We start from the raw sequence: 57,671 nt of genomic DNA, 5'->3' as shown, positions 1-57,671 counted from the left end.
GCGGGTGGCCCCTGCGGCAGCCGAGCCAAGCCCTCAGAAACAGAAAAAGCGCCGTGATGATGACGATGACGGCCCGGATTTCAGTACGCTGCTGCACGCCTGGCTGGAAAGCCATCGCTCCAGCCTGCTCGACAGCCTGCGTCGCCTGGGCAAGCAGCCGATCGGCAGCTTCTTCACCTGCCTGGTGATGGCCGTGGCCCTGAGCCTGCCGATGGGGTTGTCGCTGCTGCTGAGCAATGTCGAGCGCCTGGGCGGCTCGTGGCAGCGTGCAGCGCAGATTTCGCTGTACCTCAAACTTGACGCCAGCGTGAGCGAAGGCGAAGCCCTGCGTACCCAGATCAAGGGCATGCCGGGGGTGGCCGATGCCGAGTATGTCAGCCGTGAACAGGCCCTCGACGAGTTCCAGCAGCAGTCCGGGCTGGGCGAGGCCTTGCGCGAGCTGCCGGAGAACCCCTTGCCTGGCGTGGTCGTGGTGACCCCGGCCGAAGTCGACAAGCCAGCGCTGGAGGCCCTGCGCCAACGCCTGGCCGAACTGCCCAAGGTGGAACTGGCCCAGCTCGACCTGGTGTGGGTGGAGCGGCTGGCGGCGATCCTCAAGCTGGGTGATCGCTTTGTCTTCGGCCTGACCGTGCTGCTGGTGTCGGCGCTGCTGCTGGTCATCGGCAACACCATTCGCCTGCATATCGAGAACCGCCGTACCGAAATCGAGGTCATCAAGCTGGTGGGCGGTACCGATGCCTACGTGCGCCGGCCGTTCCTGTACATGGGCGCGTTGTATGGCCTGGGGGCAGGCGTACTGTCCTGGGGGGTGCTGGCGTTCGGCCTCAACTGGCTGGATGACGCGGTCGTCGGGCTATCGGGTCTGTACGGCAGCGATTTCTCGCTGGCCGGGGTGCCGCCTGCCGATGGTCTGTCGCTCTTGCTTGGGGCGGTGCTGTTAGGGTATATCGGTGCTTGGATTGCGGTCGCTCGGCATCTGCGTGAGCTTGCACCGCGATAGTGTCTTCCAGCCGTCATTGACTATCGTGTATTTCGGGAACTTGTTTCGCGGTTCCCGGTCAATGGTGGCAGTGCCTGATGGCACAATTCAGTGAGTCGGAGGTTTTTTCGTATGACCACTTCGTTGCAACCTGCCTATGCCTTGGTCCCGGGTGCGAACCTGGAGGCCTATGTGCACACGGTCAACAGCATTCCATTGCTGACGCCCGAGCAGGAGCGTGAACTGGCCGAGAGTCTCTACTATGAGCAGGATCTGGGGGCGGCTCGGCAGATGGTGCTCGCCCACCTGCGTTTTGTCGTACATATCGCGCGTAGCTATTCGGGCTACGGGCTGGCCCAGGCCGACCTGATTCAGGAAGGCAACGTTGGCCTGATGAAAGCGGTCAAGCGTTTCAACCCCGAGATGGGTGTGCGCCTGGTGTCCTTTGCCGTGCACTGGATCAAGGCCGAAATTCACGAATTCATCCTGCGCAACTGGCGCATCGTCAAGGTCGCGACCACCAAGGCGCAGCGCAAGCTGTTCTTCAACCTGCGCAGCCAGAAGAAGCGTCTGGCCTGGCTGAACAACGATGAAGTGCATCGTGTGGCCGAAAGCCTGGGTGTGGAGCCGCGTGAAGTGCGCGAGATGGAAAGCCGCCTGACCGGTCAGGACATGGCCTTCGACCCGGCCAGCGAGGCGGACGACGACAGCGCGTTCCAGTCGCCGGCCAACTACCTCGAAGACCACCGTTACGACCCGGCACGTCAGCTGGAGGATGCGGACTGGAGCGACAGCTCCTCGAACAACCTGCACGAGGCGCTGCAAGGCCTGGACGACCGTAGCCGCGACATCCTGTACCAGCGCTGGCTGGCCGAAGAGAAGGCCACGCTGCATGACCTGGCGGCCAAGTACAGCGTGTCGGCCGAGCGTATCCGGCAGCTGGAGAAGAATGCGATGAACAAGGTGAAAGCCCTGATCGCTGCCTGATCTGCGGGACCCTTAGGGCCCCTTCACCGGCAAGGCCGGCTCCTACAACAATCCCTGTAGGAGCCGGCCTTGCCGGCGAAGGGGCCCTCTTTGTTTCAGTTGGCCCAGGGCGCCTTGCGCGGCTCATCCAGTTGCACCAGGTAGCCGCTGCCGCCCAGCTGGCTCATCTGCTGACGAATCCACGCCGCCCGTCGCGCCACATAGCTGCTGGGCCGGCTTGCGCTCCAGTTGCGCGGGCTGGGCAGTACCGCCGCCAACAGGCTGGCCTGCTGGCGCGTCAGCTTGCTCGCATCGGTACCGAAGTGATGGCGGGCCGCTGCCTGGGCGCCGAATACGCCGTCATCCCACTCGGCGCTGTTGAGGTACACCTCCAGGATGCGCTCCTTGGACCACAGCAGCTCGATCAGTGCGGTAAACCATGCCTCCAGCCCTTTGCGCAGCCAACTGCGGCCTGCCCACAGGAACTGGTTCTTGGCCACCTGCTGACTCAGCGTGCTGGCGCCGCGAAGCGTGCCACCACGCTCGTTGTGTGCCAGTGCGGCCTGGATGGCATTGAAGTCGAAACCCCAGTGCCCGGCGAACTTCTGGTCCTCGCCGGCAATCACCGCCACCTTCAGTTCATCGGAGATCTCGCCCCATGGGCGCCAGTCGCGTTGCAGGTCGATGGGCTGGCCGTCGACCCACGATTCCACCTTGCGCTCGACCATCAGCATGGTGCCCGGCGGCGGTACCCAGCGAAACAGCAGCACCAGCAACACGCTGGCAACGGCGAACCAGAGCAGGGCGCGGGTGAGGCGGCGGATCAGGGATGAAAGCATAGAGATGGCTTGGCCGAACCGAATGAGCGGGCCATTATACAGACCCTGTGCCCCCAAGGAGTCTTGCGCATGCTTCGCAGCTTTCTGTTGCTCGCCGCCTTTTTCGGCTTTACCGGTGTGGCCCTCGGTGCCTTCGCCGCCCATGGCCTCAAGGGCCGCCTGAGCCAGGAGTACCTGGCGATCTTCCATACCGGCGTCACCTACCAGCTGGTGCACGCCCTGGCCCTGCTGGGCGTGGCAGTGCTCTGGGCGCACCTGCCCGGGCGACTCACGGCCTGGGCCGGTGGTCTGTTCTGCCTGGGCATCGTGCTGTTTTCCGGTAGCCTGTACCTGTTGACCCTGAGTGGCATCGGCAAGCTCGGCATCATCACCCCTTTTGGCGGCCTGGCCTTCCTCGGCGGCTGGCTGTGCCTGGGCCTGGCGGCCTGGCGCCTGGGTTGACCCGCGGGTCCGGATCGAGACGAATGGCGCCGCTTGGCCTTGGGTTCAGCCCCGGATAGGGGCTAGAATGCGGGCCCCTAAAAACAATGGCGGCCGTGCGCATGCGCATTCAACTGAACGGTGAACCTTTCGAATTGCCCGACGGCGAAAGCGTCGCGGCCCTGCTGACCCGGCTCGACCTCGCAGGTCGCCGGGTGGCGGTGGAGCTGAACCTGGACATCGTGCCGCGCAGCCAGCACGACGCCACCGCCCTGCGCGAAGGCGACCAGGTCGAGGTGGTTCACGCCATCGGCGGCGGCTAGGCCCACGCGCTTCACCTGCAAGTCCCTCAACCTTCAAGAGGATTACCGATGAGCAATGTTCGTAGCGACAAGCCCTTCACGCTGGCCGGTCGTACCTTCCAGTCGCGCCTGCTGGTCGGTACCGGCAAGTACCGCGACATGGAAGAAACCCGCCTGGCCATCGAGGCCTCGGGTGCCGAGATCGTCACCGTCGCCGTGCGCCGCACCAACCTGGGCCAGAACCCGGGCGAGCCGAACCTGCTCGACGTGCTGCCACCGGACCGCTACACCATCCTGCCGAACACCGCCGGCTGCTACGACGCGGTCGAGGCCGTGCGCACCTGCCGCCTGGCCCGCGAACTGCTCGACGGGCACAACCTGGTCAAGCTCGAAGTGCTGGCCGACCAGAAGACGCTGTTCCCCAACGTGATCGAAACCATCAAGGCCGCCGAAGTGCTGGTCAAGGACGGTTTCGACGTGATGGTCTACACCAGCGACGACCCGATCATCGCGCGTCAGCTGGCCGAAATCGGCTGCATCGCGGTCATGCCGCTGGCAGGCCTGATCGGTACGGGCCTGGGCATCTGCAACCCGTACAACCTGCGCATCATTCTCGAGGAATCGAAAGTGCCGGTGCTGGTCGATGCCGGTGTGGGTACCGCGTCGGACGCCACCATTGCCATGGAAATGGGCTGCGAGGCAGTGCTGATGAATTCAGCCATCGCCCATGCCGAACAACCGGTGATGATGGCCGAAGCCATGAAGCACGCCATCGTGGCAGGCCGCCTGGCCTACCTGGCCGGCCGCATGCCGAAAAAACTCTATGCCAGCGCCTCGTCGCCGCTGGATGGTCTGATCAAGTAAGAGCCCCTGATGACTGAATCGCAAGAATCGCCGATCACCGCCGAAGGCGAAGAACGCCAACACCGCCGCATCAAGAGTTTCGTGATGCGTGCCGGGCGCATGACCGAAGGCCAGCAGCGCGGCCTGGACCAGGGCGCGCCGCTGTTCGTGCTGCCACTGGCCGACAGCCCGGTGGATTACGACCAGGTGTTCGGCCGTTCGGCGCCGCGCACCCTGGAGATCGGCTTCGGCATGGGCCATTCCCTGCTGGAGATGGCCGCCGCCGCGCCCGAGCAGGACTTCATCGGTGTCGAAGTGCACCGCCCGGGCGTGGGCGCGCTGCTCAATGGCGTGCTGACCCAGGGCCTGCAGAACCTGCGGGTGTATGACTGCGATGCCATCGAAGTGCTGAACAAGTGCGTGGCCGACAACAGCCTGGACCGCCTGATGCTGTTCTTCCCGGACCCGTGGCACAAGAGCCGTCACCACAAGCGTCGCATCGTGCAGCCGGAATTTGCCGAGCTGGTGCGCAGCAAGCTGAAGGTGGGCGGCGTGTTCCACATGGCGACCGACTGGGAACCGTACGCCGAGTACATGCTGGAAGTGATGAATGTCGCGCCGGGGTACAGGAACCTGGCCGAAGACGGCAAGTGCGTACCTCGCCCTGCCGAGCGTCCGATCACCAAGTTCGAACGCCGTGGCGAGCGCCTGGGGCATGGGGTGTGGGATCTGAAGTTCGAAAAACTGGCCTGATTGCCGGTGAGCGCTGCGCGCTCGAATCGCGGGTCAAGCCCGCTCCCACAGGTACAGCGCTGACCTCGAAATCAGCGTAGTACCTGTGGGAGCGGGCTTGACCCGCGATGATTCTAGCGGCGGTCTGCGACCACGCCAAGCAACACCAGCACCACCAGCAGCACCGGCGCCAGTGCGTAGTTGTTGAACTGGCTCAGCCCGCGTACCACCCACGGCGTGGCATAGATCAACGCCGCACCACTGCCGATCAGCACCAGCAGGGCCATGAACGGCACGCGCAACGCACCTGCCAGCCCGCCCAGGCGCTGTTCGACCCAGCCCTTGATGTCGGTGCCGAACAACACCAGCAAACAGCCTACAAGCGCCAGAGAGATCTCCGACAGGTTACTGCGGCTCCAGCGGGAGACGGTCGAGAGCAGGTCGAGTACCAGGTCCATTCGCTATCCTTAGGTCAAGAAATACTGCAGCAGGTCGTTGAGAAACAGCTGGCCCCGCGGTGTCGCCACCAGCCGCGTCGGTTCGACCTGCAAAAGGCCCTTTTGTTCGGCTTCACGGCGCGCCGCCGTCAGTTGTTCCAGCGGCAGGCCGGTACGCTGCGCGAACAGCGCAGCCTCCACGCCCTCGGTCAGGCGCAGGGCGTTCATCAGGAACTCGAACGGCAGTTCGTCCACCGCCAGCAGCTTGTCGCCCGCCTTGAACGCCTTGGCCGGGTTCAGGTAGTCCTTGGGCAGCCGGGTCTTCCAGGTGCGCACGATGCGCCCGTCCGGGTGGCTGAGCTTGCCGTGGGCACCGGCGCCGATGCCGATGAAGTCGCCAAAGCTCCAGTAGTTGAGGTTGTGCCGCGCCGGGCGCCCTGGCTGGGCGTAGGCCGACACTTCGTACTGGCGGTAGCCGTGCTCGGCCATCAGCGCCTGCCCGGCCTCCTGGATATCCCACAGGATGTCGTCCTCGGGCAGCAGCGGCGGCTGGTTCCAGAACACCGTGTTCGGCTCCAGGGTCAACTGGTACCACGACAGGTGGGTAGGGTTGAGCGCGATGGCCTGGCGCAGGTCGCCCAGCGCATCGTCCAGCGACTGGTCGGGCAGGCCGTGCATCAGGTCCAGGTTGAAGTTGTCGAACCCCGCCGCACGCGCCATGCCGGCCGCACGCACCGCCTCGTCACCGTTGTGGATGCGCCCCAGCGCCTGGAGCTTGGCCTGCTGGAAGCTCTGCACGCCGATCGACAGGCGATTGATGCCCAGTTGCCGGTAGGCCTTGAACTTCTCCTGCTCGAAGGTCCCGGGGTTGGCCTCCAGGGCGATCTCGATGTCGGCGGCGAACGGGATGCGTTGCTCCACGCCCGCCAGCAGGCGGCCCAGCGCACGGGCACTGAACAGGCTCGGGGTACCGCCGCCAAAGAAGATCGAGCTGATCGGTCGCCCGTACACCGCGCCCAGCTCCTGGTCGAGGTCGGCGAGCAGGGCGTCGACGTAGGCCTCTTCCGGCAGCTGCGGGGTGGCGGCATGGGAGTTGAAGTCGCAGTACGGGCATTTGCGCACGCACCACGGGATATGGATGTACAGCGACAGCGGCGGCAACTGCGCGAGTGCCGCCCGAGGTGCGTTGGAGCTGAAGCCAGCCTCGCCCAGATGCAGTGGCTGTGCCGGCGTGCGGTCGGTCATTGCAGGCCCAGGCGCTGACGCAGCAGGCTCATGGCGCGGGCGCGGTGGCTGATCTGGTTCTTGTCGGCGGGGCTCAGCTCGGCGCTGGAGCAGTCGCGCTCCGGTACCCAGAACAGCGGGTCGTAGCCAAAGCCGTGGGCACCGCTGGCCTGGTGCAGGATGCGTCCATGCCACAGGCCCTCGCACAGGATCGGCAGCGGGTCGTCGGCATGGCGTACCAGCGCCAGCACGCATACGAACTGCGCGCCGCGCTCGGCGTCCGGCACGTCCTTGAGTACCTCGAGCAACTTGGCGTTGTTTGCCGCGTCGCCTTGGCCATCGGCGTAGCGCGCCGAGTAGATGCCCGGCGCACCACCGAGAAAGTCCACCGCCAGGCCCGAGTCGTCGGCCAGGGCCGGCAGCCCGGAGATACGTGCGGCATTGCGCGCCTTGAGGATGGCGTTCTCGACGAACGACAGGCCGGTTTCCTCCGGCTCGACGCTGCTGAATTCGCCAATCGAACGCAGTTGCACGGTGTCACCGAGCATGGCCTGCAGTTCCTTGAGTTTGCCGGCGTTGTGGCTGGCCAATACGAGTTGCTGGATGTTCATCATTCGCCTGGGAAGAGCTCTTGGTTGAAACTGATGGTCTCGGTCTTGCCACCAATTGCAACATTGATCGTGAAGGTGCGGGTTTCCTGCTGCTCCACCGGGAACTGGGCGATGTAGTAGATTGCGCCCTGTTCGGTGATCTGCTTGAAGCTGAGTGGCACCGTGCGGCTGCTCAGGTCCTTGACGCTGCCGCTGACCTGGGTCACCTGCGGCTTGCCGGCCTTGATCACCGACACGTTGATCACGCCCTGGTTCTTGCTGCGCACCAGTTGCGCCGCCTTGGCGATGTCCGGCTGCAGGAAGGTGGAGATGAAGGTGCTGTAGTGCACCGTGGTGTCACCGAAGACTTCCTTGCGCTCGCCCTTGATCGCATCGGCAGCAAGTGCCGTCGTGCTCAGGCAGGCAACCAGTAAAAAGCTCAACAAGCGACCCATGATCTGTCTCCTCCAGTGTGGGTTGTTCAAACCGCGACCTTGTGTTCCTGCAGGCCCGGGCTGCTGACACGGTAAATGCCGATCTCCCCTAGAAGATTAGGCCATAGCTTGCTCGCCCACCCATGCCGGTGCATATGGTCGACCGCCAGACGGTCGAGCACCTGGGCGCGACGTTCGCTGCACAGCGCCTCGAAATCCTCGAAGGTGCAGAAGTGGATGTTCGGCGTGTTGTACCAGGTATACGGCATGAAGTCCGACACCGGCATGCGACCCTTGGTCGCCAGGTACCAGCGGCAGCGCCAGTGGCCGAAGTTGGGGAAGGTGATGATGCACTGGCGGCCCACGCGCAGCATTTCGTCGAGGATCCGGTCGGGGTACTCCACGGCCTGCAGGGCCTGGGTCATGACCACCACGTCGAAGCTGTTGCTGGCGAAGTTGCCCAGGCCCTTGTCCAGGTCCTGCTCGATGACGTTGACGCCCTTGGCCACGCACTGGGCGATGTTGTCGGGGTCGATTTCCAGGCCGTAGCCAGCCACCTGCTTGGTGTCACGCAGCGAGGCGAGCAGCTCGCCAGTACCGCAACCGAGGTCGAGTACCCGGCTGCCGGCGGGGATCCAGTCTTGGATGATTTCCAGGTCGGCTCTCATGGGGTCCTCAGCAGACGATGCGGTTCATGTAGTTCGTGAATCCCGTGATGTAGCGCGGGGTCGGGATCAGGAAGGCATCGTGGCCATACGGCGAGTCGATATCCAGGTAGCACACGTTCTTGCGCGCGGCGATCAGCGCATCGACGATCTCCCGCGAGCGCGCCGGCGAGAAACGCCAGTCGGTGGTGAACGACATCACGCAGTAGTCGGCGGTGACGTGGGCCAGGGTCGCGGCCAGGTCGCCGCCGTGGCTGGCGGCGGGGTCGAAGTAGTCCAGCGCCTTGGTCATCAGCAGGTAGGTGTTGGCATCGAAACGCCCGGAGAACTCCTCGCCCTGGTAGCGCAGGTAGCTTTCGACCTGGAACTCGACGCTGTGAAAGTCGTAGTTGAGCTTGTCGCTCTTGAGCTCGCGGCCGAATTTCTCGCCCATCGAGTCATCCGACAGGTAGGTGATGTGCCCGACCATGCGCGCCAGCATCAGCCCGCGCTTGGGGATCACGCCTTCGGCCTGGAACGAGCCGCCGTGGAACTCGGGGTCGGTGAGGATGGCCTGGCGCGCCACTTCGTTGAAGGCGATGTTCTGCGCCGACAGCTTGGGTGCCGAGGCGATGTCCAGGCAGTGGCGCACGCGGTCGGGGTAGGTGATGGTCCATTGCAGCGCCTGCATGCCGCCCAGGCTGCCGCCCACCACGGCGGCCCACTGGCCGATGCCCAGGCGATCGGCCAGGCGCGCCTGGCTGTGCACCCAGTCTTCCACGGTGAGTACCGGGAAGTCGGCGCCGTAGGGCTGGCCGGTGGCCGGGTTGACGCTGCTGGGGCCGGTGCTGCCGTTGCAGCCGCCGAGATTGTTCAGGCTGACCACGAAGAAGCGGTTGGTATCGATCGGCTTGCCCGGCCCGATGCAGCTGTCCCACCAGCCCGGCTTGCGGTCGTCGGGGCTGTGGTAGCCGGCGGCATGGTGATGCCCGGAGAGGGCATGGCAGATCAGCACGGCATTGCTGGCCGCGCTGTTGAGGGTACCGTAGGTTTCAAAGACCAGCTCGTAGCTGGCCAGCGAGCGACCGCAGGCCAGGGCCAGGGGCTCATCGAATCGCGCCAGTTGCGGTACTACCAGACCGACCGAATCTTCGGGAAAGACAGTGGACATCGACCCTGCTCACGCTTGAATGAGGCGTAAGTCTAAAGACCGCCACCCCCAGCGGCAAGCAACATGGCGCGGCTTGCGGCCGGGGGTGGTGCGGGTCAGATCATGCGGAACAGTTCCTGCGGCATTCCGGCGTAGGCGGCCAGCGGCGGCATCACGAACGACTGGATCACCTGGATCGCCAGGAAGGCGAAGATCGGCGAAATATCCAGGCCTCCGAGGTTGGGCACCAGCTTGCGAAACGGTGCCAGCACCGGCTCGCTGATCTGGTAGGCCAGCTCGGCGGCGGGGTTGTGGCTGCCGGGGGCGATCCACGACACGATCACCATCACGATCATCGCGACCCAGAAGATCTTCAGGAACAGCGAGGTGACGCCGATGACGGCCCACATCAGCAGGTGCGGGATGTCGCCGAAGGTGCCGTAGGTGACCATCAGCACGAACGCCATCAACAGCGCCTGGATCACGATCGACAGGATCAGCGACGAGGTGTCCAGCCCGAACACGCTGGGGATGATGCGCCGGATCGGCTTGAGCAGCGGCTGGGTGGCGCGCACCGCGAACTGGCTGAGCGGGTTGTAGAAGTTGGCCTTGACCAGCTGCAGCACGAAGCGCAGCAGCACGATGACCAGGTACAGGCTGACCAGTGTTTGCACCACGAAGATCGCGGCGCCCGAAAGTGCATTCATGCAGAGCTCCTTAGTTGCCCAGTTGTTCGGCCATTTCGGCCGAGCGGTGCGCCGCGGCGCCCAGTGCTTTTTCTACCAGCGCCTCGAACCCGTTGGCCTGGAACGACTTGATCGCCGCCTCGGTGGTGCCATTGGGGGAGGTGACGCGCCGGCGCAGTTCGCTGGCCTCGACATCGCTGGCCACGGCCATGTGCGCCGCGCCCAGGGCGGTTTGCAGGGTCAGCCGGGAGGCGACGTCGCGGGGCAGGCCGAGTTTTTCGCCGGCTGCGGTCATCGCCTCGATCAGCAGGAAGAAATACGCCGGGCCGCTACCGGATACCGCGGTCACTGCATCCAGTTGCTGTTCGCTGTCGACCCACAGGGCCACGCCCACTGCCGAGAGCAGTTGCTCGGCTTCGGCGCGTTGTTCGGCCGATACCTGCTCGGTGGCATACAGACCGCTGACGCCCTGGCGCAGCAGCGCCGGGGTGTTGGGCATGCAGCGTACCAGCGGTTGCTCGCCCAGCCAGTTGCGCAGGCTGGCGCAGGTGATGCCGGCGGCAATCGACACCACCAGCTGGTTGGGCTTGAGGCTTGGCTTGAGCGCCTGGCACACCGCCTTCATGGCTTGCGGCTTGACCGCGATCAGCACCACGTCGGCGCCATCGACGGCCTGGGCGTTGTCTTCGAACAGCTGGATGCCGTGTTCGGAGTGCACCCTGGCGCGCGTCTCGGCACCCGGGTCGCTGGCGCGGATCTGCGCGGCGTCCACACCCTGGGCGCGCAAGCCGCCGATCAGGCTGGCGGCCATGTTGCCGGCGCCGATGAAGGCAATTCGAGTCTTGCTCATGTCAGGTCCTTGGTTGAAGAAGGTGAACGATGCATGGGTCAGGCCTGGCCGTAGTCGCGGGCACCGAACAGGGCGGTGCCGATGCGCACCCAGGTCGCGCCCTGGGCAATCGCTGCTTCCAGGTCGTGGCTCATGCCCATCGACAGGGTGTCCAGGCCCAGGTTCAGGCTGTCCTGCAATTGGCGTACACGGGCGAATGCCGCCGCCTGGGCGGCCGGGTCGTCGGTGGGTTCGGGAATCGCCATCAGGCCGCGCAGCTTCAGGTGCGGCAGCGCCGCGATGGCCTGGGCCAGCGCCGGCAGCTCGTCGGGGTTGCAGCCCGATTTGCTGGCCTCGCCGCTGACGTTGACCTGCACGCACACATTCAGTGCGGGCAGCCCGGCAGGGCGTTGTTCGCTGAGGCGTTGTGCGATTTTCAGTCGGTCCACCGAATGTACCCAGTCGAAGTGCTCGGCGATTGCTCGCGTCTTGTTCGATTGAATGGGGCCGATGAAGTGCCAGGTCAAGGGCAGGTCGGTCAATTCGAGCTGCTTGGCCAGGGCTTCCTGCAAGTAGTTTTCGCCCACGTCGCGCACACCGGCCGCATACACTTCGCGTATCGCGGCAGCCGGCTTGGTCTTGCTCACGGCCAGCAGGCGGACCTGCCCGGGGTCACGCCCGGCGGCCTGTGCAGCGCTGCGGATGCGGTCGGCAAGCGTGGAAAGGTTGTCTGCTATGGTGGACATGGATCAACGCCAGCGGCTGTTCGGGTCTGCGGCATTCTACCTGCTTGGCGATGTTTGGGGAGTGTTATGGACATGACCGGGCTGATGGCCCTGGCGCTCAGGGAAGGCGCCTCCGATCTGCACCTGGCGGCCGGCAGTGCGCCGATGATCCGCCGTGACGGGCAGATGCAGCCGCTGGGGCCGGCGGCGTTGAGCAGCGACAACCTGCATGCCCTGCTGGCGCAGCTCATGAGCCCACAGCAGCAGGAGGACTTCGCCAGGCTGCAGGACCTGGACTTTGCCGTGGCCGTGCCCGGGCTGGGGCGCTTTCGGGTCAACGCCTTCGTGCAGGTGCGCGGGCCGGCGGCGGTACTGCGCCTGATACCCGACCAGGTGCCGACGCTGGCGAGCCTGCAGCTGCCGGAGGTGTTTCGTCGCATTGCCGAGTCGCCGGCCGGGCTGGTGCTGGTGACCGGCCCCACCGGCTCAGGCAAGTCGTCCACCCTGGCGGCGCTGGTCGATCACCTCAACCGCGAGCGCGCCGTGCATATCCTGACCCTGGAAGACCCGCTCGAATTTATCCACAGCCCGCTGCGCAGCCAGCTCAGCCAGCGTGAGATGGGGCGTCACAGCCAGGGGTTCGCCCAGGCGCTGCGGGCTGCGCTGCGCCAGGACCCGGACGTGATCATGCTTGGCGAGCTGCGCGACCTGGAGACGATCCGCCTGGCCCTGACCGCCGCCGAAACCGGCCACCTGGTGCTGGCGACCCTGCACACCGCCTCGGCGGCCAAGGCCATCGACCGGCTGGTGGACGTGTTTGCCGCGCAGGAGAAGGCCCTGGTGCGCACGATGCTCGCCGACGCCTTGCAGGCGGTGGTGGCCCAGGTGCTGGTGCCCAGGGTGCAAGGCGGGCGAGTGGCCGCGCACGAGGTCCTGCTGGCCACGCCGGCGGTGCGCAACCTGATTCGCGAGGGGAAGGTGGCGCAGCTGTATTCGGCCATGCAGACCGGCGCGGCGTTAGGCATGCAGACCCTGGACAGCAGCCTGCAGGGTCTGGTGAGGCGGGGAATCGTCAGCCTGGAAACGGCCAGGGCGAACGCGCGTTCGCCCGATCAGGTCTAGCGTTTGGCCAGGCGCAGCTGGGTTTGCGGCTGCTCCTTGGGCAGTACGCGCTTGGCGACCACGTAGTGGCTCTGCCAGTAGGGCTTGTTCAGGGTATCGATGCTGACCCGCTTGCCGCGCCGTGGCGCGTGGATGAAGCGGTCGTTGCCCAGGTAGATGGCCACGTGGTTGACGCGGCGACTCTTGATGTTGAAGAACAGCAGGTCGCCGGGCTTGAGATCCTTGCGGTCGACTTTCACGCCGTGGCCGCTGGCCATGGCGTTGGAGGTACGCGGCAGGTCGACCTCGTCGATGTCGTTGAAGGCGTACTTGACCAGCCCGCTGCAGTCGAAGCCCTTGCTCGGGCTGCTGCCGCCCCAGCGGTACGGAGTGCCCAGCACGTTCACCGCGCGGCTGAGCACATCGCTGCTCTGCTTGGCCGGCATCGAGGCGACCTGGCGGGTGGTCTTGGCGACCTTGGAAGAGGCGGCGGACGAGGTGACCTTGGCGTGGGCGCCCTTGGTCGAGCGTACGGCTGCAGTGCTGGTGGTGTGCACGTTGAAGCCGTTGGGAAGACGTTGCTCACGGTTGGTGGCGTGGGCGGCCAGTGGCAATAAAAGGCAAACAGTCAGCCATGTCTTGAAAAAAGGTCGCATGGGCAGGGCTCTTGTTGGTTAAGCGCGCAACTTTATAACAGCTTTTTGATCGAATTCTGGTCCGTTGGTCGATTGCAGAGGCGCCATACGTCGGCTGAGCACGTAAAAGTCACATTTTTTCTTAGAAAATTTCTCTCTAAACCGTGGAGGCTATGAATGAACAGTTATCAGCAACAGGCGCAGCCCCAGGACACCCACAGCAAGGTCCTCGGCTACCTGCTGTGGATCTTCGGTTTTACCGGGTCGCACCGTTTCTACTACGGCAGGCCGGTGACCGGCACCATCTGGTTCTGCACCCTGGGCCTGCTCGGTATCGGCTGGCTGATCGACCTGTTCCTGATCCCGAAGATGGACAGCGAGGCCGACCTGCGCTTTCACGCCGGCCCGCTGGACTACAGCCTGGCCTGGATCCTGCTGACCTTCCTGGGGATATTCGGCGTGCACCGCATGTACCAGGGCAAGTGGATCAGCGGCGTGATCTATGCCTTTACCGGCGGGCTGTTTCTGCTGGGGGTGCTGTACGACTTCTGGACGCTGAACACCCAGGTATCGCTCAAGAACGTGCAGGCGCGGGCCTGAAAGCAGGCGGCCCGCTGCTGCGGGCCGCCGAACATCGGGGTTACTGGCGTATCTGGCGCTGTTGCAGCAGCAGGTTGTTGAAGCCGCTGCCGGCCAGTTGCTTCTGCGCCACGGTCAGCTGTTCGCGATTGCTGAACGGGCCGACCAGCACGCGGTACCAGGTCTCTTCCTTCACCGTACCGGACTCCACCTTCACCGCCTGGCCGAGCAGGATGATCTGCGCACGCACCTTGTCGGCATCGGCCTCTTTGCGGAACGAGCCCGCCTGCAGGTAGAACTGCGTGGTAGCGGCCGGCTTGATCACCGGCGGTGCCGGTGGCGGGGTCTGCCCCAGCAGCGCGGCCTGGGCGCGGGCGGTGTCGATCTTGGCCGCCTCGGCCGGGGTCACCGGTGGCTGCGCCGGTACCGGCGGGGTTTTCTCCGGCACGGCTTCGGGCGGCACGATCACTTCCGACTCGGGCAGCAGTGTGTAGAAGTCGTACTTGGGCTTGACCGGCTGCTGCGGGCTCGGCGCGGTCTTGTTCGCCTCGGCGATCTTCTCGGCCTTCTGCTGGGCTTCAGGCTTGGTGCGCTTGACCTCGTCGCGGCTGGGCTCGAGTTTCATCAGGAACACGATGAACGCACCGACCGTGAGGCCGATGGCCAGCCACATCCAGCCCGGTATCGGTTGCTTGGCCGGGGCCTGGTAGCGGCTTGCGCCGCGCTTGGGAGCAGGTTTTTTCTTGGCAGCCAACTTACATGCGCTCCAGGGTTTCCAGGCCAAGCAGTTCCAGGCCCTGCTTGAGGGTGCGACCGGTCAGGGCGGCCAGGCGCAGGCGGCTCTGCTGCTGTTCGGGTGTTTCTGCGGCGAGGATCGGGCAGTTCTCGTAGAAGCTGGAGAACAGGCCGGCCACGTCGTAGAGGTAGCTGCACAGTACGTGCGGGGTACCTTTTTCGGCGACGTTGTTCAGGATTTCGCCGAACTGCGCCAGGCGCGCGGCCAGGTCCTGTTCCTGCGGTGCCTGCAAGCGGATCTCGCCTTCGACCTGGTCGAAGCCCTTGCCCAGCTTGCGGAACACGCCGGCCACGCGGGTGTAGGCGTACAGCAGGTACGGGGCGGTGTTGCCTTCGAAGTTGAGCATCAGCTCGAAGTTGAAGCTGTAGTCGCTGGTACGGTGCTTGGACAGGTCGGCGTACTTGACCGCGCCGATGCCCACCACCTTGGCGATGGCGCGCAGTTCTTCTTCAGGCAGCTGCGGGTTTTTCTCCTTGACCAGGGCGTAGGCACGCTCCTTGGCTTCGTTGAGCAGGTCGATCAGCTTCACGGTGCCGCCGTCGCGGGTCTTGAACGGGCGGCCGTCGGCGCCGTTCATGGTGCCGAAGCCCATGTGCTCCATGTCCATCGGGTGGGTCACGAAGCCGGCCTTGCGGGCCACCGCGAACACCTGCTGGAAGTGCAGGGCCTGGCGCTGGTCGACGAAGTACAGGGCGCGGTCGGCCTTGAGCACGCCGCTGCGGTAGCGCACGGCGGCCAGGTCGGTGGTGGCGTACAGGTAGCCGCCGTCGGCCTTGACGATGATCACCGGCAGCGGCTCGCCCTCGGCGTTCTTGAACTCGTCGAGGAACACGCACTGGGCGCCGTTGCTTTCCACCAGCATGCCCTTGGCCTTGAGGTCCTCGACCACATTGGCCAGGTCGTCGTTGTAGGCGCTTTCGCCCATCACGTCGGCCATGGTCAGCTTGACGTTGAGCAGCTCGTAGGTCTTCTGGCAGTGCGACAGCGAGATGTCCTTGAAGCGGGTCCACAGCTTCAGGCACTCGGGGTCGCCGGCCTGCAGCTTGACCACCAGGCCACGGGCGCGGTCGGCGAACTCGCTGGACTCGTCGAACCGCTTCTTGGCGGCGCGGTAGAAGTTCTCCAGGTCCGACAGCTCTTCGCTGGTGATCGGGTTCTCTTCCAGGTATGCCATCAGCATGCCGAACTGGGTGCCCCAGTCGCCCACGTGGTTCTGGCGTACCACATCGTCACCGAGAAACTCCAGCACACGGGCCACGGCGTCGCCGATGATGGTCGAGCGCAGGTGGCCGACGTGCATTTCCTTGGCCAGGTTGGGCGCCGACATGTCGATCACGACCTTCTGCGTGGCGCCGGCCTTGTGCACGCCGAGCCTGGCGTCGGCCAGTGCGGCATCCAGGCGCGAGGCCAGGGCCTGGGTGTTCTGGAAGAAGTTGAGGAAGCCCGGGCCTGCGATCTCCACCTTGCTGACCTGCGGGTCGGCGGGCAGGGCGGCGATGAGTTTCTCGGCCAGGTCGCGCGGCTTGAGGCCGGCGGGCTTGGCCAGCATCATCGCGATGTTGCTGGCGAAATCGCCGTGGGTCTTGTCCCGGGCGTTTTCCACCTGGATCGCCGGCGTCAGCCCGTCAGGCAGCACACCGTCGTTGACGAGTTGGGTGAGGGCTTGCTGGATCAGCTGGCGAATGGTGTCTTTCATGGGCTTCTCTTTCGACCGCAAGCGCGGCGGCGCCTGGATGCGCAGGTGGAAAAACTGGGTATTATCCGTTGCCGGGGCGAGGTTGCCAACCTTTAGGGCCCTTTGGCCGACAATGCAGGCTCTGCAGAGGGCCAGGGCTCATCAAACCTGTAGGAGCCGGCGTTGCCGGCGAAGCGGTCAGTACAGGTCGACCGGGTCCACATCCAGCGACCAGCGCACCTGTCGCCCGCTCGGCATCTGCTCCAACACTAACAGCCAGGCGCTCATCAGACGATGCAAGGATGCCCTTGCATTGGCCTGCAACAACAATTGCGCACGAAAACGTCCCGCCCGTCGCTCCATCGGCGCCGGCACCGGGCCCAGCAGCTCGACGCCGTGCAGGTCGTGCTCTGCCAGCAACTGCTCGGCGGCGCTGCAGGCCTCGTCGAGAAAGCTCTCGGCCTGCCCCGGCTTGTGCGCCTCGGCGCGCAGCAGCGCCAGGTGCGCGAAGGGCGGCAGGCCGGCGGCGCGGCGCTCGCTCAGGGCCTGTTCGGCAAACGCGAAATAGCCCTGCTCGGTAAGCTGTACCAATAGAGGATGGTCGGCCAGGTGCGTCTGGATGATCACCTTGCCTGGCTCCTCTGCACGCCCGGCACGCCCTGCCACCTGCACGATCAGTTGGGCCATGCGCTCGCTGGCGCGAAAATCCCCGGAGAACAGCCCGCCATCGGCATCCAGGATCGCCACCAGGGTGACCCGCGGAAAGTGGTGCCCCTTGGCCAGCATCTGGGTGCCGACCAGGATGCACGGCTCGCCGCGCTGCACTGTGGCGAACAGCTGGTTCATCGCGTCCTTGCGCGAGGTGCTGTCGCGGTCCACGCGCAGCACCGGGACATCCGGAAACAGAATGCTCAGGCGCTCTTCGGCGCGCTCGGTGCCTGCACCTACCGGGCGCAGGTCCACATGGTTGCACTGCGGGCACTGGCGCGGTACGCGCTCGTCATAGCCGCAGTGGTGGCAGCGCAGTTCGCCGGAGCGCTGATGCACGGTCATGCGCGCATCGCAGCGCGGGCATTCCGACAGCCAGCCGCAGTCGTGGCACAGCAGCGTGGGGGCAAAGCCGCGACGGTTGAGGAACACCAGCACCTGCTGGCCGGCGGCCAGGGTCTGGCCGATGGCCTGTTGCATCGGCCCGCTGATGCCGCTGTCCAGCGGCCGGCTCTTGACGTCCAGGCGCAGGAAGCGCGGCGCCTTGGCGCCGCCGGCGCGGTGGTTCATGCGCAGCAGGCCGTAACGGCCGGAGTAGGCGTTGTGCAGGCTTTCCAGCGATGGCGTGGCCGAGCCCAGCAGGATCGGGATGTGCTCCTGGTGCGCGCGCACCAGGGCCAGGTCGCGGGCGTGATAGCGCAGGCCTTCCTGCTGCTTGTAGGAGCCGTCGTGCTCCTCGTCGATGATGATCAGGCCCGGGTTCTTCATGGGCGTGAACAGCGCCGAGCGGGTGCCGATGATGATGTCGGCCTCGCCATCACGGGCCGACAGCCAGGCTTTGAGGCGTTCGCGGTCGTTGACTGCCGAATGCAGCAGGGCAATGCGCGCATTGAAGCGCTGCTCGAAGCGCGCCAGGGTCTGCGGCCCGAGGTTGATCTCCGGAATCAGGATCAGCGCCTGCTTGCCGGCCTCCAGGGTTTCGCGGATCAGTTGCAGGTAGACCTCGGTCTTGCCGCTGCCGGTGACCCCGGCCAACAGAAAGGCATGGAAGCTGCCGAACCCTGCCTGCACCGCATGAAACGCCGCCTTCTGCTCATCGTTGAGCGGCAGTTCGGGCTGTGCCAGCCAGTGTTCGTGGCGCGCCGGCGGGGCATGCCGGCGTACCTCCACCTGCACCAGCTCCTTGGCCAGCAGCAGGTCGAGGCTGTCCTTGCTCAGTTTGAGCTTGCTCAGCAGGCCGTGGGCCACGCCGTGCGGATGCTGCGCCAGGGTGGCCAGGGCATCGCGCTGGCGCGGTGCGCGGGCGATGCGCGGGTCGTCGTGGCGCGCCCCCGGGGCCACCTGCCAGAAGCGTTCCTGGTGCGCTTCGGCCGGCTCGCCCTGGCGCAGCAGCACCGGCAGCGCCCAGCTCAGGGTGTCGCCCAGGCTGTGCTGATAGTACTGCGCGGTCCAAACGCACAGCTTGAACAGGGCTGGCGGTATCGGCGATACCGGGTCAAGCAGGGCGATGGCAGGCTTGAGTTTGTCGGCGGGCACCTCGCTGTGCTCGCACACCTCCACCAGGATGCCGATCATCTCGCGGCGCCCGAACGGCACGCGCAGGCGCATGCCGGGGGTGAATGCGGTGTGCGCCATGCTTGCCGGGGCCCTGTAGTCGAACAACCGCCGCAGGGGCGAGGGCAAGGCAAGGCGAAGGATGACGTCGGACACGCGCAGGGTCTCTGAAGGGCAATTCGGTAGCCGCCGAGCCTAGCAGACGACAGTCGGTACAAGCGACAACTTGCGCTGATGGCATGCTCTGGTATTATTCGCCGCCTAATTACGTGCGGTATTCAACAATGGTGTTGGGTGGCGGCACGCAGTCGAGGAAGTGACCATGAAACCAGAAATTCATCCGAATTATGAAGCAGTCGCAGTCACCTGCAGCTGCGGCAATGTGTTCCAGACCCGTTCGACCCTGTGCGCCCCACTGGCCACCGACGTCTGCAACGAGTGCCACCCGTTCTACACCGGTAAGCAGAAAGTGCTGGACACCGGCGGCCGCGTACAGAAGTTCGCAGACCGTTTCGGCATGTTCGGTGCCAAGAAGTAAGACGGCGCGAAGCTGGCCCCATGGGCTTGGCAATGCTGTTGAAGAAGGCGTCCCTGGTGGGCGCCTTTTTTGTGGCCGCGATCTGGCAGTTGCCGGCGCAGGCGCTGTGTACGCTGCCGGCCGACCTCCAGGGCGGGGTGCAGAGCGTTGCGGTACGCCAGGTGATCGACGGCGATACCTTGCGTCTGAAGGATGGGCGCAATGTGCGCCTGATCGGCATCAATGCTCCCGAGATCGGGCGCAAGGGGCGGCCCAGCGAGCCCTATGCGGTGGCCGCGCGCCAGCGTTTGCAGGCCCTGGTCAAGGCCAGTGGCGGGCGGGTCGAGCTGCTGCCGGGTACGGAGCCGCGCGACAAATACAAGCGCACCCTGGCCCATGTGTTCGACCGCTCTGGTCACAATCTGGAAGAACAACTGCTGGGCGAGGGTCTGGGTTATCGCATCGCGGTAGCGCCCAACACCGCCCTGCGCGACTGCCATCAACAGGCTGAACAGGCCGCCCGCAGCGCCCGCGTGGGGCTGTGGGGCCAGCCGCCGGTGATCGCGCCGGGGCACCTGCGCCAGGCCGGCTTTGCGCTGGTCGCTGGCCAGGTTCAGTCGGTCGAGCGCAGCGGTGGCGCCATCTGGATCGAGTTGGGCCATTCGCTGGTGCTTCAGGTGCCGGCCAGGTTGTCGCGCAACTTTGCGCCTGATTTCACCGACGGCCTCGAAGGCCGACGCGTCGAAGCCCGCGGTTGGGTGCTGGATCGTTCCCGCAAGGCCGGGCTCAAGCCGGGTCAAGCGCGCTGGATGCTGCCACTCACCGACCCGACGATGCTGGAAAGACAATAAAGATAATAAATTGTGAACATTTTAAAAATGGATTGTACACACTGAAAGCCTTGCGGGCTGCGGCTCTTGGCTTAAAGTCGTAGGCTAAAGGCCTTGACACAAGTGACCGGGCAGTCTTGTCGGCCCATTGCTCTTTGCGTATCCTCGGCGGTCCGTCAGAACAGTAAAAGCGGAATGCCCATCATGTCAGATTTGAAAACTGCCGCTCTCGAATACCATGCTCAGCCTCGTCCGGGGAAACTGAGCGTAGAGCTCACCAAACCGACCGCGACTGCTCGCGACCTGGCGCTGGCCTACAGCCCGGGTGTTGCCGAGCCAGTACGTGAAATCGCCCGTGACCCGGAGCTGGCCTACCAGTACACCGGCAAGGGCAACCTGGTAGCAGTCATTTCCGACGGCACCGCCATCCTCGGCCTGGGCAACCTGGGCCCACTGGCGTCCAAGCCGGTGATGGAAGGCAAGGGTGTTCTGTTCAAGCGTTTCGCCGGTATCGACGTGTTCGACATCGAAGTCGATGCCGAAAGCCCGCAGGCCTTCATCGACACCGTCAAGCGCATCTCGATCACCTTCGGCGGCATCAACCTGGAAGACATCAAGGCACCCGAGTGCTTCGAGATCGAGCGCGCGCTGATCGAGCAGTGCGACATCCCGGTGTTCCACGATGACCAGCACGGCACCGCGATCGTGACCGCGGCCGGCATGATCAACGCCCTGGAAATCGCGGGCAAGACCCTCGCCGATGCCAAGATCGTCTGCCTGGGCGCCGGTGCTGCGGCCATCTCCTGCATGAAGCTGCTGGTGAGCATGGGCGCGAAGATCGAAAACATCTTCATGGTCGACCGTACCGGCGTGATCCACGCTGGCCGTGACGACCTGAACCAGTACAAGGCGGTGTTCGCCCACGCTACCGACAAGCGCAGCCTGGCCGATGCCCTGGAAGGCGCTGACGTGTTCGTCGGCCTGTCCGGTCCGAACCTGCTGAGCCCTGAAGGCCTCAAGTCGATGGCACCGAACCCGATCGTGTTCGCCTGCTCGAACCCGGACCCGGAAATCTCGCCGGAGCTGGCCCACGCCACCCGCAGCGACGTGATCATGGCCACCGGTCGTTCCGACTACCCGAACCAGGTCAACAACGTACTGGGCTTCCCGTTCATCTTCCGTGGTGCCCTGGACGTTCGCGCCAAGCGCATCAACGAAGAGATGAAGATCGCTGCCGCCAACGCCCTGAAAGACCTGGCCAAGCTGCCGGTGCCTAAGGAAGTCTGCGCTGCCTACGGCGTCGACGCGCTGGAATTCGGTCGTGAGTACATCATTCCGAAGCCGATGGACGCACGCCTGATCACCGTGGTTTCCGATGCCGTGGCCAAGGCTGCGATCGAAAGCGGTGTGGCGACCCTGCCGTATCCGAAGAACTACCCGCTCAAAAGCGTGGATGACGTGTTCAACGGCTGAGCCGTTGTAGCGTTGTAGCAAAAAGCCCCGGCTCGCGAGAGTCGGGGCTTTTTGTTTGGGGCTGGTAATTGTGCTGGCCAATGGGCTGCAGGGCAGCCCCCGGGTTACCCCATCAGAACAGATCGATCGGCGCCGACTCGTCCGCCGGCAGCGGGCTGCCTGGCGCACTGCCACCCAGCTCGTTGACCGACGGCGGGGTGTCTTCGGCCTTGAACAGCTCGAAGTACGCATCAGGCGTGCTCGGCGTGGCCGCACGGCCGCTCACCGGGTCCACCCGCAGGCTGAGGATGCCTTCAGGCTGCGGCAGCGTGTGCATCGGCTTGTCCTTGAGCGCGGCGCCCATGAAGCTCATCCAGATCGGCAGCGCCACGGTACCGCCATACTCGCGACGGCCCAGGGTCTCGGGCTGGTCGAAGCCGCTCCATACGGTGGTCACGTAGTCGGCGTTGTAGCCGGAGAACCACGCATCCTTGGACTCGTTGGTGGTACCGGTCTTGCCCGCCAGGTCGGTGCGCCCCAGCGCCAGGGCACGTCGCCCGGTGCCACGCTTGATCACGTCCTGCAGCATGCTGGTGAGGATGTAGCTGGTACGTCCGTCGATGATCTGCTCGGCCACCGCCGGCACCTGCGGCGCCACCGCACTCACGTCGGCGCCCAGTGCCGCATCGGTGACGATCGGCGTTTCGGCGGCGCCAATCCCGGCCTCGTCCTGATGCCCCCGAGGCACGCTGGGCGGGTTGGCGGTGAACAGCGTCTCGCCATTGCGGCTTTCGATGCGGTCGATCAGGTACGGGGTGATCTTGTAGCCGCCGTTGGCAAACGCGCTCCAGCCGGTGGCGATCTCCATCGGCGTGAGGGTCGCGGTGCCCAGCGCCAGCGACAGGTTGCGCGGCAGGTCCTGCTTGTTGAAGCCGAAACGGGCGATGTAGTCGATGGTCTTGTCCACGCCCATGGCCTGCAGCAGGCGGATCGATACCAGGTTGCGCGACTTGTACAGCGCCTCGCGCATGCGGATCGGGCCAAGGAAGGTGTTGGTGTCGTTCTTGGGTCGCCACACCTTGTCCAGGTACTCGTCGACGAACACGATAGGGGCGTCGTTGACCAGGCTGGCGGCGGTGTAGCCGTTGTCCAGCGCCGCGCTGTAGACGAACGGCTTGAAGCTCGAGCCCGGCTGGCGCTTGGCCTGCATGGCGCGGTTGTAGTTGCTCTGCTCGAACGAGAAGCCGCCCACCAGAGCGCGGATGGCGCCGTTGTTCGGGTCCAGGGTCACCAGTGCGCTCTGGGCGCCCGGCACCTGGCTGAACTTCAGTTCGCCTTCGCTGGTGCGTTGCACGCGGATCACGTCGCCGACCTGGGCCACATCGCCCGGCTGCTGCGGGGCGCGGCCCTGGCTGTTGGTGTTGAGGAATGGGCGGGCCCATTTCATGGTGTCCCAGGCCACGGTCTCGGTCTGGCCCGACTTGGTCAGCACCTGCAGGCCGGTCTTGTCGACCTGGGTGACGATGGCCGGTTCCAGCCCGCCCAGTGGGCGCAGCTTGGTCAGTTCCTGCAGCCAGGCGGCCTGGGTCTTGCCCGGCAGGCGCGACTCGGGGCCGCGGTAGCCGTGGCGGTGATCGTAGGCGCTGAGGCCATCGAGCACGGCGCTGTTGGCCATTTCCTGCAGGTCGCTCGGCACCGTGGTGGTCACGCGGAAACCTTCGGTGTAGGCGTCGCTGCCGTAGCGGCCGACCATCTCGGCGCGGGCCATCTCGGCGATGTACGGGGCATTCACCTCGGGCGTCGGCACGTGGTAGCTGGCGTTGATCGGTTCGGCCAGGGCAGCCTGGTAGCTGGCTTCGTCGATCTTGCCCAGCTTGTACATGCGCCCCAGGATCCAGTCGCGGCGTTCCTTGGCGCGCGTCGGGTTGGCCAGCGGGTTGAAGCGCGACGGTGCCTTGGGCAGGCCGGCGATCATCGCCATCTGCGCCAGGCTCACGTCACGGATCGACTTGCCGTAGTACACCTGCGCTGCGGCTTCGATGCCGTAGGCACGGTTGCCCAGGTAGATCTTGTTCACGTACAGCTCGAGGATCTCGTCCTTGGTCAGCTCGCGCTCGATCTGCAGGGCCAGCAGGATCTCGTTGGTCTTGCGCGAGAAGCTGCGTTCGCTGCTGAGGAAGAAGTTCTTCGCCACCTGCATGGTGATGGTGCTGCCGCCGGTCTGGATGTGTCCGGACTTGAGCAATTGTGTTGCAGCGCGCATCAGGCTGCTGGGGTCGACCCCATAGTGATTGGCGAAGTTGTCGTCTTCGGCGGACAGCAAAGCCTGGATGAAATGCGGGGGAATGTCGGCGAAACGGATGGGAGAACGCCGCATCTCGCCGAACTCGGCAATCAGCTTTCCATCGCTGCTGTATACCCGCAAAGGGATCTGCAACTGGATGCTTCTCAGGGCCTCTACCGAGGGCAGGCTGGGGCTAAGATACAGAAACGCGCCGCTCAGACCGAGCACGACGGCACAGATGACTGCGACGAAAGACCACCAGAAGAACTTCAGCAGGCGTATCAAGGCTTTGGGGTGTCCAGTTTGAAATATGGATTGAGCGCAGGGCTGATCGACGAGAAAAAACGCTGGGCATTATAAGCAATTTTCACTGTGCCGCGTGGGTTGCGCGGTGCACGGGCTGACCGGTGCCCTGTCTGGGGGCCGGTCGAAGCAGGCGGATGCCAGGGAAAGCCAATGTTTGGACGTTTCGGCAAGGATGCCGGTTCACTGCTGGGTATCGATATTTCATGTTGCGCGGTGCGATTGCTGCAGCTGCGGCAGGTGGCAGGGGCCTTCGAGGTGCGTGCGCAGGCCGTGCAGACGCTGGCGGCGGGCGTGCTGCAGGACGGCCGGGTGGCCGACCCGGCACAGTTGGCGCAGGTGCTGGGCGATGCCCTGGCCCGCAGCGGTGCCACCTTGCGCGAGGCGGCGCTGGCGATTCCGGCCACGGCCGTGCTGAGCAAGACCGTGCAGGTGCCGGCGGGGCTGGCAGAGGATGCCCTGTTTGCCCGCCTGTGCCATGAGGCCGAACCTTTCATACCCTTTGCCCTTGACGAGGCGGCCTTCGATTTCGAGTGCCGCGGCTCGGTCGCGCACGACCCGTGCTACGAGGCGGTGGGGGTGTATGCCTGTCATCAGGGCTGGCTCGATGGGCTGGAGGCGGCACTGGAGCTGGCAGGCCTGTGTGCGCGGGTGGTCGAGACCGACAGCCTGGCGTTGTTGCGCGCGGTCGGGGCGGACGATGACGCGGTCGCCGTGGTGCGGGTCGAGCCAGGGCACTGGGCGCTGCATGCACAGCACCAGGCATGGCGTGCCGACGCGGGTGCAGCGGCCGATGTGCCGCAGGCGTTGGCTGCCTGCATCGAACGCTGGTTGCAGGCCCTGGAGGGCCCGGCACCGGCGCGGCTGGTGCTGACCGGGGCGGCTGCCGATTCGGCCCGGGCGCTGGAAGTGCAGCGTCGGCTGGGTATCGAAATCACGGTGTTCGATGCCGCCGAACCCGCGCTGGCGCTGGCCTATGGGCTGGCGATGAGGCGTGCACCGTGAGGCGCGATATCAACCTGCTGCCGTGGCGGGCCTGGCAACGCCAGCGCAGTGTGCGGCAGTTGCAGGGGTTGATGCTGGTGGCTCTGCTGCTGGGGGTCGCCATCGTGGTGCTGCTGGACCGGCATGGCGCCTATCGCCTGGCGCAGCAGGGGCAGGCCAATGCGGCCCTGCGCGATGCCATCGCCCGGCTTGAGGGCCCGCTGGCAGAACTGGCCGACCTGACCGCCCGGGGCGATGCGCTGCAGGAGCGCATCCAGGGGCTGGATGCCGTGCTGCGCACCGCGTCCCCAGGTGGTCAGGTACTCGCACCGCTGGCCACGCGGGTGCCACAAGGGCTGCAATTGACTGCACTGGCGCTCGAGGGCAGCGCGCTGCGCCTGGAGGGGGTGGCACAGGGGCGGGCGTCGGTCACTCAACTGCTGCGCAATCTGGATCAGGCCCCTGGCCTGGGCGAGGTGCAGTTGCAGGAGATCAAGGCCACCGCCGCCGGCGAGGTGTTCCACCTCAGTGCGCAGGTGCAGCCATGACCCCGGCTCTCGACTGGTACCTGATGGCAGCGTGGCCTCGGCGGTACAAGGCGCTGTTGCTGGCGGCTTGCCTGCTGCTGGCGCTCGGTAGCGGTTATGGGCTGCACCTGCGCGGGGCGAGCGCTTCGCTTGAGCGGGCGCTGGCGCGTGGAGCCGAGTTGCAGCAGGCCTGGCAGGCGCAGGCAGAGCAGGTCGCCCGGCTGGACGAGCAGCAGGCCCGCTTGCTCGGCCTGGAGCAACGCCTGCGGGAGGCCCAGGCCCGGCTGCTGCCAGCGGGCGGCATGCCCGGCCTGCTGCAGGCTGTCGCCCGGGCCGGGCGGGGCCTGGTGTTCGAGCAGGTGAAAGTGTTGCCGGCGCAGCCGCAGGCCCTGCATGCCGAAATGCCGGTGCACCTGCAGGTGGTGGGCGACTTCGCCGCGCTGGCCGGTTTTGTCGACGCCCTGGCCACGCTGCCTGAGCGCGTGACCCTGCATGACCTTCACCTGGCGCCGCTGGCGGGGCGTGGGCAACTGCGTCTGCAGATGCACCTCAAGGCCTATGCGTCCGGCCTGCCGGTCGACCCCGTGGCGCAGCCGGCGCCGGTGCTGGCGGAGGCGCGCGATCCCTTTGCCGCGCCGCCGCCCGCAGCGCTCGAATTTGCGCTGGAACACGTGCCGCTGGAACAGATGGAACTGGTCGGGCACCTGGCCGACCGTCGAGGCGGGGTCGCGTTGATCCGTGTTGCGGGGGCGCTGTACCCGTTGCGCGAAGGTGACCGGCTGGGGCCGGACAAGGGGCGGGTGGTGCGCATCGATGCGCAGCAGGTCGAGCTCGAGGAGCAGGTATGGGTCGAGGGCGCCGGCTGGGTGGAGCGCTCGCAGGTGATCGAAGCCAATGGGGTGGCTCGACACGTCGTCAACTGACCAGGGAGGTCGTGGATGAACAGGATGTTCAGCCTGTGTGCGGTACTGATGGTGGCGCTGCCGGTAGCAGGTGCAGGCCTTGGGGCCGAGGGGGCAGGGTATGGCGGCGAGCCGCTGTCGTTGAGTTTCCAGGATGTCGAGGTGCGTTCGGTGCTCAAGGTGCTGGCCGACTTCACCGGGGTCAACCTGGTGGCCAGTGATGCAGTACAGGGCAAGGTGACCCTGCGTCTGCACGAGGTGCCCTGGGAACAGGCACTGGACCTGGTGCTGCGCAGCAAGGGCCTGGGTCGGCGTCAGGAGGGCAACGTGCTGCTGGTGGCGCCTTTGGCCGAACTGGCCGGGCACGATACCCAGGCCCGTGCGGCGCAGGCCTCGCCAACGCTGGTGCGCGAACTGCTCACGGTCAGCCATGCGCGGGCCGGGGACATCGTGCAGCTGTTCCAGGCCATGGTCGAGGACGACGACCCCGGCGCGATCACGGTCGACGAGCGCACCAACACCATCATTGCCAGCCAGCCGCCGGCACGCCTGGCCGACCTGCGGCGGCTGCTCGCGCAGCTCGATGTACCGGTTCGCCAGGTGATGATCGAGGCGCGCATCGTCGAGGCCAATGTCGATTACGAAAAAAGCCTGGGGGTGCGCTGGGGCGGGGCGGTGCAACTGGGCGGCGGCCTGCGCGCAGGCGGGTTGGCCGCCGACGGGCTGCCGTTCGTCGACCTGGGGGTGGAACGGGCCACCTCGGGTATCGGCCTGGGGTTGGTGCGCGACAGTGTGCTGCTCGACCTGGAGCTCAGCGCGATGGAAAAGACCGGCAATGGCGAAATCATCTCCCAGCCCAAGGTGGTCACCGCCGACAAGGAAACCGCGCGCATTCTCAAGGGTACCGAGGTGCCGTATCAGGAGTCGGGCGCCAACGGCACTACGTCCACCACCTTTCGCGAGGCCTCGCTGTCGCTGGAGGTGACCCCGCAGATCACGGCCGACAACCGGGTGATCATGACGGTCAAGGTCACCAAGGACGAGCCGGACTACCTCAATGCCCTCAACAGCGTGCCGCCGATCCGCAAGAACGAGGTGAATGCCAAGGTTCAGGTGGGGGATGGCGAGACCATCGTGATCGGCGGGGTGTATGCCACCGTGCAAAGTAATGTTGTCGACAAGGTGCCATTTTTCGGCGATGTGCCGTATGTTGGGCGGCTGTTTCGTCGCGCTGTCATCCAAGAGAAAAAATCCGAGCTGCTGGTCTTCCTGACTCCGCGTATCATGAGTGACCGGGCGATTGCTGTGAGTCGTTGATTCTGTGCGAAATTTGATACTTGTAGGGCCGATGGGTGCCGGTAAGAGCACCATCGGTCGCTTGCTGGCCAAAGAGCTGCGCCTGCCGTTCAAGGATTCCGACAAGGAAATTGAGCTGCGCACGGGCGCCAACATCCCGTGGATCTTCGACAAGGAAGGCGAGCCCGGCTTTCGTGATCGCGAGCAGGCGATGATCGCCGAGCTGTGCGAGGCCGACGGCGTGGTGCTGGCCACCGGCGGCGGCGCGGTGATGCGCGATGCCAACCGTGCGGCGCTGCATGCCGGGGGGCGCGTGATCTACCTGCACGCCTCGGTGGAGCAGCAGGTGGGGCGTACCGCCCGCGACCGCAACCGGCCGCTGCTGCGCACGGCCAACCCGGAGGCCACGCTGCGTGCCTTGCTCGAGTTGCGCGACCCGCTTTATCGGGAAATCGCCGACCTGGTGGTGGAAACCGACGAGCGGCCGCCGCGCATGGTGGTTCTGGATATTCTGGAGCGCTTGCAGAAGTTGCCGCCCCGTTAAGGCTTGACTATCCTCGGCGGCCAGTCATGCCCTGGCAGGGCACTTCGTTATTGCGCGGGTCGGGTCTTCGATGCCGCGCCTTTGTTCTTTGTGGGGACACATGCAGACACTTAAGGTCGAACTGGGCGAACGCAGCTACCCGATCTACATCGGCGAAGGCCTGCTGGATCAGCCTGAACTGCTGGCGCCGCACATTGCCGGCAAGCAGGTCGCCATCGTATCCAACGAGACTGTCGCGCCCCTTTACCTGCAACGCCTCACCCACAGCCTGGGGGCCTATTCGGTGCTGCCGGTGGTACTGCCCGACGGCGAGGCCTTCAAGAACTGGGAAACCCTGCAACTGATCTTCGACGCCCTGCTGACGGCACGCCACGACCGTCGCACCACCGTGATCGCCCTGGGCGGCGGGGTGATCGGCGACATGGCCGGCTTTGCCGCCGCCTGCTACCAGCGCGGCGTGGACTTCATCCAGGTGCCCACCACGCTGCTGTCCCAGGTGGACTCGTCGGTGGGCGGCAAGACCGGCATCAACCACCCGCTGGGCAAGAACATGGTCGGTGCCTTCTATCAGCCCAACGCGGTGCTGATCGATACCGCCAGCCTCAAGAGCCTGCCGCCGCGCGAGCTGTCGGCGGGCCTGGCCGAGGTGATCAAGTACGGCCTGATCTGCGACGAGCCGTTCCTGGGCTGGCTCGAAGACAATGTCGATGCGCTGCGTGCGCTCGACCAGGCTGCACTGACCCGCGCCATCCAGCGCTCCTGCGAGGCCAAGGCGGCCGTGGTGGGGGCTGACGAGCGCGAGTCGGGCGTGCGTGCCACGCTCAATCTCGGTCACACCTTTGGCCACGCCATCGAAACCCACATGGGCTATGGTGTGTGGCTGCACGGTGAAGCCGTGGCGGCTGGCACGGTAATGGCCCTGGAAATGTCCATGCGCCTGGGCTGGATCAGCCAGGCGCAGCGCGACCGCGGCATTCGCCTGTTCCAGCGCGCCGGCCTGCCGGTGGTGCCTCCGGCCGAAATGACCCCGGCCCACTTCATGGAACACATGGCGGTCGATAAAAAGGTGCTCGACGGTCGTCTGCGCCTGGTCCTGCTGCGCCATATGGGCGAAGCCGTGGTGACCGACGACTATCCGCAAGAGATTCTTCAGGCCACGCTGGCGGCGGATTACCGCGCAATCGTGGCCCAGCTTTGAGGTTGACGAGAGTTCGATGACTAGTTTGCATGCCGACGAGGCCTTTCTCGGCCATTACCAGTTGAACCATGACCCCTTCGCTGCGCGGGTGCCTGGCTTCAAGTTCTTCCCTGCCCAGCGCAAGCCGGTGCTGGGCCAGTTGCATCACCTGGCCCGCTACAGCCAGCTGCTGCTGGTGGTCACAGGCCCTCTGGGCAGCGGCAAGACCCTGCTGCGCCAGGCCCTTGTGGCCAGCACCAACAAGCAGTCGGTGCTCAGCGTGGTGGTTTCGGCGCGTGGCGCCGGCGATGCAGCCGGCCTGCTGGCCCAGGTAGCGCAGTCGCTGAATGTGGCCAAGGCGCAAGTCACCGAGATCCTCGCCCAGATCGTGCAGCTGGCGCTGACCGGTCAGGAAGTCTACTTGCTGGTGGACGATGCGGAACAACTTGGCGAGTCGGCACTCCAAGCCTTGCTGGAACTGGCGGCGGGCACACCGGAAGGTCGCCCGCACGTGTTCCTGTTCGGCGAGCCGTCACTGATCGCAGCCCTGGATGAACTCAATGCCGAGCAGGAGCGTTTCCACGTCATCGAGTTGCAGCCCTACACCGAGGACGAAACCCGGGAATACCTGGAGCAGCGTCTGGAAGGTGCCGGGCGCGGTATCGAGGTGTTCACCAGCGAGCAGATCGCCGAGATTCACGAAAACTCGGACGGCTGGCCTGGAGCAATCAACCAGGTGGCCCGCGATACCATGATCGAAGCCATGCTCGCCACCCGCTCGCCGGTGAAGCGACCATCAATGGGGTTCAATATGCCGAAGAAACACGTGCTGGCGTTGTCTGCCGTGGTAGTGGTTGCCGTGGCGGCAGCCGTGCTGATGCCCAAGAAGGGCGACCAGGCGCCGGCCACTGCGCCTGCCGAGCAGGCGCAACTGCCCCTGGGCCAGGGCAAGCCGGGCAATGCCCAGTCGAACAACGGTGGCCCGGCCATCGAGTTCGCCGGTTCTTCGCAGCCGATGCCGCTGCCACTGGTGGGCCAGTCCCAGCCGGTGATGCGCGGCCCGCTGGCCGAGGCGGCCGGCATGGGTGATGGCGAGGAATCCGGCCCGGCTGGCGACACTGCACTGCAACCGCCTACCGTTACCACCACTGCACCGCCCGCCGGTGTCACTGCAGGCCCGGCGCCTACGATGGCCCAGCCGGTTGTACCGGCGCAGCAGCCTGCCGCGCCAGTGGCCAGCAAGCCGGTTGCACCTGCCGCCAAGCCCGCCCCTGCACCCGTGCAGGTGGCCACGGCCAAGCCGGCACCCAAACCTGCAGAAAAACCCGCTGCCAAGCCCGCTGCGGGCGGTAGCTGGTACAGCGGACAGGCGCCAGGCAACTACGTGGTGCAGATCCTGGGCACCAGTTCCGAGGCATCGGCCCAGGCGTTCGTCAAGGCCGAGGGTGGCGACTATCGCTACTTCAAGAAAACCCTGCAGGGCAAACCCCTGTACGTGATCACCTACGGCAACTTCTCCAGTCGCGATGCAGCCGTCGCTGCAATCAAAACCTTGCCAGCCAAGGTCCAGGCTGGTAAACCTTGGCCTCGTACCGTTGCCAGCGTCCAACAAGAACTGGCTGCGACCCGCTGATACATGGTCGGGTGGCACTACCCCCGCCACCTGCTGAGCGACTCCTGAACCCCGGTCTAGCCTGCTGCGTAACACGCGGCAGGCTTTTCTGTCCCAGACTGCCGGCCACAAGCCCCTGTTGCAGTCCAGGCTGAAACGCTTCAGACTCAAGCAATTCCGTTACCACGGATTCTTGTATAAAAACATTCAAAAATGCGACATGGATTTTCACTGATGCGTCAGTAAATTTGTGGGCTTCACTGTCGCTGTGCAACAATGGCATCCGTATTGCCCCCGCAAAGCTGACGTTCGTTCGGCGTGGATGGTAAGTGGTTGTATTAAAAAGAGATTTGCCTTGGTGAGAGGCGAACCTGGTGAGAAAGTGTCTATGAAAACAGGTCTGTACCATCCCGAAGAATTCAAGGATAACTGTGGTTTCGGCCTGATCGCCCATATGACGGGCGAACCCAGCCACCACCTTTTGCAAACGGCTATCCAGGCCCTGACCTGCATGACCCACCGTGGTGGGATCAACGCCGACGGCAAGACCGGCGACGGCTGCGGGCTGCTGATGCAGAAGCCCGATCGGTTCCTGCGGGCCGTGGCCCTGGAACAGTTCGGCAGCGAGCTGCCCCGCCAGTACGCGGTCGGCATGGTGTTCTTCAACCAGGACACCGCCAAGGCCGAAGCCGCACGCGACAACATGAACCGCGAGATCCTCGCTGCCGGCCTGAGCCTGGTGGGCTGGCGCAAGGTGCCGATCGACACCAGCGTGCTCGGTCGCCTGGCGCTGGAGCGCCTGCCGCAGATCGAGCAGGTGTTCGTCGGTGGCGAAGGCCTGAGCGATCAGGAATTCGCGATCAAGCTGTTCAGTGCCCGGCGTCGCTCGTCGGTGGCCAACGCCGCCGATGTCGAACACTACATCTGCAGCTTTTCGCACAAGACCATCATCTACAAAGGCCTGATGATGCCGGCGGACCTCACCGCCTTCTATCCGGACCTGAGCGACGAGCGCCTGCAGACCGCGATCTGCGTGTTCCACCAGCGCTTCTCCACCAATACCCTGCCCAAATGGCCGCTGGCCCAGCCATTCCGCTTCCTCGCCCACAACGGCGAGATCAACACCATCACCGGCAACCGCAACTGGGCCCAGGCGCGGCGTACCAAGTTCGCCAACGACCTGATCCCGGATCTGGAAGAGCTCGGCCCGCTGGTCAACCGCGTGGGCTCCGACTCCTCGTCGATGGACAACATGCTCGAGCTGATGGTCACCGGTGGCATCGACCTGTTCCGTGGCGTGCGCATGCTGGTACCGCCGGCCTGGCAGAACGTCGAGACCATGGACCCCGACCTGCGCGCGTTCTATGAATACAACTCCATGCACATGGAAGCCTGGGACGGCCCGGCGGGCATCGTGCTCACCGAAGGCCGCCATGCCGTGTGCCTGCTCGACCGCAACGGCCTGCGCCCGGCGCGCTGGGTCACCACCAAGAACGGCTATATCACCCTGGCGTCGGAAATCGGCGTGTGGGACTACAAGCCCGAAGACGTCATCGCCAAGGGCCGCGTGGGCCCGGGGCAGATCTTCGCGGTCGACACCGAGACCGGCCAGATCCTCGACACCGATGCGATCGACAACCGCCTCAAGTCGCGCCACCCGTACAAGCGCTGGTTGCGCCAGAATGCCCTGCGCATCCAGGCCGACCTGAGCGACGACCAGGGTGTGGCCAGCTACGACGGCGACCAGCTCAAGCAGTACATGAAGATGTTCCAGGTCACCTTCGAGGAGCGTGACCAGGTGCTGCGCCCGTTGGGTGAGCAGGGTCAGGAAGCCGTGGGCTCGATGGGCGACGACACGCCGATGGCGATCCTGTCGCAACGCGTTCGTTCCACCTACGACTACTTCCGCCAGCAGTTCGCGCAGGTCACCAACCCGCCGATCGACCCGCTGCGCGAAGCCATCGTGATGTCGCTGGAGATCTGCCTGGGTGCCGAGCGCAACATCTTCCAGGAATCCCCCGAGCACGCCTCGCGGGTGATTCTCAGCTCGCCGGTGATTTCGCCGGCCAAGTGGCGCTCGCTGATGAACCTCGACCGCCCGGGCTTCGAACGCCAGGTGATCGACCTCAACTACGAGGAAAGCATCGGCCTGGAAGCAGCCTTGCGCAACATCACCGAACAGGCCGAAGAAGCCGTGCGCAGCGGCAAGACCCAGCTGGTACTGAGCGACCGTCATATCGCACCCGGCAAGCTGCCGGTGCATGCGTCGCTGGCCGTGGGCGCCGTGCACCATCGCCTGACCGAACTGGGCCTGCGCTGCGACAGCAACATCCTGGTCGAGACCGCCACCGCCCGCGATCCACACCACTACGCGGTGCTGATCGGGTTCGGCGCCTCGGCGGTGTACCCGTATCTTGCCTACGAAGTGCTGGCCGACCTGATCCGCACCGGCGAAGTGCTCGGTGACCTGGACGAAGTGTTCAAGTACTACCGCAAGGGCATCTCCAAGGGGCTGCTCAAGATCCTCTCCAAGATGGGCATCTCGACCATCGGTTCCTACCGGGGCGCGCAGCTGTTCGAAGCCGTGGGCCTGTCCGAGGAAGTGGTCAACCTCAGCTTCCGTGGCGTGGCCAGCCGCCTCAAGGGCGCGCGCTTCGTCGACATCGAGAACGAGCAGAAGCTGCTGGCCGCCGAAGCCTGGAGCCCGCGCAAGCCGATCCAGCAGGGCGGCCTGCTCAAGTTCGTGCACGGTGGCGAATACCACGCCTACAACCCGGACGTGGTCAATACCCTGCAAGCCGCCGTGCAGCAGGGCGACTACGCCAAGTTCAAGGAATACACCGCACTGGTCGACAAGCGTCCGGTGTCGATGATCCGCGACCTGCTCAAGGTGAAAACCCTGGAGCAGCCGCTGGACCTGAGCGAAGTCGAGCCGCTGGAGGCCATCCTCAAGCGCTTCGATTCGGCGGGTATTTCCCTGGGCGCGCTGTCGCCTGAGGCCCACGAAGCCCTGGCCGAGGCGATGAACCGCCTGGGCGCGCGCTCCAACTCCGGCGAGGGCGGCGAAGACCCGGCCCGCTACGGCACCATCCGCAGTTCCAAGATCAAGCAGGTGGCCACCGGCCGCTTCGGCGTCACTCCCGAATACCTGGTCAACGCCGAAGTGCTGCAGATCAAGGTGGCCCAGGGCGCCAAGCCGGGCGAGGGCGGCCAGCTGCCGGGCGGCAAGGTCAACGGCCTGATCGCCAGGCTGCGCTATGCGGTGCCGGGCGTGACCCTGATCTCGCCACCGCCGCACCATGACATCTACTCGATCGAAGACCTCTCGCAGCTGATCTTCGACCTGAAGCAGGTCAACCCGCAGGCGCTGGTCTCGGTCAAGCTGGTGGCCGAAGCCGGGGTAGGCACCATCGCCGCCGGCGTGGCCAAGGCCTATGCCGACCTGATCACCATCTCCGGCTACGACGGTGGTACCGGCGCCTCGCCGCTGACCTCCATCAAGTACGCCGGTGCACCGTGGGAACTGGGCCTGGCCGAAACCCACCAGACCCTGCGCGGCAACGACCTGCGCGGCAAGGTGCGGGTACAGACCGATGGCGGCCTGAAAACCGGCCTGGACGTGGTCAAGGCCGCGATCCTCGGCGCCGAAAGCTTCGGCTTCGGCACCGCACCGATGATCGCCCTGGGCTGCAAGTACCTGCGCATCTGCCACCTGAACAACTGCGCCACCGGCGTGGCCACGCAGAATGAAAAACTGCGCAAGGACCACTACATCGGCACCGTCGACATGGTGGTCAACTTCTTCACCTACGTGGCCGAGGAAACCCGTGAATGGCTGGCCAGGCTGGGCGTGCGCAGCCTGGGCGAGCTGATCGGGCGTACCGACCTGCTGGAAATGCTCCCCGGTGAAACCGAGAAGCAGAAGCACCTGGACCTCAGCCCGTTGCTGGGCAGCCCGCACGTTCCGGCCGACAAGCCGCAGTTCTGCGAAGTGGACCGCAACCCGCCGTTCGACAAGGGCGTGCTGGCCGAGAAGATGGTGCAGATGGCCCTGCCGGCGATCCGTGACCTGGCCGGCGGCGAATTCGAGCTGGATATCTGCAACTGCGACCGCTCCATCGGCGCGCGGATCTCCGGTGAAATTGCCCGCCTGCACGGCAACCAGGGCATGGCCAAGGCGCCGCTGACCTTCCGCTTCAAGGGCACTGCCGGGCAGAGCTTCGGGGTGTGGAACGCCGGTGGCCTGAACATGTACCTCGAAGGTGATGCCAACGACTATGTCGGCAAGGGCATGACCGGCGGCAAACTGGTGATCGTGCCGCCAGCGGGCAGCCCGTTCGAAACCCAGCACAGCGCCATCGTCGGCAACACCTGTCTGTACGGCGCCACGGGCGGCAAGCTGTTCGCCGCCGGTACCGCGGGTGAGCGCTTCGCGGTGCGCAACTCCGGTGCCCACGCCATCGTCGAGGGCACGGGCGATCACTGCTGTGAATACATGACCGGGGGCTTTGTCTGCGTATTGGGCAAGACCGGTTACAACTTCGGTTCCGGGATGACCGGTGGTTTTGCCTACGTGCTCGACCAGGACAACAGCTTCGTCGACAAGGTCAACCACGAACTGGTGGAGATCCAGCGTATCAGCGGCGAGGCGATGGAGGCTTATCGCAGCCACCTGCAGCGCGTGCTGGGTGAATACGTCGAAGAAACCAACAGCGAATGGGGTCGTGAGCTCTGGGAAAACCTGGATGACTACGTGCGTCGCTTCTGGCTGGTCAAGCCGAAGGCGGCCAACCTGAAGAACCTGCTGTCCAGCACCCGTGCCAACCCGCAGTGATATGCGCCTGAAGAGTTTGATGAGGTTTTGAACATGGCTGAACGTCTGAGTAATGACTTCCAGTTCATCGAGGTCGGGCGCAAGGATCCGAAGAAGAAACTGTTGCGTCAACGCAAGAAAGAGTTCGTGGAAATCTACGAGCCCTTCAAACCCCAGCAGTCGGCCGAACAGGCCCACCGCTGCCTGGGCTGTGGCAACCCGTACTGCGAATGGAAGTGCCCGGTGCACAACTTCATTCCCAACTGGCTCAAGCTGGTGTCGGAGGGCAACATCCTCGCCGCCGCGGAGCTGTCGCACCAGACCAACACCCTGCCCGAAGTGTGCGGCCGGGTGTGCCCGCAGGACCGTCTGTGCGAGGGTGCCTGTACCCTCAACGACGGCTTCGGCGCGGTGACCATCGGCTCGGTGGAGAAGTACATCACCGACACCGCCTTCGCCATGGGCTGGCGCCCGGACATGTCCAAGGTGGTGCCCACCGGCAAGCGCGTCGCGGTGATCGGTGCCGGCCCGGCGGGCCTGGGTTGTGCCGACGTGCTGGTGCGCGGCGGGGTAACCCCGGTGGTGTTCGACAAGAACCCCGAGATCGGCGGCCTGCTGACCTTTGGCATCCCCGAGTTCAAGCTGGAAAAGACCGTGCTCAGCAACCGCCGCGAAGTCTTCACCGGCATGGGCATCGAGTTCCGCCTGAACACCGAGGTGGGCAAGGACGTCACCATGGACCAGTTGCTCGAGGAGTTCGATGCGGTGTTCATGGGCATGGGCACCTACACCTACATGAAGGGTGGCTTCCCTGGCGAAGACCTGCCGGGTGTGCACGACGCGCTGGATTTTCTGATCGCCAACGTCAACCGCAACCTGGGCTTTGAAAAGTCCCCGCAAGACTTCGTCGACATGAAGGACAAGAAGGTCGTGGTGCTGGGCGGCGGCGACACCGCGATGGACTGCAACCGTACCTCCATCCGCCAGGGCGCCAAGGCCGTGACCTGTGCCTACCGGCGTGACGAAGCGAACATGCCCGGCTCGCGCAAGGAGGTGAAGAACGCCAAGGAGGAGGGCGTGAAGTTCCTCTACAACCGCCAGCCGATCGCGATCGTGGGGGAAGACAAGGTCGAGGGCGTGAAGGTGGTCGAGACCCGTCTCGGCGAGCCGGATGCCCGTGGCCGTCGCAGCCCGGAGCCGATCCCGGGTTCCGAAGAGATCATCCCGGCGGACGCTGTGGTCATCGCCTTCGGTTTCCGCCCCAGCCCTGCGCCGTGGTTCGAGCAGTTCAGCATCCAGACCGACAGCCAGGGCCGTGTGGTGGCGCCGGAGCAGAACCGCTTCAAGCACCAGACCAGCAACCCCAAGGTGTTTGCCGGTGGCGACATGGTGCGCGGTTCGGACCTGGTGGTGACGGCTATCTTCGAGGGGCGCAATGCCGCCGAGGGGATTCTGGACTACCTGGAGGTCTGATCGGGCCTCTTCGCCAGCAAGGCTGGCTCCTACCAAACCTGTAGGAGCCGGCCTTGCCGGCGAAGCTTTTAACTAAATCTATTGACCTACCACAGGTCGATAGACAAAAGGCACGGTTCATACCGTGCCTTTTACGTTGGTGTCTGAGAAAATGCCCCCACTTTTTTTCCGGATGCCGACATGACTGCCTTGAAGAACGATCGTTTTCTGCGCGCCCTGCTCAAGCAACCCGTAGACGTCACCCCGGTGTGGATGATGCGCCAGGCCGGCCGCTACCTGCCGGAGTACCGCGCCAGCCGCGCCAAGGCCGGTGACTTCATGAGCCTGTGCATGAACCCGCAGTTCGCCTGCGAGGTCACGATGCAGCCGCTGGACCGCTACCCGCTGGACGCCGCGATCCTGTTCTCGGACATCCTGACCATCCCTGACGCCATGGGCCAGGGCCTGTATTTCGAAACCGGCGAAGGCCCGCGCTTCAAGAAAGTCATCAGCACCCTGGCCGACATCGAGGCGCTGCCGATCCCCGACCCGCAAAAGGACCTGGGCTACGTGATGGATGCGGTCAGCACCATCCGCCGCGAGCTCAACGGCCGTGTGCCGCTGATCGGCTTCTCCGGCAGCCCGTGGACCCTGGCCACCTACATGGTCGAAGGCGGCTCGTCCAAGGACTTTCGCAAGACCAAGGCCATGCTCTATGACAACCCACAGGCCATGCACCTGCTGCTCGACAAGCTCGCCCAGTCGGTGGTCAGCTACCTCAACGGGCAGATCCTGGCCGGCGCACAGGCCGTGCAGATCTTCGACACCTGGGGTGGCAACCTGTCGGCGGCGGCGTACCAGGAGTTCTCCCTGGCCTACATGCGCAAGATCGTCAGCGGCCTGATCCGCGAGCACGAAGGGCGCAAGGTGCCGGTGATCCTGTTCACCAAGAACGGCGGCCTGTGGCTGGAAAGCATTGCTGATGCCGGCGCCGACGCGCTGGGCCTGGACTGGACCTGCGACATCGGTGAGGCGCGCCAGCGCGTGGGCAGCAAGGTGGCCCTGCAGGGCAACATGGACCCGACCGTGCTCTACGCCAAGCCCGAGGCCATCCGCGCCGAAGTCGGGCGTATCCTGGCCAGCTATGGCCACGGTACCGGCCACGTGTTCAACCTGGGCCATGGCATCACCCCGGAAGTCGATCCGGAACATGCCGGTGCCTTCATCCACGCCGTGCACGAACTGTCTGCGCAGTACCACCAGTAACGGGCAACTGCCTGGCGGGTGCCGCGTATCGCGGCCCCGCCACTGACTTTTCACGCTCCCCCGCCGATCCGTCCTACGGCCCGTCCAAGCCCCCTCCCTTACCATTCCGACCTCGATGCACAGCCGTGCCATTCAAGGAAGGAACCCGTGCCCAAGGATACCCGCGCAGTACAGCATCCCCTGCTGGCGGCAACCTGCCAACGGCTTGCCGAGTACGTTGACAACCAGCAACTGACGCGTCAGGGCATCCGCCTGGCGTTGCTGTATCCGGCGATCCTGATGTGCGCCGTGCTGGCCATCATCGCGTTCCTGCTGGGTGTCGTGATCCCTGATGTCGTGCAGATATTCGCCCATCACCAGCAGGCGTTGCCGGCCACGATCCGCGTTTCGATGGCGCTGAACGAGAGCGGGCAGCGCTTCGCGCTGCCGTTTGCCGGTGTGCTGGTCCCCGCCGGCGTGTTCGCACGGCTCGCGTTGCATGCACTGCGGCGTCGCCTGAGGTGGCACGGTTTGCTGTCGGGCGTAAGGGTTGAACGAGCCCTGGGCCTGTTTGAGCCATTGATGCTGGCGATGACGGGCGGTGTGATGCTGTTCATCGGGCTGGCCATCCTTATGCCGATTCTGAGCCTCACCGCGTTGCTGGCCTGATCGGGTTTCCCACCATCGCGCATTAAGCTTCAGTTCAGGCGTGGGGATTAACCTGAGCGCATCCCCACTTGAAACGGAATGCCCACCATGAAAACTCGTTACCTGGCTCTGCTGCTTGCCCCGCTGTTCACCACTGGCGCGATGGCCGCCGGCTACACCGGCCCTGGCGCCCAGCCGGTCACCACGGTCGCGGCAGCCAACGACGCCGCCGACGACACTCCGGTGGTACTGCAGGGCTTTGTGGTCAAGAAGCTCAACAACGACGACAAGTACGAATTCAAGGATGCCAGCGGCACCATCACCGTCGAGATCGACAACGAAGACTTGCCGGCGGTGGCCTTCAACGACAAGACCAAGGTCAAGCTGACCGGTGAGGTCGAGAAGAACCTGATGTCCCGCGAGATCGATGTCGACCTGGTCGAAATCATCAACTGAACAGCTTCGCCGGCAAGGCCGGCTCCTGGTAGGAGCCGGCCTTGCCGGCGAGGGGTATCAGCCCTTCACATTCCCCGGCAGCGCCGGCAGCTTGCTCAGGTGCAACGCCACCAGCAGTGCGATCACCAGAAGGCTGCCGATGAACAGCCCGATGCCGTTCCACCCACCGTAATGCCAGAACACCCCGCCTGCCGTGCCAGCCACGCTCGACCCCGCGTAATAGCTGAACAGATACAGCGAAGAGGCCTGCCCTTTGGCCGTGAGCGCACGCCGGCCGATCCAGCTGCTGGCCACCGAATGCGCGCCAAAGAAGCCGAAGGTGAATACCAGCATGCCGACGATCACCAGCACCAGGGGCGAGAACAGCGTCAGCAGCAACCCACCGAACATCAGCAGGATGCTCATCCAGAACACCTTGCGCCGCCCCAGCTTGTCCGACAGTGCGCCGATCTGCGCCGAGCTGTAGATGCCTGCCAGGTACACCACCGACAGCAGCCCCACCAGCGCCTGACTCATGTGGTACGGCTCGGCGAGCAGCCGGTAGCCGATGTAGTTGAACAGCGTGACGAAGGCGCCCATCAGCAGAAATGCTTCCAGAAACAGCCACGGCAGCCCGGCGTCGCGAAAGTGCTGGGTGAAGCCGTTCAGCAGGCTGCGCGGGTTCATCGAGCGTGCACTGAAGTTGCGCGACTCGGGCAGGATCCTCCAGAACACTGCCGCCGCGACCAGTGCCAGGCCGCCGATCACCAGCATCGCGGTGTGCCAGCTGACGAAGTCGATCAGTACCCCGGTGATCAGGCGCCCGCTCATGCCGCCGATGGCGTTGCCGCCGATGTACAGCCCCATGGCCAGGCCGATGTGCTGCGGATGAATCTCTTCGCTCAGGTAGGTCATGGCCACCGCCGCCAGCCCGCTCAGCGACAGGCCCACCAGGGCACGCATGGCCAGCACGCCGTGCCAGCTGGGCATCAATGCGCTGGCGATGGTGCACAGCGCGGCGCAGAACAGGGCGAACACCATCACCGGCTTGCGCCCGACGCGGTCGGAAATCGGCCCGGTCACCAGCAGCCCGAACGCCAGCAGGCCGGTCGACACCGACAGCACCAGGCTGCTCTGGGCGGCATTGATGGAGAACTCGTGGGACAGCAGCGGCATCATCGGCTGCACGCAGTACAGCAGGGCGAAGGTGGCAAAGCCGCCACAGAACAACGCCAGCACCGTGCGCATGAACGCAGGGGTGCCTTTCTCGATCCAGCTTTCGTTCAGGGGGGCGGCGGTGCTCGCCGGGGTAGGGGGCAGCTCATGGGCAACAGCAGTTTTCACGGGGACCTCGAAAGGGGCACGGCCTCGCAGGCAGTGAAAAAAGCATATAGCTGGCTATTGATCTTTTCCAATATATTGTTCGACCTGTTTAAGAGGTTTTACGACCTATTGGAGTTGCCATGGAACTGCGCCACCTTCGCTACTTCATCGCCGTGGCCGAAGAGCTGCATTTTGGCCGTGCCGCACAGCAACTGGGCATCTCTCAACCGCCGCTGAGCCAGCAGATCCAGGCCCTGGAGCAGGAGCTGGGTGCACGCCTGTTCGAGCGTACCAACCGACGGGTGGCGCTCAGCGAAGCCGGCCGGCTGTTTCTCGACGAGGCGCGCCAGGTGCTGGCGCAGGTCGACAAGGCCGCCGACGTGGCGCGGCGTGCCCAGCTCGGCGAGCTGGGCGAGATGAAGATCGGCTTCACCTCCTCGGCGCCGTTCAACTCCAGCATCCCCAAGGCCATCAATGCGTTTCGCCAGCGCTTCCCGGCGGTGCACCTGAACCTCAAGGAATTGAGCAGCCGCGACGTGGTGGATGCCTTGCTCGACGAGTCCATCGAGGTCGGCCTGATGCGCCCGATGAGCGTGCCCGATGGCGTGGTGATCACCGAACTGTTCCGCGAGCCGCTGGTGGCGGTGCTCAATGCCGCGCACCCGCTGGCCCAGGGCAACGAGCAGGGCCTGCCGCTGGCGGCCCTGGCCCAGGAGCCGTTCGTGTTCTTCCCGCGCAGCTACGGCAGCGGCCTGCACGCGCAGTTGCTCAGCCTGGCGCGCTCGGCCGGCTTCAGCCCGCACTTTGCCCAGGAGGCAGGCGAGGCCATGACCATCATCGGCCTGGTATCGGCGGGGCTTGGGGTGTCGGTGCTGCCGGCGTCGTTCAAGCGCATGCGCATCGACGGGGTGGTGTACCGCACCTTGCTCGACGCCGACGCGGTGACAGCGGTATGGCTGGCGCAGCGACGCGAGGACGTGTCGGCGATGGCCCGGGCGTTCACCGAACTGTTGATCCGCCAGGCCCAGACGCAGGGCTGAAAGGCACTGGCTAAACCGGCGCAACCCTCACATACTCGGTAGTTCCTTTCACATGGAGGTCTGTTCATGCGGCGCGTGGTGTTCAATCAGAAAGGTGGCGTGGGCAAGTCGAGCATTGCCTGCAACCTGGCGGCCGTCAGTGCCAACGAAGGCTATCGAACCCTGTTGATCGACCTGGACGCCCAGGCCAACTCGACCCAGTACCTCACCGGCCTGACCGGCGAGGACATTCCCATGGGCATTGCCGACTTCTTCAAGCAGACCCTGTCCTCGGGGCCCTTCGCCAAGAAGAACAAGGTCGACATCTATGAAACCCCGTTCGACAACCTGCATGTGGTGACCGCCACGGCAGAGCTGGCCGACCTGCAGCCCAAGCTCGAGGCCAAGCACAAGATCAACAAGCTGCGAAAGCTGCTGGACGAGCTGTCCGACGATTACGACCGCATCTACCTGGACACCCCGCCTGCGTTGAACTTCTATGCGGTTTCAGCGTTGATCGCCGCCGATCGCGTATTGATCCCCTTCGACTGCGACAGCTTCTCGCGTCAGGCGCTGTACGGCCTGCTGGCCGAGATCGAAGAGCTCAAGGAAGACCACAACGAGGGCCTGGAAGTCGAGGGCATCGTGGTCAACCAGTTCCAGGCGCGGGCCAGCCTGCCGCAGCAGATGCTCGACGAACTGATTGCCGAAGGCTTGCCGGTGCTGCCGGTGTATCTCAACAGCTCGGTGAAGATGCGCGAGTCCCACCAGGCCAGCCTGCCGCTGATTCACCTGGAACCGCGGCACAAGCTGACCCAGCAGTTCGTCGAACTGCATACGCTGCTGGAAAACGCCTAGACCCCCTGGCTGCGCAGCCATTCCAGCAGTTGCTGGAGTGGGAAGGCGCCGCTCTGGCGCGCCACTTCGCGGCCGTTCTTGAACAGGATCAGGCTGGGGATGGAGCGTATGCCCAGTTGCCCGGCCAGTTGCTGATTGGCTTCGCTGTCGAGCTTGGCCAGGCGGCAGCGTCCGGCCAGTTGGCCGGCGGCCTGTTCGAAGACCGGGCCGAACGCCTTGCAGGGCCCGCACCAGTCGGCCCACACATCGATCAGCAATGGCAGGTCGCCCTTGATCTGGCTGGCGTAGTCGCCCTGTTTCAATTCGAATGGCTTGTGCAACAGCACCTCACCCTTGCAGCGCCCGCACTTGGGTGCGTCCCTCAGGCGTGCGGCGGGGATGCGGTTGAGGCCGTTGCAGTGGGGGCAGGGGATGTGGAGGGGGTCGGTCATGGTGGGAGTCCGGATGCGTCAGGTGATGTTGGGTATCTGGAGGTGATGAGGGTGGATTGCAAGATGCCATAGCCTGCCAGATAAGCCAGCGATGCTGGCGAAGAGGCTGTAATGGTTTAGCATGCGCCTTTCTGAACAGGCCAGGGACAGACCGATGGATTGCCAGCATTCACCGCACATTCGTGTATTCGTCGACAGAAAGAAGAACGGCGAGCCGGTGTTCGAAAGCGTGCCGGTGCGCGAAGTGGGCGAACATACCTATGAACTGCTGTCGTCGCCGGGGCTGGCGCTGAACATGGCGCGCGGCGACATCATCTGCACGGCCATCCCCGATCAGCATGTCGAGGTGGTGCGCAGGGGTGGCAATTTTTGCATCCATGTCTACGCCAACGAGCTGCCCCAGGATGCCGTCGACACGCTGGAAAGCGAGGTGCAGACGTTGCTGGGCGGCACGCTGGATGGTCGCTACAAAGGCAACCTGACGCTGGCAGTGCCGGCGAGCAATGGGTTCGAGGCGATTCGCCCGGTGTTCGACCGGTTTCGGGAGGCGACGGGGGTGCAGTGGTATTACGCCAACATCTACCAGAACCTCGATGACGACGAGGATGAGACGTTGCTGAACTGGTGGGTCTGACGTCTTTTCGCCAGCAAGGCTGGCTCCTACGGACGGCGCTAACCTGTAGGAGCCAGCATTGCTGGCGAATCGGTCAACCCCGGCCCATCAGGATGAACAACTGATCTCCAGATGCTTGCCCCACTCGGGCGGGCGTTCGGCATAGGCCTGCATCCCCGGCTGTTCCTCGTACGGCCGTGTCAGCACCTGGTGCAGGCGTCGCACTTCCTCGTAATCCCCGCCTTCAGCCGCCTCGATGGCACGCTGCGCCAGGTAGTTGCGCAGAATGTACAGCGGGTTCACCGCGTGCATCCGCGCGCGCCGGCCTTCGGCATTGCCCGGCTCCTGGTCCAGGCGCGCCAGGTACTCCACTGCCCAGGCATCGAACCCGGCCAGGTCGACGAAATCGTCGCGCACCACCCGCACGGCCTGCGCCGCCGGCTGATCACCCAGCTTGCGGAAGAACAGCGTGTAGTCCACAGCGCCCTTGTTCATCAGCCCCAGCAAGCGCTCGACCAGCGCCGAATCGTCATCGCGCGCCTCGGTAAGCCCCAGGCGTCGACGCATCAGGTCCAGGTAATGGGCCTGGTACAACGGCAGGAACAGCCCCAGCGTTTCCTTCAGCGCCTCGACGCTGATGAACGGCGTCAGCGCCTGGGCCAGCGCGCTCAGGTTCCAGTGTGCGATCGGCACCTGGTTGCTGAAGCTGTAGCGTCCCTGGTCGTCGGAATGGTTGCAGATGAAGCCGGCATCGAAGTCGTCGAGGAAGGCAAACGGCCCGAAGTCAAAGGTGATGCCCAGGATCGACATGTTGTCGGTGTTCATCACCCCGTGGCAGAAGCCATAGGCCTGCCAGCGCGCAATCAGCTCGGCATTGCGTTCGACGATGGTACGGAACATCGCCAGGTACGGCTCGGGCTGCTCGCGGCACTCGGCAAAGTGCAGGTTGAGCACGTGCTCGGTCAGCTCGCGCTGCTGCTCGGGTTGGCGGGTGTAGTAGAAGTATTCGAAGTGGCCAAAGCGCACATGGCTGGGCGCCAGACGAAGCACCATCGCCGCGCGCTCCTGGGTTTCGCGCCACACCGGCGTGCTCGAGCCGATCACGCACAGCGCGCGGCTGCTGGGGATGCCCAGCGCGTGCAGGGCCTCGGAGGCGAGGAACTCGCGGATCGACGAGCGCAGCACCGCACGGCCATCGCCCATGCGTGAATACGGCGTCTGCCCGGCACCCTTGAGGTGCAGGTCCCAGTGCTCGCCGGCATCGTTGTACACCTCGCCCAGCAACAGCCCGCGACCGTCACCCAGGCGCGGATTGTACGAACCGAACTGATGCCCCGAATACACCATCGCCCGCGGCTCGGCCTCGGCCCACAGCTTGTGTCCGCTGAACAGCTCGGCGAACACCGGGGAATGCGCCTCGGTAGGGTCCAGGTCGAGCAGTGCCATGGCCGCGTCGCTGGCCACGACCAGGCGCGGCTCGGTAATCGGTTCGGGCAGCACGTGGGTGGAGAACGCATCGCCCAGGCGGGCGAAGCGGTTGTCGAAGGTCAGTTCGTCGAGGGATTTCAACGGCCATCTCCTGGCGCATCGGTGGGGGGCTCGGGCAGCACGGTCTTGTTCGGCGCTTCGACCGGTACCATCTTGTACTCCTGGCCCTGCATGTTCTTCAGGTACACCTCCATCTGGCGGAACGAGATGTTGATGTGCTGCCGCTTGAATTCCTTGTTGATGTAGCGGTTGATCTCGTCGAGTACCGGGTTGCGGTCGCCCAGGTCACGCACGTGCATGCGCAGTTCGTGGTCCAGGGTACTCTCGCCGAAGTTCAGGAAGTACACGATCGGTGCCGGCTCCTTGAGCACCCGCGGGTTCTCGTTGGCTGCCTGCAGCAGCAGGGTGCGTACCAGGTCCAGGTCCGAGCCGTAGTCCACGCCCAGCTTGAGGGTGACGCGGGTGATGGTGTCGGTCAGCGACCAGTTGATCAACTGGCCGGTGATGAAGGTCTTGTTGGGGACGATGATGTCCTTGCGGTCGAAGTCGGTGATGGTGGTGGCGCGGATGCGGATCTTGCTCACCGTGCCCGACAGGTTGCCGATGGTGATGGTGTCGCCGATGCGCACCGGGCGCTCGAACAGGATCATGATGCCGGAGATGAAGTTGGCGAAGATCTCCTGCATGCCGAAGCCCAGGCCCACCGACAGCGCCGCCACCAGCCATTGCAGCTTGTCCCAGCTGACGCCGAGGGTCGACAGCGTGGTGACGAAGCCCACCCCGGCAATCACGTACGACAGCAACGTGGTGGTCGCATACGCGCTGCCCTGGGCCAGGTTCAGGCGTGACAGCACCAGCACCTCGAGCAGCCCCGGCAGGTTGCCGGCCAGGGCGAAGGTGATGCCGATGATCACCAGTGCCCCGAGCAGGTCGCCCAGGCTGATCGGCACCATGCTCATGGCCGCGCCGGTGCCGCTGGTGTACTCGTACAGGGTGATGTTGTCGAGGTAGGCGAACACGCTGATCAGGTCGGCCCACACCCAGTACAGCGCGGCGATGAAGCCGCCCAGCAGGGCCAGACGGATCAGGCGCAGCGACTGCTGGTTGACCTGCTCGATGTCCAGGGTCGGCTCCTCGACGATCACCTCGCCATCGAGCCCTTCCTTGGTGGCCTGGCGCTTGCTCAGTGCGCGCTGGTAGGCCAGGCGCCGGGCGGCCACGGCCAGGCCGCGCACGAAGGCTGCCTCGATCACCAGCCAGAACATCAGCAGGTACAGGGTGTCGATCAGGCGGTCGGTGAGCTTGAGTGCGGTGTAGTAGTAGCCAAAGCACACGGCAATGAACAGCGCCACCGGAAGCGCCGTGAACGCCACGCCCACGGCCTTGCGAAACAGCGAGGTATTGCGGTGCGCGGGGCTGCTCAGCAGCAGGCGGCTGAGCAGCCAGGCCATCAGTGCGTAACAGGTCAGTACCACACCGATGCCGAGCACGTCGTCGGCCAGCGCCGAGGGCTGGTGCTCGGCCACCGCCACCACGCCGACCAGCGCCAGTACCACGCTGCCCAGGCGGCGGATCCAGCCGCGCAGGAACTCGACCTGGGCCTTCTCCCAGCGAAAGTGCAGCTCGGCCACGCCGCCGGGCGCCAGAATCCGGTAGGCGGTGTAGAACACCAGCCAGGCCTGGGCGATCTGCCACAGCGCGGCGCCCAGGTTGGCGTTCTGGCCGCGGGCGTCGATCTGCAGCGCATAGCCGCACAGCGCCAGGCCCAGGCTCAGCGGCATCGCCAGCAGGATATTGATCAGAATGGCCTGGGGCGTGTGCCACTGGCTGTCACGCTTGAAGTGGCCCACATCCTGGTGAACCTTGTTCAGCCGCGCATACAGGTACTTGCGCCGCCACAGCAGGGCGCCGATCAGCAACAGCAGCGGCAGGAACAGCAGCGGGCGCTGCGTCAGGCCGTCGGCCAGTTCGTTGATGCCCGACCCCCACGGCAGGCTCACCACCTGCTTTTGCAGGCGTTCGGGCACGCTGCGCAGCCACTCGAAGTCCAGCGGCTTGTTGCTGGGGATCCAGAACATCTGTTCGTCGAGGGTGCCGCGCAGGTTCTGTGCGGTGCTCAGCAGCTGCTTCTGGTTCAGTTGCAGGGTGATGGATTCGTTGAGCAGGGCGCTCAGCTCGCGGTTGAGCCGCTCCAGCAAATCGCTGCGGGTGATTGCCACCTCCAGCAGGGCCTTGCGCAACTGTGGGGTGACGCTGTCGGGCGGCTGGGTGGCCAGCAGCTTGTCGACGTAGCTGCTGGGGCTGCTGATCTGCTCGCGCTGCTGGTTGACCTCGAACTGGTACAGGCGAATGTCGGCAATCTGGTCGGCCAGGTCGCGATCGACCTTCAGGTGCGGCAGGGCCTGCTTCTGCTTGTAGAGGATCTTGGACAGCAACAGGCTGCCCTTGAGCACGCTGATCTGTTCGTCCAGTGCCTGGTCGGCCTGGGTCAGGCTGTCGAGCTGCTGCTTGGTCTGCAGGTTCTGCTGGGTCAGCTCGTTGAGGCGGTCGGTGCTGCGCAGCAGGTAGTCGGACAGCTTTAGGTTGGTGGCGCTTTCGGTGGCCAGCACGCTGCTGCCGCCGGCCTTCTGTGCCTCGATGGACTGTTCGGTGACGGTCTGCTGCGACTGCGCCAGGCGCTTCTGGTTGATCAGCGTCTGCAGGTCCTGGATCTCCTGCTCAAGGCGCGCGGCGCGCTCGATCAGCAGGTCGTGCTGGCTGTTGCCCAGGTCTTGCAGCAGGCTGTTGCCGGCCAGTTCCTGGCGGCGCAGCAGGGTCAGCGCGTTGAGCGAGGCGAGTTCGGCATTGAGCTGGTTGCGCTGGTCGGCCGAGAGGCTCTTGCCGTTGTCCTTGCCCAGCTTGAGGATGCTGTTGATCTGCTGGGTGCGGGTCTGGTTGCTGCTGATCTCGGCCTGGGCGCGCTCGGGGCGGGTCTGGGAGTTGATGATCAGGCTGTTGGCTTCGGACAGCGCTTTCTGCAGCTCGCCCTGCTGGGTGGTGCGCTCGGACAGCAACTGCTCCAGCTGCGGCACGCCCATGCTGGCGTAGCGCTGCGCCACGGGCAGGGTCTTGGTGTCCTTGAGCCGGGTCAGCTCGCGCTGGTTTTCGCTGGTCTGGCGCGGGGCGTCGGCCAGTTGCTGCTTGAGCGCGGCCAGGCGCTTGTCGTAGTCGTCGCGCGAGGCCAGCAGGCCAAGGGTCTGCTCCAGCACTTGCTGCAGGGCCTTCTGGTCGGCCTCCGGCAGCTTGCGCTCGGCGATCTTGTCCAGGCTGTGCTGGACGCTTGCCGTGGTGGGGGGTTCCGCCGCCTGGGCGAAGGAGAGGGACAGGCACAGCCCGAGCAGGGCTGCGCTAACAACAGTGCGCAGGGACATAGGCAGACGTCGTAGAACCGGGCAGAGAATCGAAGTTTAAAGGAACAACCCGGGGCCGGGTCGAGAACCTTCGGGGAATTTGATACCCACTTTGAGGATCTTGTTCCCTTCCATCAGCGCAACGGTCCACAGGGTGTTGTTCCATTCGATCTGGTCGCCCACCACCGGTGCGCCGCCGACCTTCTGCTCGATGAAGTGCGCCAGCGGCTGGTGCGGGTCCTGGCCGTCGAGCTGCAAACCGTACAACGCCGCTACAGCCCCCAGTTCTGCGTCACCTTCGAGCACGAAGTCGCCGAAGAAACGCAGGTCCAGGCCGCGTTGCGGCGCCTGGCTGAACAGCTTGCCCAGCGCCGGCAGGTTGTGTTCGTGGCCGATCACGCACAGCAGGTCGCCGACTTCGAGGGTGGTACTTCCCGACGGATGGAGCAGTTGCTGACCGCGAAACAGGGCAGCGATACGCGTGCCTTCGGGCATTTTCAGCTCGCGCAGGGCGGCACCGATGCACCACTTCTCCGCACCCAGGCGATACACGAACAGCTCCCACTCGCTGGTGATGTGCACTTCCAGGGCCGAGCGCGAGATCGGCGCCGGGTCGGGCGGCACGGTCACCTTGAGCAGGCGCGCCACCCACGGCAGGCTGGTGCCCTGCACCAGCAGCGACACCAGTACGATGAAGAAGGCCAGGTTGAAGTACAGCTGGGCATGCGGCAGCCCGGCCATCAGCGGGAACACCGCAAGGATGATCGGCACCGCGCCGCGCAGGCCGACCCACGAGATGAACACCTTTTCGCGGCCATGGAAGGCCTTGAATGGCAGCAGGCCGATCATCACCGACAGCGGCCGCGCGAACAGGATCATCCACAGCGCCAGGCCCAGGGCCGGCAGCGCGATGGGTAGCAGGTCGTGGGGCGTGACCAGCAGGCCCAGCACCAGGAACATGCCGATCTGGGCCAGCCAGGCCATGCCGTCGAGCATGTGCAGGATGCCGTGGCGGCTGCGGATCGGCCGGTTGCCCAGCACCAGGCCGCACAGGTACACGGCCAGGAAGCCGCTGCCGTGCAGGGCGTTGGTGAGCGCGAACACCACCAGGCCGCCGCTGATCACCAGGATCGGGTACAGGCCGCCGGCCAGGTTCATGCGGTTGACCAGCTGCAGCATCAGCCAGCCGCCGCCCAGGCCCAGCAGGCTGCCGATGCCGAATTCGCGCACCAGGTGGCCGAGCAGGCCCCAGTGCAGGCCGTTCTGGCCGCTGGCGATCATCTCGATCAGGGTCACGGTGAGGAACACCGCCATCGGGTCGTTGCTGCCCGACTCGATTTCCAGGGTGGCCGTCACCCGCTCGTTGAGGCCCTTGCCGCCCAGCAGCGAGAACACCGCGGCGGCGTCGGTGGAGCCGACGATGGCGCCGATCAGCAGGCCCTGCATCAGGCTCAGGTCGAACAGCCAGGCGGCGGCCAGGCCGGTGAGGCCGGTGGTGATCATCACCCCCACCGTGGCCAGCGACAGCGCCGGCCACAGGGCCACGCGGAAACTCGAGACGCGGGTGCGCAGGCCGCCGTCGAGCAGGATCACGGCCAGTGCCAGGTTGCCCACCAGGTAGGCGGTCGGGTAGTTGTTGAAGATGATGCCGCCGCCGTCGACGCCGGCAACCATGCCCACTGCCAGGATGATCACCAGGATCGGGATGCCCAGGCGCGAGGAGAGTGAACTGACCAGGATACTTGCACCTACCAGCAATGCGCCGATCAAGAACAGGCTATTGATGGTGGACGCATCCAAAGGCAGTACTCCAGGGGGGATTGCAGAAAGAGGCGTGACTTGCTTTTTGCCTGACTTCAGCTAGCAGGTCGCGTGCCAAGGATTCTAACCTGTGAGGTTGGCGGGCTGTAAAGCGATTATCGCGGGCACAAAAAAAGCACCGCAGGGGTGCTTGATTCGTGCTGTTGATGCAGGCGTCTTCGCCGGCAAGGCCGGCTCCTACAGGGTATGCGGTGCCTGTAGGAGCCGGCCTTGCCGGCGAAGGGGCAGCAGGGTCTTAAGCCTGCGGCACCTCACGCATCGGCTTGCCCTTCACCGGTGCACCATTGGCCACATAGTACTTGGCCGTGCTGCGCGGCAATGGCTGGCGGCCACGGATCTTGTCGGCGATCTTCTCGGCCATCATGATCGTCGGCGCGTTCAGGTTGCCGGTGGTGATGATCGGCATGATCGAGGCATCCACCACGCGCAGGCCCTGCATGCCATGCACGCGGCCCTGGCCGTCGACCACCGCCATCTCGTCGATGCCCATCTTGCACGAGCACGATGGGTGGAACGCGGTCTCGGCGTGCTCGCGGATGAATGTGTCCAGCTGCTCGTCGGTCTGCACGTCGGCACCGGGGCTGATCTCGCGGCCACGGTAGGCGTCCAGCGCCGGCTGCGCCATGATCTCGCGGGTCAGGCGGATACCGTCACGGAACTCCTGCCAGTCCTGCTCGGTGGCCATGTAGTTGAACAGGATGCTCGGGTGCTGGCGCGGGTCCTTGGACTTGAGCTGGATACGCCCGCGGCTAGGCGAACGCATCGAGCCCATGTGCGCCTGGAAGCCGTGTTCCTGCACGCCGTTGCTGCCGTTGTAATTGATCGCCACCGGCAGGAAGTGGTACTGGATGTTAGGCCATTCGAATTCCGGGCGCGAGCGGATGAAGCCGCCGGCCTCGAACTGGTTGCTGGCGCCGATGCCGGTGCCCGCGAACAGCCACTGTGCACCGATGGCCGGCTGGTTGTACCAGAGCAGCGACGGATACAGCGACACCGGCTGGGTGCAGGCGTACTGCAGGTACAGTTCGAGGTGATCCTGCAGGTTCTCGCCCACGCCCGGCAGGTCGTGCACCACAGGGATGTTCAGGCTTTCGAGCAGGGCCGCCGGGCCCACGCCGGAGCGCTGCAGCAACTGTGGCGAGGCGATGGCGCCGCTGCACACGATGACTTCCTTGCGGGCACGGGCTTCGACGCGCTCTTCGCTGGCGCCCACCAGGTAGGTCACGCCCACGGCGCGCTTGCCTTCGAACAGCACGCGGTCGCTCAGGGCATGGGTGACGATGGTCAGCGTCGAGCGTTTCTTGGCGGTGTCCAGGTAGCCGCGGGCGGTGCTGGCGCGACGGCCCTTGGGCGTCACGGTACGGTCCATCGGGCCGAAACCTTCCTGCTGGTAGCCGTTCAGGTCTTCGGTGCGCGGGTAACCGGCCTGCACGCCGGCTTCGACCATGGCGTGGAACAGTGGGTTGTTGCCGGCTTTTGGCGTGGTGACGCTCACCGGGCCTTCGCCGCCATGGTAGTCGTTGGGGCCGATGTCACGGGTTTCGGCCTTGCGGAAATACGGCAGGCAGTCCAGGTAAGACCAGTCTTCCAGGCCTGGCAGCTTGGCCCAGCCGTCGTAGTCCATGGCGTTGCCGCGGATGTAGCACATGCCGTTGATCAGCGAGGAGCCGCCCAGGCCCTTGCCGCGGCCACATTCCATGCGGCGGCCGTCCATGTGCGGCTCCGGGTCGGTCTCGTAGGCCCAGTTGTAGCGTCGGCCCTGCAACGGGAAGGCCAGTGCGGCCGGCATCTGGGTGCGGAAGTCGAAGCGGTAGTCCGGGCCGCCGGCTTCCAGCAGCAATACGGTGACGCCTTCGTCTTCGGTCAGGCGGGTCGCCAGGGTGTTACCGGCCGAGCCGGCCCCGACGATGATGTAGTCAAAAACGTGGGACATGTTGCGTACCCTCATAGGCAGTGAGCAGGGGAGCGGGGGAGGCGCCCGGACCTGGCGGCCCGGGCGCGGCTACACGGGTGCTTAGAACACCGAGGCGTAGTTGCCCAGCTCGACCTGTACCGACTTGATCCGCGTGTACTGGGCCAGCGAGCTGACACCGTTTTCACGGCCGACACCGGATTGCTTGTAGCCACCGACCGGCATCTCGGCCGGCGATTCGCCCCAGGCGTTGATCCAGCAGATGCCCGCTTCCAGCTGATGGATGATGCGGTGCGCGCGGCTGATGTCGTTGGTGCAGACACCGGCGGCCAGACCGTAGTCGGTGTCGTTGGCGCGACGGATGACTTCTTCTTCGGTCTCGTAGGAGAGGATGCTCATCACCGGGCCGAAGATCTCTTCCTTGACGATGGTCATGTCGTCACGGCAGTCGGTGAAGACGGTCGGGGCCACGAAGGCGCCCTTGGCGAACTCGCCGTCGGTCAGGCGCTCGCCGCCACACAGTACGCGGGCACCTTCTTGCTTGCCCTTGGCGATGTAGCCCAGCACGCTTTCCATGTGGGCGAAGCTGACCAGCGGGCCGAAGTTGGTGTTCTCGTCCTGCGGGTTGCCGATGCGGATGCGCGCCACGCGCTCGGCGATCTTGGCTTCGAAGGCGGCTTTGAGCGAGGCCGGGATGAACACGCGGGTGCCGTTGGTGCACACCTGGCCCGAGCTGTAGAAGTTGGCCATCATCGCGATGTCGGCGGCGCGGTCCAGGTCGGCGTCTTCACAGATGATCAGCGGCGACTTGCCGCCCAGCTCCATGGTGACTTCCTTGAGCGAGGAGCTCGAGGCGCTGGCCATGACCTTCTTGCCGGTGGCGGTGCCGCCGGTGAACGAGACCTTCTCGATGCGCGGGTGTTCGGTGAGGTAGGTGCCGACGTCGCGGCCGCTGCCGGTCAGTACGTTGAACACGCCGTCCGGCAGGCCGGCTTCGGTGTAGATCTCGGCCAGTTTCAGGGTGGTCAGCGAAGTGACTTCCGAGGGCTTGAAGATCATCGCGTTGCCGGCGGCCAGGGCCGGGGCGGATTTCCACAGGGCGATCTGGATCGGGTAGTTCCAGGCGCCGATACCCACGGTCACGCCCAGCGGCTCGCGACGGGTGTACACGAACGAGCTGTCGCGCAGCGGGATCTGCTCGCCTTCGATGGCCGGCACCAGGCCTGCGTAGTATTCGAGCACGTCGGCACCGGTGACGATGTCGACGTAGCGGGTTTCGGAGTAGGACTTGCCGGTGTCCAGGGTTTCCAGTGCAGCCAGCTCGTCGTTGCGCTCGCGCAGGATGTCGACGGCGCGGCGCAGGATGCGCGAACGCTGCATGGCGGTCATGGCCGCCCAGACTTTCTGGCCGCGCTCGGCGCTTTCCACTGCGCGCTCCACGTCGGCCTGGTTGGCACGTTGCACCTGGGCGAGGACTTCGCCGTTGGCCGGGTTGATGGCGTCGAAGGTGGCGCCGCTGGAAGCGTCGACATAACCACCGTCAATGTAGAGTTTTTGCGTTTCGAAACGGGCCATAGTGTCCTCGCAAGTGCAGTGTGTGTCGGCTATCCGCGCTGTGCTCCTGCTTGTTTGGCACTCGCGACGCGCAGTGGTTCAGAGGCCGGGTCCTGTAGAGCCGGGCTGCTCTGTTTAGCCAGTTGTGAATCCATGTATTCGTAAGCGATCTGCTGCGCCTGGTCGGTATCGAAGGCATCTCCCGACAGCGCGCCGCGCAGCCACAGCCCGTCGATCAGGGCAGCCAGCCCGCGGGCCGCGCTGCGGGCTTCGGGCAGCGGCAACACACGGCGGAACTGGCAGCACAGGTTGGAATACAAGCGGTGATCGTTGATCCGCTGCAACCGGTGCAAAGACGGCTGGTGCATGCTGGCGGCCCAGAAGGCCAACCAGGTTTTCATTGCCGGGCCGTTGACCTGACTGGCGTCGAAGTTGCCCTCGACGATCACCTTCAGGTGGGCGCGCGGGGTGTCCTCCGTGAGCGCCTGGCGACGTGCCGCGACGTTGTCGATCAGCACGTTCATCAAGTACCGCATGGTCGCTGCGATCAGGCCGTTCTTGTCCTGGAAGTAGTGACTGATGATGCCGTTCGACACACCGGCCAAACGGGCGATCAGCGCAATGCTGGCGTCCCCCATGCCGACCTGGTCTACCGCCATCAACGTGGCTTCGATCAACTGCTGGCGGCGAATGGGTTGCATACCGACCTTGGGCATCTGGCAAATCTCCTCAGGCCTTCGGGCAGACGACAGGCGGCTGACTCGGCGAAGACCAGTCTATTTTGTTTTGATTGAACGTTCAATCAACAAAGAATAAGCTCTGCGACAATTCGCGCCATTGACAGGTTTTTGTGGCCCGTCACTGACGCCGATTGGCACCCTAAAAAGACGTGTAACCCCCGTAATGCAAGGCGTGCACGGGTTTAAACGAAACGTTGATCAGAATTGCCCAGCGGTGTCGCACCGTTCGGCGGGCCCTCGGATCGGGACCCTTTTTCTGTTTTTTTCAACGCAATCGGTTTGGGATCACGGTTTTTCAAGGTGCTTTTATAACACCTGACGCAGTGGGGCTATTGCACCAATTGCGCGGGTGACGGGTCGTTTCGTGTTTTCTCTCGCACTGCCTGGAGCATCTGTGCAATGAGTTCTGCCTCCCTGATAAAGACCCCTGCCGAGAGGGTCCGGGTCAACAGCGTGGTGTTCTACACCACCGCGCTGCTGATCCTGTTGTTGACTGCCTTGCTGATCGCCGCCCCGGACACGGCCGGTCAAATTCTCGGCCAGGCCCAAGCCTGGCTGTCGCGCAGCTTCGGCTGGTACTACATGCTGGTGATCGGCGGCTACCTGCTGTTCGTCATCGGGCTGGCGTTTTCCTCCTACGGCAAGCTCAAGCTTGGCGGCAAGGACGACAAGCCCGACTTCAGCTACGGTGCCTGGGCCGGCATGCTGTTCTCCTCCGGTATCGGTATCTCGCTGCTGTACTTTGGCGCGTCCGAACCGCTGGACCACTACTTCAACCCGCCTGCCGGTGCGCCGGCCAGCCTGGAGGCCGCACGCCAGGGCATGCAGCTGACCTTCCTGCACTGGGGCCTGCACGGCTGGGCGATCTATGCGCTGGTGGGCCTGGCCGTGGCCTACTTCGCCTACCGCCACAACCAGCCACTGGCCTTGCGTTCGGCGCTGTACCCGCTGGTGGGTGAGCGCTGGGTCAAGGGGGCTGCCGGGCACACCGTGGACATCTTCGGCATGTTCGTGACCCTGCTGGGCCTGGTGACCAACCTGGGCATCGGTGCGATGCAGGTGTCCTCGGGCCTGGAGTACCTGTTCGGCATGCAGCACAGCAACACCAACCTGCTGATGGTGATCCTGGTGATGAGCACCGTGGCCACGATCGCGGCGGTGTCCGGCGTGGAGAACGGCATTCGCCGCCTGTCCAACCTGAACATCCTGCTGTTCAGCGGCCTGCTGCTGTTCGTGCTGCTGTTCGGCGACACCCTGCACCTGCTCAACGGTTTCGTGCAGAACATCGGCGACTACCTCAACGGCGTGATCCTCAAGACTTTTGACCTGTACGTGTACGAAGGCAACAACGCCAGGTCCGAAGGCTGGCTGGGCCTGTGGACCCTGTTCTACTGGGCCTGGTGGATTTCCTGGGCCCCGTTCGTGGGCATGTTCATCGCGCGTATCTCCCGTGGCCGCACCGTGCGCGAGCTGGTGGCCGGCGTGCTGCTGATTCCGTTGGGCTTTACCCTGGCGTGGCTGTCGATCTTCGGCAACACCGCGCTGGACCTGGTGATCAACCACGGTGCGGTGGAGCTTGGACGCACGGCGGTGGAACAACCGGCGATGTCGATCTACCAGCTGCTGGAGCACTTCCCGGCGGCCAAGATCGTGGTTGGTGTGGCGGTGTTCGTCGGCTTCGTGCTGTTCCTCACCCCGGCTGACTCGGGCGCGGTGATGATGGCCAACCTGTCGTGCAAGGGCGGCGACGTGGACGAGGATGCCCCGCACTGGCTGCGTATCCTGTGGTCGGCGATCATCACCCTGGTGACCATCGGGCTGTTGCTGGTGGGCAACTTCCAGGCCATGCAGACCATGGTGGTATTGGCCGGGCTGCCGTTCTCGGTGGTGCTGGTGGTGTTCATGTTCGGCCTGTTCAAGGCCATGAAGCAGGACACCCAGGTCGAGCAGGAGCAGGCCGAACTGGCGGCGCGTGGCCGTCGCGGCTTCAGCGAGCGCCTCACCCAGCTGGACCTGCAGCCGACCCAGGCGATGGTGCAGCGCTTCATGGACAAGCAGGTGAGCCCGGCGCTGAAAGAGGCGGCGGTGCAGTTGCAGGGCATGGGCCTGCAGGTGCAGAGCCGCGTCGGCCAGTCGCGCGAGGCGATGGGCTTGCGCATCGAGATGGAGGAGGGCAACCCGTTCGTCTACGAAGTGAGCCTGGACGGCTACCTGGCGGCGCCGAACGAAGCGCCGGCGCAGGGTGAAGGCGACGTGCGCCAGCGTTACTACCGGGCCGAGGTGTACTTGCACAACGGCAGCCAGGAGTACGACCTGATGGGCTTTACCGTCGAGCAGATCACCCGCGACGTGCTGGATCAGTTCGAGAGTCATCGCCAGTTGCTGGGGCGTGTGTACAGCTGATGGCAGATAGCTGAATGAAGAAGGGCCCTGCCGGTGACGGCAGGGCCTTTTTTTTGCTGGCGATGCGTTGGCGTTCTACAGCGCTGACGAACGATAAATAAATTAAAAGGTTTGCTGGCTGGCGACCAGGGAAAGCACGAAAAAGTCGATTCTCGACTTTTAACAACTGCGCAACTTCTTGCGCACTCAAATGTGGATAACCCTGTGCATACATTGCTGCGGGCCATAATAAACGTGGTCTGCAGCCAATC

49 protein-coding genes and 1 pseudogene (1 of these 50 running past the window's edge) are annotated in these 57,671 nt (G+C 64.9%); 27 read left to right on the top strand and 23 right to left on the bottom strand.

The features are described 5' to 3' along the window. Positions 1-1,000 carry the 3' portion of a permease-like cell division protein FtsX gene (gene ftsX, locus NP552_RS14240; RefSeq protein WP_043860123.1) on the top strand. 32 nt of this gene lie to the left of the window's left edge, so the window shows 1,000 of its 1,032 coding nt (coding positions 33-1,032); its start codon lies beyond the left edge, outside the window; the stop codon is at positions 998-1,000. Positions 1,001-1,111: 111 nt separating this feature from the next. Next, positions 1,112-1,966 (top strand): RNA polymerase sigma factor RpoH, encoded by an 855-nt coding sequence (gene rpoH / locus NP552_RS14235; RefSeq protein ID WP_043860124.1) that lies wholly within the window; start codon positions 1,112-1,114, stop codon positions 1,964-1,966. A 95-nt stretch (positions 1,967-2,061) separates the two neighbouring features. Here the strand turns inward: rpoH and mtgA are convergent. Continuing rightward, positions 2,062-2,819: pseudogene (gene mtgA, locus NP552_RS14230) on the bottom strand (monofunctional biosynthetic peptidoglycan transglycosylase). Positions 2,820-2,853: 34 nt separating this feature from the next. Between mtgA and NP552_RS14225 the strand changes: the two are divergent. The 4 genes from NP552_RS14225 to trmB all read left to right on the top strand — a co-directional run bounded on the left by NP552_RS14225 (position 2,854) and on the right by trmB (position 5,102). Beyond that, a complete protein-coding gene (locus NP552_RS14225) occupies positions 2,854-3,225 on the top strand; it encodes a DUF423 domain-containing protein (protein ID WP_043860126.1) in 372 nt (123 codons plus the stop codon). 101 nt (positions 3,226-3,326) lie between these two features. Next, complete coding sequence (thiS, locus tag NP552_RS14220) at positions 3,327-3,527, top strand: sulfur carrier protein ThiS (protein WP_043860147.1); 201 nt, start codon at positions 3,327-3,329, stop codon at positions 3,525-3,527. Between the two features lie 48 nt (positions 3,528-3,575). Continuing rightward, on the top strand, positions 3,576-4,370 hold the full coding sequence (locus NP552_RS14215; RefSeq protein ID WP_043860127.1) for a thiazole synthase: 795 nt from the start codon (positions 3,576-3,578) through the stop codon (positions 4,368-4,370). 9 nt (positions 4,371-4,379) lie between these two features. Beyond that, positions 4,380-5,102 carry a tRNA (guanosine(46)-N7)-methyltransferase TrmB gene (gene trmB, locus NP552_RS14210; RefSeq protein WP_043860128.1) on the top strand — a complete coding sequence of 241 codons (723 nt, stop codon included), beginning with the start codon at positions 4,380-4,382 and terminating at the stop codon, positions 5,100-5,102. 113 nt (positions 5,103-5,215) lie between these two features. On the opposite strand, the gene NP552_RS14205 is transcribed toward trmB, so the two are convergent. The 9 genes from NP552_RS14205 to NP552_RS14165 all read right to left on the bottom strand — a co-directional run bounded on the left by NP552_RS14205 (position 5,216) and on the right by NP552_RS14165 (position 11,821). Beyond that, on the bottom strand, positions 5,216-5,539 hold the full coding sequence (locus NP552_RS14205) for a DUF3392 family protein (RefSeq protein WP_043860129.1): 324 nt from the start codon (positions 5,537-5,539) through the stop codon (positions 5,216-5,218). Between the two features lie 9 nt (positions 5,540-5,548). Beyond that, the gene (gene hemW, locus NP552_RS14200) at positions 5,549-6,763 is read right to left on the bottom strand and encodes a radical SAM family heme chaperone HemW (RefSeq protein WP_274096846.1); all 1,215 of its coding nucleotides are present in this window, start codon (positions 6,761-6,763) and stop codon (positions 5,549-5,551) included. After that, positions 6,760-7,356 carry an RdgB/HAM1 family non-canonical purine NTP pyrophosphatase gene (gene rdgB, locus NP552_RS14195; protein ID WP_043860131.1) on the bottom strand — a complete coding sequence of 199 codons (597 nt, stop codon included), beginning with the start codon at positions 7,354-7,356 and terminating at the stop codon, positions 6,760-6,762. The genes hemW and rdgB overlap by 4 nt, the downstream gene beginning before the upstream one ends. Next, the gene (locus NP552_RS14190) at positions 7,353-7,787 is read right to left on the bottom strand and encodes a DUF4426 domain-containing protein (protein ID WP_043860132.1); all 435 of its coding nucleotides are present in this window, start codon (positions 7,785-7,787) and stop codon (positions 7,353-7,355) included. Before NP552_RS14190 ends, rdgB begins: the two co-directional genes overlap by 4 nt. A gap of 26 nt (positions 7,788-7,813) precedes the next feature. Continuing rightward, the gene (gene metW / locus NP552_RS14185; protein ID WP_043860133.1) at positions 7,814-8,434 is read right to left on the bottom strand and encodes a methionine biosynthesis protein MetW; all 621 of its coding nucleotides are present in this window, start codon (positions 8,432-8,434) and stop codon (positions 7,814-7,816) included. Between the two features lie 7 nt (positions 8,435-8,441). Beyond that, positions 8,442-9,581 carry a homoserine O-succinyltransferase MetX gene (gene metX / locus NP552_RS14180; protein ID WP_043860134.1) on the bottom strand — a complete coding sequence of 380 codons (1,140 nt, stop codon included), beginning with the start codon at positions 9,579-9,581 and terminating at the stop codon, positions 8,442-8,444. A 95-nt stretch (positions 9,582-9,676) separates the two neighbouring features. Continuing rightward, entirely contained in the window at positions 9,677-10,267 is a 591-nt protein-coding gene (locus tag NP552_RS14175) for a YggT family protein (RefSeq protein ID WP_043860135.1), read from the bottom strand. A 10-nt stretch (positions 10,268-10,277) separates the two neighbouring features. Then, complete coding sequence (gene proC, locus NP552_RS14170) at positions 10,278-11,096, bottom strand: pyrroline-5-carboxylate reductase (RefSeq protein WP_274096845.1); 819 nt, start codon at positions 11,094-11,096, stop codon at positions 10,278-10,280. Positions 11,097-11,134: 38 nt separating this feature from the next. Beyond that, positions 11,135-11,821 (bottom strand): YggS family pyridoxal phosphate-dependent enzyme, encoded by a 687-nt coding sequence (locus NP552_RS14165; RefSeq protein ID WP_054915543.1) that lies wholly within the window; start codon positions 11,819-11,821, stop codon positions 11,135-11,137. A gap of 66 nt (positions 11,822-11,887) precedes the next feature. On the opposite strand from NP552_RS14165, the gene NP552_RS14160 reads away from it, so the two are divergent. Continuing rightward, positions 11,888-12,922: a type IV pilus twitching motility protein PilT gene (locus NP552_RS14160; protein WP_100634292.1), complete on the top strand. Its 1,035-nt coding sequence runs from the start codon at positions 11,888-11,890 to the stop codon at positions 12,920-12,922. On the opposite strand, the gene NP552_RS14155 is transcribed toward NP552_RS14160, so the two are convergent. After that, complete coding sequence (locus NP552_RS14155; RefSeq protein WP_043860139.1) at positions 12,919-13,557, bottom strand: C40 family peptidase; 639 nt, start codon at positions 13,555-13,557, stop codon at positions 12,919-12,921. The genes NP552_RS14160 and NP552_RS14155 overlap by 4 nt on opposite strands. Positions 13,558-13,713: 156 nt before the next feature. On the opposite strand from NP552_RS14155, the gene NP552_RS14150 reads away from it, so the two are divergent. Further along, complete coding sequence (locus tag NP552_RS14150; RefSeq protein ID WP_043860140.1) at positions 13,714-14,136, top strand: NINE protein; 423 nt, start codon at positions 13,714-13,716, stop codon at positions 14,134-14,136. Between the two features lie 40 nt (positions 14,137-14,176). Here NP552_RS14150 and NP552_RS14145 read toward each other — a convergent pair whose 3' ends face one another. The 3 genes from NP552_RS14145 to NP552_RS14135 form a co-directional block, all read right to left on the bottom strand. After that, positions 14,177-14,869 (bottom strand): SPOR domain-containing protein, encoded by a 693-nt coding sequence (locus NP552_RS14145; protein ID WP_043860141.1) that lies wholly within the window; start codon positions 14,867-14,869, stop codon positions 14,177-14,179. Position 14,870: 1 nt separating this feature from the next. Next, entirely contained in the window at positions 14,871-16,607 is a 1,737-nt protein-coding gene (gene argS / locus NP552_RS14140) for an arginine--tRNA ligase (RefSeq protein WP_043860142.1), read from the bottom strand. A gap of 177 nt (positions 16,608-16,784) precedes the next feature. Next, positions 16,785-19,004: a primosomal protein N' gene (locus tag NP552_RS14135; RefSeq protein WP_123753422.1), complete on the bottom strand. Its 2,220-nt coding sequence runs from the start codon at positions 19,002-19,004 to the stop codon at positions 16,785-16,787. A 166-nt stretch (positions 19,005-19,170) separates the two neighbouring features. Between NP552_RS14135 and rpmE the strand changes: the two genes are divergently transcribed. The 3 genes from rpmE (at position 19,171) to NP552_RS14120 (ending at position 21,668) form a co-directional block, all read left to right on the top strand. Further along, on the top strand, positions 19,171-19,386 hold the full coding sequence (rpmE, locus tag NP552_RS14130; protein WP_043860144.1) for a 50S ribosomal protein L31: 216 nt from the start codon (positions 19,171-19,173) through the stop codon (positions 19,384-19,386). Between the two features lie 32 nt (positions 19,387-19,418). Then, positions 19,419-20,216, top strand: a complete 798-nt coding sequence (locus NP552_RS14125) for a thermonuclease family protein (protein WP_260328983.1) — start codon at positions 19,419-19,421, stop codon at positions 20,214-20,216. Positions 20,217-20,399: 183 nt separating this feature from the next. Beyond that, positions 20,400-21,668 carry a malic enzyme-like NAD(P)-binding protein gene (locus NP552_RS14120; RefSeq protein ID WP_043860148.1) on the top strand — a complete coding sequence of 423 codons (1,269 nt, stop codon included), beginning with the start codon at positions 20,400-20,402 and terminating at the stop codon, positions 21,666-21,668. 112 nt (positions 21,669-21,780) lie between these two features. On the opposite strand, the gene NP552_RS14115 is transcribed toward NP552_RS14120, so the two are convergent. Then, entirely contained in the window at positions 21,781-24,213 is a 2,433-nt protein-coding gene (locus NP552_RS14115; RefSeq protein WP_196932068.1) for a penicillin-binding protein 1A, read from the bottom strand. A gap of 174 nt (positions 24,214-24,387) precedes the next feature. Here NP552_RS14115 and pilM point away from each other — a divergent pair, with 174 nt between their 5' ends. From pilM to NP552_RS14055, 12 genes are all read left to right on the top strand, one after another. Further along, positions 24,388-25,239 (top strand): type IV pilus biogenesis protein PilM, encoded by an 852-nt coding sequence (gene pilM / locus NP552_RS14110; protein WP_274096844.1) that lies wholly within the window; start codon positions 24,388-24,390, stop codon positions 25,237-25,239. Continuing rightward, positions 25,236-25,766 carry a PilN domain-containing protein gene (locus NP552_RS14105; protein WP_274096843.1) on the top strand — a complete coding sequence of 177 codons (531 nt, stop codon included), beginning with the start codon at positions 25,236-25,238 and terminating at the stop codon, positions 25,764-25,766. The genes pilM and NP552_RS14105 overlap by 4 nt, the downstream gene beginning before the upstream one ends. Then, positions 25,763-26,668 (top strand): pilus assembly protein PilP, encoded by a 906-nt coding sequence (locus tag NP552_RS14100; protein WP_274096842.1) that lies wholly within the window; start codon positions 25,763-25,765, stop codon positions 26,666-26,668. The genes NP552_RS14105 and NP552_RS14100 overlap by 4 nt, the downstream gene beginning before the upstream one ends. A 24-nt stretch (positions 26,669-26,692) precedes the next feature. Further along, on the top strand, positions 26,693-27,964 hold the full coding sequence (locus NP552_RS14095) for a type IV pilus secretin PilQ (protein WP_443201038.1): 1,272 nt from the start codon (positions 26,693-26,695) through the stop codon (positions 27,962-27,964). A 4-nt stretch (positions 27,965-27,968) separates the two neighbouring features. After that, complete coding sequence (gene aroK / locus NP552_RS14090; protein ID WP_043859939.1) at positions 27,969-28,487, top strand: shikimate kinase AroK; 519 nt, start codon at positions 27,969-27,971, stop codon at positions 28,485-28,487. A gap of 100 nt (positions 28,488-28,587) precedes the next feature. Continuing rightward, positions 28,588-29,685: a 3-dehydroquinate synthase gene (gene aroB, locus NP552_RS14085; protein ID WP_043859938.1), complete on the top strand. Its 1,098-nt coding sequence runs from the start codon at positions 28,588-28,590 to the stop codon at positions 29,683-29,685. A 16-nt stretch (positions 29,686-29,701) separates the two neighbouring features. After that, positions 29,702-31,297: an AAA family ATPase gene (locus NP552_RS14080; RefSeq protein ID WP_043859937.1), complete on the top strand. Its 1,596-nt coding sequence runs from the start codon at positions 29,702-29,704 to the stop codon at positions 31,295-31,297. Between the two features lie 367 nt (positions 31,298-31,664). Continuing rightward, complete coding sequence (gene gltB, locus NP552_RS14075) at positions 31,665-36,110, top strand: glutamate synthase large subunit (RefSeq protein ID WP_274096841.1); 4,446 nt, start codon at positions 31,665-31,667, stop codon at positions 36,108-36,110. A gap of 33 nt (positions 36,111-36,143) precedes the next feature. Further along, positions 36,144-37,562 carry an FAD-dependent oxidoreductase gene (locus NP552_RS14070; protein ID WP_043859935.1) on the top strand — a complete coding sequence of 473 codons (1,419 nt, stop codon included), beginning with the start codon at positions 36,144-36,146 and terminating at the stop codon, positions 37,560-37,562. A 180-nt stretch (positions 37,563-37,742) separates the two neighbouring features. Continuing rightward, complete coding sequence (gene hemE, locus NP552_RS14065) at positions 37,743-38,807, top strand: uroporphyrinogen decarboxylase (RefSeq protein WP_043859934.1); 1,065 nt, start codon at positions 37,743-37,745, stop codon at positions 38,805-38,807. A 147-nt stretch (positions 38,808-38,954) separates the two neighbouring features. Then, entirely contained in the window at positions 38,955-39,455 is a 501-nt protein-coding gene (locus NP552_RS14060) for a type II secretion system F family protein (protein ID WP_274096840.1), read from the top strand. Between the two features lie 87 nt (positions 39,456-39,542). Then, complete coding sequence (locus NP552_RS14055; protein WP_043859932.1) at positions 39,543-39,890, top strand: YgiW/YdeI family stress tolerance OB fold protein; 348 nt, start codon at positions 39,543-39,545, stop codon at positions 39,888-39,890. A 57-nt stretch (positions 39,891-39,947) separates the two neighbouring features. Here NP552_RS14055 and NP552_RS14050 read toward each other — a convergent pair whose 3' ends face one another. Further along, entirely contained in the window at positions 39,948-41,189 is a 1,242-nt protein-coding gene (locus NP552_RS14050; RefSeq protein ID WP_443201037.1) for an MFS transporter, read from the bottom strand. 143 nt (positions 41,190-41,332) lie between these two features. Between NP552_RS14050 and NP552_RS14045 the strand changes: the two genes are divergently transcribed. Together NP552_RS14045 and NP552_RS14040 are read left to right on the top strand one after the other, a co-directional pair. Next, positions 41,333-42,232, top strand: a complete 900-nt coding sequence (locus tag NP552_RS14045; protein WP_274096839.1) for a LysR family transcriptional regulator — start codon at positions 41,333-41,335, stop codon at positions 42,230-42,232. A gap of 66 nt (positions 42,233-42,298) precedes the next feature. After that, complete coding sequence (locus NP552_RS14040) at positions 42,299-43,069, top strand: ParA family protein (RefSeq protein ID WP_043859929.1); 771 nt, start codon at positions 42,299-42,301, stop codon at positions 43,067-43,069. On the opposite strand, the gene trxC is transcribed toward NP552_RS14040, so the two are convergent. Beyond that, positions 43,066-43,500, bottom strand: a complete 435-nt coding sequence (gene trxC / locus NP552_RS14035; protein ID WP_054915555.1) for a thioredoxin TrxC — start codon at positions 43,498-43,500, stop codon at positions 43,066-43,068. The two genes, NP552_RS14040 and trxC, sit on opposite strands and share 4 nt — an antisense overlap. 154 nt (positions 43,501-43,654) lie before the next feature. Between trxC and NP552_RS14030 the strand changes: the two genes are divergently transcribed. Continuing rightward, positions 43,655-44,134: a DUF4265 domain-containing protein gene (locus tag NP552_RS14030; protein ID WP_078481684.1), complete on the top strand. Its 480-nt coding sequence runs from the start codon at positions 43,655-43,657 to the stop codon at positions 44,132-44,134. A gap of 87 nt (positions 44,135-44,221) precedes the next feature. Here NP552_RS14030 and selO read toward each other — a convergent pair whose 3' ends face one another. The 6 genes from selO to betI form a co-directional block, all read right to left on the bottom strand. Then, on the bottom strand, positions 44,222-45,682 hold the full coding sequence (gene selO / locus NP552_RS14025) for a protein adenylyltransferase SelO (protein WP_274096838.1): 1,461 nt from the start codon (positions 45,680-45,682) through the stop codon (positions 44,222-44,224). Beyond that, positions 45,679-49,011: a mechanosensitive channel MscK gene (mscK, locus tag NP552_RS14020; RefSeq protein WP_123753431.1), complete on the bottom strand. Its 3,333-nt coding sequence runs from the start codon at positions 49,009-49,011 to the stop codon at positions 45,679-45,681. Before mscK ends, selO begins: the two co-directional genes overlap by 4 nt. 36 nt (positions 49,012-49,047) lie before the next feature. Next, entirely contained in the window at positions 49,048-50,790 is a 1,743-nt protein-coding gene (locus tag NP552_RS14015) for a potassium/proton antiporter (RefSeq protein WP_043860372.1), read from the bottom strand. A gap of 256 nt (positions 50,791-51,046) precedes the next feature. Next, positions 51,047-52,744 carry a choline dehydrogenase gene (betA, locus tag NP552_RS14010; protein ID WP_043860371.1) on the bottom strand — a complete coding sequence of 566 codons (1,698 nt, stop codon included), beginning with the start codon at positions 52,742-52,744 and terminating at the stop codon, positions 51,047-51,049. Positions 52,745-52,825: 81 nt separating this feature from the next. Beyond that, a complete protein-coding gene (betB, locus tag NP552_RS14005; protein WP_043860370.1) occupies positions 52,826-54,298 on the bottom strand; it encodes a betaine-aldehyde dehydrogenase in 1,473 nt (490 codons plus the stop codon). Between the two features lie 29 nt (positions 54,299-54,327). After that, positions 54,328-54,993 carry a transcriptional regulator BetI gene (betI, locus tag NP552_RS14000; RefSeq protein WP_043860369.1) on the bottom strand — a complete coding sequence of 222 codons (666 nt, stop codon included), beginning with the start codon at positions 54,991-54,993 and terminating at the stop codon, positions 54,328-54,330. A 423-nt stretch (positions 54,994-55,416) separates the two neighbouring features. Between betI and betT the strand changes: the two genes are divergently transcribed. Then, positions 55,417-57,420, top strand: a complete 2,004-nt coding sequence (gene betT, locus NP552_RS13995; RefSeq protein WP_043860368.1) for a choline BCCT transporter BetT — start codon at positions 55,417-55,419, stop codon at positions 57,418-57,420. Positions 57,421-57,671 lie beyond the last annotated feature (251 nt).

Source organism: Pseudomonas sp. 8209 (assembly GCF_028682105.1).
Classification (GTDB): Bacteria; Pseudomonadota; Gammaproteobacteria; order Pseudomonadales; family Pseudomonadaceae; genus Aquipseudomonas; species Aquipseudomonas palmensis.
The sequence above is the reverse complement of the archived record's forward strand: the minus strand, read 5'-3'. Positions and strand labels throughout refer to the sequence as shown.

Bases quoted from the DNA above. Each gene is read 5' to 3' on its own strand.
- NP552_RS14120 (WP_043860148.1), top strand. From the start codon at position 20,400: ATGTCAGATTTGAAAACTGCCGCTCTCGAATACCATGCTCAGCCTCGT.
- NP552_RS14045 (WP_274096839.1), top strand. From the start codon at position 41,333: ATGGAACTGCGCCACCTTCGCTACTTCATCGCCGTGGCCGAAGAGCTG.
- gltB (WP_274096841.1), top strand. From the start codon at position 31,665: ATGAAAACAGGTCTGTACCATCCCGAAGAATTCAAGGATAACTGTGGT.
- NP552_RS14100 (WP_274096842.1), top strand. From the start codon at position 25,763: ATGACCCCGGCTCTCGACTGGTACCTGATGGCAGCGTGGCCTCGGCGG.
- NP552_RS14205 (WP_043860129.1), bottom strand. From the start codon at position 5,539: ATGGACCTGGTACTCGACCTGCTCTCGACCGTCTCCCGCTGGAGCCGC.
- NP552_RS14225 (WP_043860126.1), top strand. From the start codon at position 2,854: ATGCTTCGCAGCTTTCTGTTGCTCGCCGCCTTTTTCGGCTTTACCGGT.
- metX (WP_043860134.1), bottom strand. From the start codon at position 9,581: ATGTCCACTGTCTTTCCCGAAGATTCGGTCGGTCTGGTAGTACCGCAA.
- betA (WP_043860371.1), bottom strand. From the start codon at position 52,744: ATGTCCCACGTTTTTGACTACATCATCGTCGGGGCCGGCTCGGCCGGT.
- rpoH (WP_043860124.1), top strand. From the start codon at position 1,112: ATGACCACTTCGTTGCAACCTGCCTATGCCTTGGTCCCGGGTGCGAAC.
- proC (WP_274096845.1), bottom strand. From the start codon at position 11,096: ATGAGCAAGACTCGAATTGCCTTCATCGGCGCCGGCAACATGGCCGCC.
- betT (WP_043860368.1), top strand. From the start codon at position 55,417: ATGAGTTCTGCCTCCCTGATAAAGACCCCTGCCGAGAGGGTCCGGGTC.
- NP552_RS14095 (WP_443201038.1), top strand. From the start codon at position 26,693: ATGTTCAGCCTGTGTGCGGTACTGATGGTGGCGCTGCCGGTAGCAGGT.
- trxC (WP_054915555.1), bottom strand. From the start codon at position 43,500: ATGACCGACCCCCTCCACATCCCCTGCCCCCACTGCAACGGCCTCAAC.
- NP552_RS14055 (WP_043859932.1), top strand. From the start codon at position 39,543: ATGAAAACTCGTTACCTGGCTCTGCTGCTTGCCCCGCTGTTCACCACT.
- metW (WP_043860133.1), bottom strand. From the start codon at position 8,434: ATGAGAGCCGACCTGGAAATCATCCAAGACTGGATCCCCGCCGGCAGC.
- NP552_RS14175 (WP_043860135.1), bottom strand. From the start codon at position 10,267: ATGAATGCACTTTCGGGCGCCGCGATCTTCGTGGTGCAAACACTGGTC.
- NP552_RS14070 (WP_043859935.1), top strand. From the start codon at position 36,144: ATGGCTGAACGTCTGAGTAATGACTTCCAGTTCATCGAGGTCGGGCGC.
- rdgB (WP_043860131.1), bottom strand. From the start codon at position 7,356: ATGATGAACATCCAGCAACTCGTATTGGCCAGCCACAACGCCGGCAAA.
- NP552_RS14190 (WP_043860132.1), bottom strand. From the start codon at position 7,787: ATGGGTCGCTTGTTGAGCTTTTTACTGGTTGCCTGCCTGAGCACGACG.
- aroB (WP_043859938.1), top strand. From the start codon at position 28,588: ATGCAGACACTTAAGGTCGAACTGGGCGAACGCAGCTACCCGATCTAC.
- NP552_RS14030 (WP_078481684.1), top strand. From the start codon at position 43,655: ATGGATTGCCAGCATTCACCGCACATTCGTGTATTCGTCGACAGAAAG.
- betB (WP_043860370.1), bottom strand. From the start codon at position 54,298: ATGGCCCGTTTCGAAACGCAAAAACTCTACATTGACGGTGGTTATGTC.
- NP552_RS14150 (WP_043860140.1), top strand. From the start codon at position 13,714: ATGAACAGTTATCAGCAACAGGCGCAGCCCCAGGACACCCACAGCAAG.
- NP552_RS14160 (WP_100634292.1), top strand. From the start codon at position 11,888: ATGGACATGACCGGGCTGATGGCCCTGGCGCTCAGGGAAGGCGCCTCC.
- betI (WP_043860369.1), bottom strand. From the start codon at position 54,993: ATGCCCAAGGTCGGTATGCAACCCATTCGCCGCCAGCAGTTGATCGAA.
- thiS (WP_043860147.1), top strand. From the start codon at position 3,327: ATGCGCATTCAACTGAACGGTGAACCTTTCGAATTGCCCGACGGCGAA.
- NP552_RS14165 (WP_054915543.1), bottom strand. From the start codon at position 11,821: ATGTCCACCATAGCAGACAACCTTTCCACGCTTGCCGACCGCATCCGC.
- NP552_RS14155 (WP_043860139.1), bottom strand. From the start codon at position 13,557: ATGCGACCTTTTTTCAAGACATGGCTGACTGTTTGCCTTTTATTGCCA.
- NP552_RS14080 (WP_043859937.1), top strand. From the start codon at position 29,702: ATGACTAGTTTGCATGCCGACGAGGCCTTTCTCGGCCATTACCAGTTG.
- NP552_RS14215 (WP_043860127.1), top strand. From the start codon at position 3,576: ATGAGCAATGTTCGTAGCGACAAGCCCTTCACGCTGGCCGGTCGTACC.
- trmB (WP_043860128.1), top strand. From the start codon at position 4,380: ATGACTGAATCGCAAGAATCGCCGATCACCGCCGAAGGCGAAGAACGC.
- hemE (WP_043859934.1), top strand. From the start codon at position 37,743: ATGACTGCCTTGAAGAACGATCGTTTTCTGCGCGCCCTGCTCAAGCAA.
- pilM (WP_274096844.1), top strand. From the start codon at position 24,388: ATGTTTGGACGTTTCGGCAAGGATGCCGGTTCACTGCTGGGTATCGAT.
- argS (WP_043860142.1), bottom strand. From the start codon at position 16,607: ATGAAAGACACCATTCGCCAGCTGATCCAGCAAGCCCTCACCCAACTC.
- rpmE (WP_043860144.1), top strand. From the start codon at position 19,171: ATGAAACCAGAAATTCATCCGAATTATGAAGCAGTCGCAGTCACCTGC.
- NP552_RS14125 (WP_260328983.1), top strand. From the start codon at position 19,419: ATGCTGTTGAAGAAGGCGTCCCTGGTGGGCGCCTTTTTTGTGGCCGCG.
- hemW (WP_274096846.1), bottom strand. From the start codon at position 6,763: ATGACCGACCGCACGCCGGCACAGCCACTGCATCTGGGCGAGGCTGGC.
- mscK (WP_123753431.1), bottom strand. From the start codon at position 49,011: ATGTCCCTGCGCACTGTTGTTAGCGCAGCCCTGCTCGGGCTGTGCCTG.
- NP552_RS14040 (WP_043859929.1), top strand. From the start codon at position 42,299: ATGCGGCGCGTGGTGTTCAATCAGAAAGGTGGCGTGGGCAAGTCGAGC.